Annotated in this window: 47 protein-coding genes and 7 pseudogenes (1 of these 54 only partly in view); 35 read left to right on the top strand and 19 right to left on the bottom strand. The window is 68.8% G+C overall.

Features of this window, described 5'->3' with window-relative positions; all coding sequences use genetic code 11:
• Positions 1-759: 759 nt before the first annotated feature.
• The 3 genes and pseudogenes from OG975_RS47235 to OG975_RS47245 all read left to right on the top strand — a co-directional run.
• Positions 760-981 (top strand): annotated as a pseudogene (locus tag OG975_RS47235) (hypothetical protein); the annotation flags it as partial.
• Positions 978-1,613, top strand: coding sequence for a nucleotidyl transferase AbiEii/AbiGii toxin family protein (locus OG975_RS47240; RefSeq protein WP_406335982.1), 636 nt, complete (start codon positions 978-980; stop codon positions 1,611-1,613). The pseudogene OG975_RS47235 and the gene OG975_RS47240, both read left to right, overlap by 4 nt.
• Positions 1,614-1,752: 139 nt before the next feature.
• A complete protein-coding gene (locus OG975_RS47245) occupies positions 1,753-5,334 on the top strand; it encodes a SpoIIE family protein phosphatase (protein ID WP_406335983.1) in 3,582 nt (1,193 codons plus the stop codon).
• A gap of 305 nt (positions 5,335-5,639) precedes the next feature.
• Here OG975_RS47245 and OG975_RS47250 read toward each other — a convergent pair whose 3' ends face one another.
• The 5 genes and pseudogenes from OG975_RS47250 to OG975_RS47270 form a co-directional block, all read right to left on the bottom strand.
• Positions 5,640-7,220: a histone-like nucleoid-structuring protein Lsr2 gene (locus OG975_RS47250; RefSeq protein ID WP_406336764.1), complete on the bottom strand. Its 1,581-nt coding sequence runs from the start codon at positions 7,218-7,220 to the stop codon at positions 5,640-5,642.
• A gap of 138 nt (positions 7,221-7,358) precedes the next feature.
• A pseudogene (locus OG975_RS47255) lies at positions 7,359-7,526 on the bottom strand (TOTE conflict system archaeo-eukaryotic primase domain-containing protein); the annotation flags it as partial.
• Between the two features lie 270 nt (positions 7,527-7,796).
• Complete coding sequence (locus tag OG975_RS47260; protein WP_406335984.1) at positions 7,797-8,276, bottom strand: MarR family winged helix-turn-helix transcriptional regulator; 480 nt, start codon at positions 8,274-8,276, stop codon at positions 7,797-7,799.
• A gap of 11 nt (positions 8,277-8,287) precedes the next feature.
• Positions 8,288-9,349 (bottom strand): alkene reductase, encoded by a 1,062-nt coding sequence (locus OG975_RS47265; RefSeq protein WP_406335986.1) that lies wholly within the window; start codon positions 9,347-9,349, stop codon positions 8,288-8,290.
• Positions 9,350-9,431: 82 nt separating this feature from the next.
• A complete protein-coding gene (locus OG975_RS47270) occupies positions 9,432-10,337 on the bottom strand; it encodes an NADP-dependent oxidoreductase (RefSeq protein WP_406335987.1) in 906 nt (301 codons plus the stop codon).
• Between the two features lie 586 nt (positions 10,338-10,923).
• Between OG975_RS47270 and OG975_RS47275 the strand changes: the two genes are divergently transcribed.
• Entirely contained in the window at positions 10,924-11,139 is a 216-nt protein-coding gene (locus OG975_RS47275) for a type II toxin-antitoxin system RelE/ParE family toxin (RefSeq protein ID WP_406335988.1), read from the top strand.
• Positions 11,136-11,474 (top strand): helix-turn-helix domain-containing protein, encoded by a 339-nt coding sequence (locus OG975_RS47280; RefSeq protein WP_406335990.1) that lies wholly within the window; start codon positions 11,136-11,138, stop codon positions 11,472-11,474. Before OG975_RS47275 ends, OG975_RS47280 begins: the two co-directional genes overlap by 4 nt.
• A gap of 886 nt (positions 11,475-12,360) precedes the next feature.
• Here the strand turns inward: OG975_RS47280 and OG975_RS47285 are convergent.
• Both OG975_RS47285 and OG975_RS47290 read right to left on the bottom strand, forming a co-directional pair.
• Positions 12,361-12,669: a hypothetical protein gene (locus tag OG975_RS47285; RefSeq protein ID WP_406335991.1), complete on the bottom strand. Its 309-nt coding sequence runs from the start codon at positions 12,667-12,669 to the stop codon at positions 12,361-12,363.
• Positions 12,670-12,794: 125 nt separating this feature from the next.
• Positions 12,795-15,002 carry an MMPL family transporter gene (locus OG975_RS47290; RefSeq protein ID WP_406335992.1) on the bottom strand — a complete coding sequence of 736 codons (2,208 nt, stop codon included), beginning with the start codon at positions 15,000-15,002 and terminating at the stop codon, positions 12,795-12,797.
• A 336-nt stretch (positions 15,003-15,338) separates the two neighbouring features.
• Here OG975_RS47290 and OG975_RS47295 point away from each other — a divergent pair, with 336 nt between their 5' ends.
• On the top strand, positions 15,339-15,602 hold the full coding sequence (locus OG975_RS47295; protein WP_406335993.1) for a hypothetical protein: 264 nt from the start codon (positions 15,339-15,341) through the stop codon (positions 15,600-15,602).
• Positions 15,603-15,836: 234 nt separating this feature from the next.
• On the opposite strand, the gene OG975_RS47300 is transcribed toward OG975_RS47295, so the two are convergent.
• Positions 15,837-16,460: a TetR/AcrR family transcriptional regulator gene (locus tag OG975_RS47300; RefSeq protein WP_406335995.1), complete on the bottom strand. Its 624-nt coding sequence runs from the start codon at positions 16,458-16,460 to the stop codon at positions 15,837-15,839.
• A gap of 188 nt (positions 16,461-16,648) precedes the next feature.
• On the opposite strand from OG975_RS47300, the gene OG975_RS47305 reads away from it, so the two are divergent.
• Genes OG975_RS47305 through OG975_RS47315 form a run of 3 tightly spaced genes read left to right on the top strand, consistent with a single transcriptional unit; the run spans position 16,649 to position 20,285 of the window.
• Positions 16,649-18,001 carry a flavin-containing monooxygenase gene (locus OG975_RS47305; protein ID WP_406335996.1) on the top strand — a complete coding sequence of 451 codons (1,353 nt, stop codon included), beginning with the start codon at positions 16,649-16,651 and terminating at the stop codon, positions 17,999-18,001.
• Positions 17,998-18,876: an SDR family NAD(P)-dependent oxidoreductase gene (locus tag OG975_RS47310; RefSeq protein ID WP_406335998.1), complete on the top strand. Its 879-nt coding sequence runs from the start codon at positions 17,998-18,000 to the stop codon at positions 18,874-18,876. The genes OG975_RS47305 and OG975_RS47310 overlap by 4 nt, the downstream gene beginning before the upstream one ends.
• On the top strand, positions 18,873-20,285 hold the full coding sequence (locus OG975_RS47315) for an aldehyde dehydrogenase family protein (RefSeq protein ID WP_406335999.1): 1,413 nt from the start codon (positions 18,873-18,875) through the stop codon (positions 20,283-20,285). The genes OG975_RS47310 and OG975_RS47315 overlap by 4 nt, the downstream gene beginning before the upstream one ends.
• Before the next feature lie 28 nt (positions 20,286-20,313).
• Here OG975_RS47315 and OG975_RS47320 read toward each other — a convergent pair whose 3' ends face one another.
• Entirely contained in the window at positions 20,314-21,396 is a 1,083-nt protein-coding gene (locus tag OG975_RS47320) for an AraC family transcriptional regulator (protein ID WP_406336000.1), read from the bottom strand.
• Positions 21,397-21,591: 195 nt separating this feature from the next.
• Between OG975_RS47320 and OG975_RS47325 the strand changes: the two genes are divergently transcribed.
• The 3 genes from OG975_RS47325 to OG975_RS47335 all read left to right on the top strand — a co-directional run bounded on the left by OG975_RS47325 (position 21,592) and on the right by OG975_RS47335 (position 24,679).
• Positions 21,592-22,806, top strand: a complete 1,215-nt coding sequence (locus tag OG975_RS47325; RefSeq protein WP_406336001.1) for an MFS transporter — start codon at positions 21,592-21,594, stop codon at positions 22,804-22,806.
• A 219-nt stretch (positions 22,807-23,025) separates the two neighbouring features.
• Positions 23,026-23,988 carry a DMT family transporter gene (locus OG975_RS47330; protein ID WP_406336003.1) on the top strand — a complete coding sequence of 321 codons (963 nt, stop codon included), beginning with the start codon at positions 23,026-23,028 and terminating at the stop codon, positions 23,986-23,988.
• 361 nt (positions 23,989-24,349) lie between these two features.
• On the top strand, positions 24,350-24,679 hold the full coding sequence (locus OG975_RS47335) for a hypothetical protein (RefSeq protein ID WP_406336004.1): 330 nt from the start codon (positions 24,350-24,352) through the stop codon (positions 24,677-24,679).
• 558 nt (positions 24,680-25,237) lie between these two features.
• Here the strand turns inward: OG975_RS47335 and OG975_RS47340 are convergent.
• A complete protein-coding gene (locus tag OG975_RS47340; RefSeq protein ID WP_406326765.1) occupies positions 25,238-26,527 on the bottom strand; it encodes an RNA-guided endonuclease InsQ/TnpB family protein in 1,290 nt (429 codons plus the stop codon).
• 28 nt (positions 26,528-26,555) lie between these two features.
• Between OG975_RS47340 and OG975_RS47345 the strand changes: the two genes are divergently transcribed.
• A complete protein-coding gene (locus OG975_RS47345; RefSeq protein ID WP_406326764.1) occupies positions 26,556-26,765 on the top strand; it encodes an Arc family DNA-binding protein in 210 nt (69 codons plus the stop codon).
• A 433-nt stretch (positions 26,766-27,198) separates the two neighbouring features.
• Here OG975_RS47345 and OG975_RS47350 read toward each other — a convergent pair whose 3' ends face one another.
• The 3 genes from OG975_RS47350 to OG975_RS47360 form a co-directional block, all read right to left on the bottom strand.
• Entirely contained in the window at positions 27,199-28,101 is a 903-nt protein-coding gene (locus tag OG975_RS47350) for a hypothetical protein (RefSeq protein ID WP_406336006.1), read from the bottom strand.
• A gap of 151 nt (positions 28,102-28,252) precedes the next feature.
• A complete protein-coding gene (locus OG975_RS47355) occupies positions 28,253-29,353 on the bottom strand; it encodes a WD40 repeat domain-containing protein (protein ID WP_406336007.1) in 1,101 nt (366 codons plus the stop codon).
• 99 nt (positions 29,354-29,452) lie between these two features.
• A complete protein-coding gene (locus OG975_RS47360) occupies positions 29,453-30,433 on the bottom strand; it encodes an FAD-dependent oxidoreductase (protein ID WP_406336008.1) in 981 nt (326 codons plus the stop codon).
• Between the two features lie 108 nt (positions 30,434-30,541).
• On the opposite strand from OG975_RS47360, the gene OG975_RS47365 reads away from it, so the two are divergent.
• From OG975_RS47365 to OG975_RS47385, 5 genes and pseudogenes are all read left to right on the top strand, one after another.
• The gene (locus tag OG975_RS47365; protein WP_406336766.1) at positions 30,542-31,477 is read left to right on the top strand and encodes a LysR family transcriptional regulator; all 936 of its coding nucleotides are present in this window, start codon (positions 30,542-30,544) and stop codon (positions 31,475-31,477) included.
• Between the two features lie 460 nt (positions 31,478-31,937).
• Positions 31,938-32,737, top strand: a protein-coding gene (locus OG975_RS47370) for an IS5 family transposase (protein WP_406336767.1) whose coding sequence is annotated in 2 segments (ribosomal slippage) — positions 31,938-32,277 and positions 32,277-32,737 — 801 coding nt in all. Because the reading frame shifts where the segments join, the coding sequence is not laid out codon by codon here.
• A gap of 140 nt (positions 32,738-32,877) precedes the next feature.
• Positions 32,878-36,528, top strand: coding sequence for an NB-ARC domain-containing protein (locus tag OG975_RS47375; protein ID WP_406336010.1), 3,651 nt, complete (start codon positions 32,878-32,880; stop codon positions 36,526-36,528).
• A 239-nt stretch (positions 36,529-36,767) separates the two neighbouring features.
• Positions 36,768-37,160: pseudogene (locus tag OG975_RS47380) on the top strand (IS5 family transposase); the annotation flags it as partial.
• 75 nt (positions 37,161-37,235) lie between these two features.
• Complete coding sequence (locus OG975_RS47385; RefSeq protein WP_406335860.1) at positions 37,236-37,796, top strand: winged helix-turn-helix domain-containing protein; 561 nt, start codon at positions 37,236-37,238, stop codon at positions 37,794-37,796.
• Between the two features lie 24 nt (positions 37,797-37,820).
• Here the strand turns inward: OG975_RS47385 and OG975_RS47390 are convergent, their stop codons facing one another.
• Entirely contained in the window at positions 37,821-39,428 is a 1,608-nt protein-coding gene (locus OG975_RS47390) for an ISL3 family transposase (protein ID WP_406335858.1), read from the bottom strand.
• A gap of 50 nt (positions 39,429-39,478) precedes the next feature.
• Between OG975_RS47390 and OG975_RS47395 the strand changes: the two genes are divergently transcribed.
• From OG975_RS47395 to OG975_RS47440, 10 genes and pseudogenes are all read left to right on the top strand, one after another.
• Positions 39,479-40,027 (top strand): transposase, encoded by a 549-nt coding sequence (locus OG975_RS47395; protein WP_406335856.1) that lies wholly within the window; start codon positions 39,479-39,481, stop codon positions 40,025-40,027.
• A gap of 115 nt (positions 40,028-40,142) precedes the next feature.
• Complete coding sequence (locus OG975_RS47400; protein ID WP_406336011.1) at positions 40,143-40,502, top strand: hypothetical protein; 360 nt, start codon at positions 40,143-40,145, stop codon at positions 40,500-40,502.
• A 215-nt stretch (positions 40,503-40,717) separates the two neighbouring features.
• Positions 40,718-40,837, top strand: a pseudogene (locus tag OG975_RS47405) (site-specific integrase); the annotation flags it as partial.
• 239 nt (positions 40,838-41,076) lie between these two features.
• Positions 41,077-41,280 (top strand): hypothetical protein, encoded by a 204-nt coding sequence (locus OG975_RS47410; RefSeq protein ID WP_406336769.1) that lies wholly within the window; start codon positions 41,077-41,079, stop codon positions 41,278-41,280.
• The gene (locus OG975_RS47415; RefSeq protein WP_406336810.1) at positions 41,273-42,973 is read left to right on the top strand and encodes a hypothetical protein; all 1,701 of its coding nucleotides are present in this window, start codon (positions 41,273-41,275) and stop codon (positions 42,971-42,973) included. Before OG975_RS47410 ends, OG975_RS47415 begins: the two co-directional genes overlap by 8 nt.
• A gap of 55 nt (positions 42,974-43,028) precedes the next feature.
• Positions 43,029-43,712, top strand: a complete 684-nt coding sequence (locus tag OG975_RS47420) for a tyrosine-type recombinase/integrase (protein WP_406336012.1) — start codon at positions 43,029-43,031, stop codon at positions 43,710-43,712.
• A 733-nt stretch (positions 43,713-44,445) separates the two neighbouring features.
• On the top strand, positions 44,446-45,087 hold the full coding sequence (locus tag OG975_RS47425) for a TMEM175 family protein (RefSeq protein WP_406336013.1): 642 nt from the start codon (positions 44,446-44,448) through the stop codon (positions 45,085-45,087).
• A 129-nt stretch (positions 45,088-45,216) separates the two neighbouring features.
• Positions 45,217-45,711, top strand: a complete 495-nt coding sequence (locus OG975_RS47430) for an O-methyltransferase (RefSeq protein ID WP_406336014.1) — start codon at positions 45,217-45,219, stop codon at positions 45,709-45,711.
• A gap of 18 nt (positions 45,712-45,729) precedes the next feature.
• On the top strand, positions 45,730-46,665 hold the full coding sequence (gene hemC, locus OG975_RS47435) for a hydroxymethylbilane synthase (protein ID WP_327434599.1): 936 nt from the start codon (positions 45,730-45,732) through the stop codon (positions 46,663-46,665).
• A gap of 30 nt (positions 46,666-46,695) precedes the next feature.
• Positions 46,696-47,336, top strand: a pseudogene (locus OG975_RS47440) (IS256 family transposase); the annotation flags it as partial.
• A 65-nt stretch (positions 47,337-47,401) separates the two neighbouring features.
• On the opposite strand, the gene OG975_RS47445 reads toward OG975_RS47440, so the two are convergent.
• Positions 47,402-47,719, bottom strand: a complete 318-nt coding sequence (locus OG975_RS47445) for a hypothetical protein (protein ID WP_406336015.1) — start codon at positions 47,717-47,719, stop codon at positions 47,402-47,404.
• 129 nt (positions 47,720-47,848) lie between these two features.
• Between OG975_RS47445 and OG975_RS47450 the strand changes: the two genes are divergently transcribed.
• From OG975_RS47450 to OG975_RS47460, 3 genes are all read left to right on the top strand, one after another.
• Positions 47,849-48,199 carry a hypothetical protein gene (locus OG975_RS47450; protein WP_406336016.1) on the top strand — a complete coding sequence of 117 codons (351 nt, stop codon included), beginning with the start codon at positions 47,849-47,851 and terminating at the stop codon, positions 48,197-48,199.
• 144 nt (positions 48,200-48,343) lie between these two features.
• On the top strand, positions 48,344-48,598 hold the full coding sequence (locus OG975_RS47455; RefSeq protein WP_406336017.1) for a GNAT family N-acetyltransferase: 255 nt from the start codon (positions 48,344-48,346) through the stop codon (positions 48,596-48,598).
• 292 nt (positions 48,599-48,890) lie between these two features.
• Positions 48,891-49,628 carry a VOC family protein gene (locus tag OG975_RS47460; protein WP_406336018.1) on the top strand — a complete coding sequence of 246 codons (738 nt, stop codon included), beginning with the start codon at positions 48,891-48,893 and terminating at the stop codon, positions 49,626-49,628.
• 298 nt (positions 49,629-49,926) lie between these two features.
• On the opposite strand, the pseudogene OG975_RS47465 reads toward OG975_RS47460, so the two are convergent.
• From OG975_RS47465 to OG975_RS47475, 3 genes and pseudogenes are all read right to left on the bottom strand, one after another.
• Positions 49,927-50,304, bottom strand: a pseudogene (locus tag OG975_RS47465) (ATP-binding protein); the annotation flags it as partial.
• Positions 50,305-50,491: 187 nt separating this feature from the next.
• Positions 50,492-51,139, bottom strand: a pseudogene (locus tag OG975_RS47470) (NADPH-dependent F420 reductase); the annotation flags it as partial.
• A 45-nt stretch (positions 51,140-51,184) separates the two neighbouring features.
• On the bottom strand, positions 51,185-51,997 hold the full coding sequence (locus tag OG975_RS47475; protein ID WP_406336019.1) for an inositol monophosphatase family protein: 813 nt from the start codon (positions 51,995-51,997) through the stop codon (positions 51,185-51,187).
• Between the two features lie 116 nt (positions 51,998-52,113).
• Here OG975_RS47475 and OG975_RS47480 point away from each other — a divergent pair, with 116 nt between their 5' ends.
• The 4 genes from OG975_RS47480 to OG975_RS47495 all read left to right on the top strand — a co-directional run bounded on the left by OG975_RS47480 (position 52,114) and on the right by OG975_RS47495 (position 56,870).
• The gene (locus OG975_RS47480) at positions 52,114-53,058 is read left to right on the top strand and encodes a LysR substrate-binding domain-containing protein (protein ID WP_406336020.1); all 945 of its coding nucleotides are present in this window, start codon (positions 52,114-52,116) and stop codon (positions 53,056-53,058) included.
• Between the two features lie 451 nt (positions 53,059-53,509).
• A complete protein-coding gene (gene istA, locus OG975_RS47485; RefSeq protein ID WP_406326589.1) occupies positions 53,510-55,105 on the top strand; it encodes an IS21 family transposase in 1,596 nt (531 codons plus the stop codon).
• Positions 55,105-55,878: an IS21-like element helper ATPase IstB gene (gene istB, locus OG975_RS47490; protein ID WP_406326590.1), complete on the top strand. Its 774-nt coding sequence runs from the start codon at positions 55,105-55,107 to the stop codon at positions 55,876-55,878. Before istA ends, istB begins: the two co-directional genes overlap by 1 nt.
• Positions 55,875-56,870: an ISL3 family transposase gene (locus OG975_RS47495; RefSeq protein ID WP_406336021.1), complete on the top strand. Its 996-nt coding sequence runs from the start codon at positions 55,875-55,877 to the stop codon at positions 56,868-56,870. The genes istB and OG975_RS47495 overlap by 4 nt, the downstream gene beginning before the upstream one ends.
• A 28-nt stretch (positions 56,871-56,898) precedes the next feature.
• Here OG975_RS47495 and OG975_RS47500 read toward each other — a convergent pair whose 3' ends face one another.
• A protein-coding gene (locus OG975_RS47500; protein ID WP_406336023.1) for a GNAT family N-acetyltransferase crosses the window boundary here: on the bottom strand, positions 56,899-57,294 show its end. It continues 483 nt past the right edge of the window; only the last 396 of its 879 coding nucleotides appear in the window; its start codon lies off the right edge, out of view — the gene reads right to left on this strand; its stop codon occupies positions 56,899-56,901.

The following is a 57,294-nucleotide window of genomic DNA, read 5'->3' on the forward strand; positions in this document are numbered from 1 at the left end:
CCAGTTCCTCCCGCGCGATCACCCGCCGGTCCAGTTCGATCTCCGCGGCCTCCAGCACCTCGGCCAGCCGCGCGACCTCCTCCCGCAGACCCTCCACCCGCACCCGGCAGCCGCCTCCCGCTCCTCCAGCATTCCCAGCACCGACGCCACCGCGCACCCCCCGGTCACGAAGCGGACACAAGACGCCGGATGCCTCCCTCACCCCGAGCGAAACCATGCCTGACCAGCACGAATCAAACGATCACGTTCGGTTGAGATACGGCTTCTTATGGCAGACCATGACCGGGCTGGATCAGCGCCGGGAACGCGCCCGCAGGAAGGAACGCGTCCGACGGCGGGCCATGATGGCTCTGATCGCAGCTGGAGCGTTCGTGCTGTTCGTGGGGCTGCCCTGGCTGATCTGGCTCGGCCCCTACGTCATCGACGCCAAGTACATCGACCGGGGCGAGCTGGCCAAGGGGTCAGCGGCTCTCGTGACCGGCCTGCGTACCGCCGTCGTCGCGTTCACCGCTGCGCTCGGCGCCGGGATCGCTCTGCTGTACACCGCCCGCACCTACCGGCTCACCCGGCGCGGACAGATCACCGACCGTTTCACCAAAGCCCTCGAACGACTCGGCTCACCCGAAATCTACGTACGCATCGGCGGCATCCTCGCCCTCGAACAGATCGTGCAGGACGCCCCCGAACAAGCCGCCACCGACGCCGCCCGCGTCCTGGGCCACTTCATCCGCCACCGCGCCCCCAAGACCGAGACGGTTGGGACGTCGCTCCTACGGCGTAGAGCAGCCGCGCTCGCGGATGGGCCTCTACCGCACCGTCCTGGCCGAGGGGCAGCGCCAGGACCTGGTCGCCTTCCTGAACCGGGATCTGCTGCTCGGGCAGTGGCCGGTGCTGCGCACTCTGATCAGCCGGCCGCTGCGGGAGGCCTGGGTAGCCGCCTTCCCCGAGCTGGCCGCTGTCCGGAGTGTGCCGGCCGCGTGAACCTGACCAACCTGCACCGCCGGCTCCTTGCCGATGTCCTCGCGATCGGCACCAGGTACCCCTTGGTGATCACAGGCGGTTATGCCGTCCGGGCCCACGGCCTGGCAGACCGCCTCAGCCAGGACCTCGACGTAGCCACCGAGAATCCCGCCTCGATCGCCGAGATCGTCGCCGTGGTCAGCGACGGCCTCGCCACCCGTGGCTGGAGCGTCCGCCAGATCGAGACGGGCGCCCTCTCCGGTCGTCTCATCGCAACCGACCCGCAATCCGGGGAGGAATGCGAGGTGGACGTCCTCAAAGAGGCATTCTGGGGTCCGCCCGCCGAGACCGAGTACGGACCGGTGCTGGCCCTCGACGACGTGATCGGCACCAAGGTCCGCGCGCTCGCGGACCGCGGCGCGGTCCGTGACCTCATCGACGTCCACGCCGCCTCCCAGCACCGCACCACCGCCGACCTCGAAACGCTCGGGCGCCGCCACGCACGCTTCGAGTTCAGCCTCCAGGACCTGCGCGACCGTCTCAACGGTGCCGAAGTGTCGGCCGCCCGCAGGGACTGCGAGTCGACGATCACCGCCGTCGGCGTGCGGCTGCAGGCGTACACTACTGGGCAAATGGCCTCTTATTTGTTTTAATCTTACAATTCGGGCAGGAGTGCAGCCGGGACCGTCGGATCCGGCGTCCGATCTGCCTGGGAGGTCCGCAGCGCGTGGCCGTCGGCAGACTTGGGAGGGTGCGGGCGGATCGCATAGGCGCCAGGAGGAAGATTTCCCGATGACCCGGCCCGATGACCCGCGCACCGCGGCGGCCCGGGTGTTCGCCGAGGGCGGCGCGTTCGGCGAGCTTCTGGCCGGGATCGACTGGGCGGCGACGCCGCTCGGGCCCACCGTCTCCTGGCCGGGGCCCCTGGTGGACTCCCTGCGCCTCATGCTCACCTCTGAGCATGGGATGGCTCTGTACTGGGGCGCTGAATTCGCCACGCTGTACAACCTGGCCTCCACACCCATTGTCGGCGCCAAACACCCCTGGGCGCTCGGCAGGCCCTATAAGGAAGTGTTCCCTGAGGTCTGGGCCCACCCCGTGAGCTCCCACTTCCACTATGTGACCGACACCCGCAAGACCCTGCTGATCCCGGATGAGCCGCTCATCATGGAGCGCCACGGCTTTTTGGAGCAGTGCTACTTCGACTCCGCCTTCCAGCCCGTGCTGCTGGACGACGGCACCGCCGGCGGCGTGCTGCAGATCATCACCGAGACCACCGGCCGGGTACTGGGCGAGCGCCGGCTGCGCCTGCTGAGCGAGACCGGCGCGCGCACCGCCGGGCTGCCCACCCCGGGCGAGGTCGCCCGTGTGGTCGCCGAGGTGGCGGGCTCCTACCCCGAGGAGATCCCGTTCCTGGGCCTGTACCTGGCCTCCGAGCCGGGGATGCAGCGGCCGGCGGCCTCCGCCGGGCTCCCGTCGGCGCCCGAGACCGTCGCGCTGAGTGCAACCGACGGGTCGGGGGTGGCGGCCCGGCTGGCGCAGGTGGTCGCCGACGGTACCCCGGCCACACTGCTGGCCGCCGCGTTCACCGGCGGCAGCACGGCCGGGCAGCACGCCGCGGCCCCCCGGCTCCCGGTCGAGCAGGCGCTGGCCCTGCCACTGCACTGCGCGGGCCAGGTGGAGGGCGTCCTAGTGGTGGGCGTCAACCCCTGCTTCCCCCCGGCCGGGGCCTACCACGACTTCCTGGAGGTGTTCGCCTCAGGCGTGGCCGGGGCGCTGTCGGCCGCGCTCGCACACGAGTCGGCCGCGCTCGCGCACGAAGAGCAGCGCCGGCGGGCGGAGGCGCTGGCCGAGCTGGACCGGGCCAAGACCACCTTCTTCGCCAACGTCAGCCACGAGTTCCGCACCCCGCTCACGCTGCTCCTGGGCCCGCTCCAGCAGGCCCTGGCCGACGAGGACCGGCCCGAGCGGCGCGAGCAGCTGGAGCTGGCCGAGCGCGGCGCCCTGCGCCTGCTGAAGCAGGTCAACACCCTCCTGGACGTCGCCAGGGCCGAGGCCGGGCAGATGCGCCCGGTCCGCGAGCCGGTCGACCTCGCCCGTGTCACGGCCGAGCTGGCCGGGGTGTTCCGCTCCGCCTTCGAGGCGGCCGGGCTGACGCTGGAGGTGGACTGCCCGCCGCTGCCCAAGCCGGTGTCCCTGGACCGGGAGATGTGGGAGAAGATCATCCTCAACCTGCTCAGCAACGCCCTGAAGTTCACCTTCACCGGCGGCGCCCGGGTGCAGGTGGCCGCGGCCGGCGACCGGGTCAGGCTGACCGTGACCGACACCGGCACCGGCATCCCCGCTAACGAGCTGCCGCGCCTGTTCGAGCGCTTCCACCGGGTCCGCGGCGCCCGCTCCCGCTCCCACGAGGGCAGCGGCCTCGGCCTGGTGCTGGTGAAGGACCTGGTGGAAGCGCACGGCGGCACGGTCGGCGTGGACAGCCGGCTCGGTCAGGGCACCACCGTCACCGTGGACCTCCCCTTCGCCGCCGCCCACCGGCCCCGCCCGGCCCCGCCTGCGGCCGACGCCGGATCCCCCGGGGAGATCCCCAGGGAAGGCGGAGGCGGCCGGCCCGGCCGCGCCGCGGCCTATGTGGACGAGGCGCTGGGCTGGCTGGCGGCCGACCCCGTCCCCGCCGCGGCCACCTCCGCGGCACGCACCCCGTACGCCCCCGCGACCCACGCCCCCGGCCCCCACGAAACCGACCGCCCCCACCGGGCCCGCCTGCTGGTCGTCGACGACAACGCCGACATGCGCGCCTACCTCACCCAGCTCCTGCAGCCCGACTACGACGTGCTGCTCGCCGCCGACGGCCGGGCCGCCCTGGAGACGGCCCTGGCCCAGCCGGTGGAGCTGGTGCTCAGCGACGTGATGATGCCCCGCATGGACGGCTTCGAGCTGGTCCGGGCGCTGCGCGCCGACCCGCGCACTGCCCGCCTGCCCATCGTCTTGCTCACCGCCCGCGCCGGCGAGGAGGAATCCGTGCAGGGCCGGGACGCCGGCGCTGACGACTACCTGGCCAAACCCTTCTCCGCGCGCCAGCTGCTGGCGCGCGTCCGCACCGGGTTGGAACTGTCCCGGCTGCGCGAACAGGTCCTGACCGAGACCCGCAACCAGCTGGCCGTGCTGGCCTCCCTGGCCGACGCGGGCCTGCGGCTGTCCGCCACCCTCGACCCGGACCAGATACTGCAGACTGCCGGCCAGATCCTGCTGCTCGACTTCGCTGACCAGATCAGCATCCACCTCACCGCCGCGGCACCCGCCCCGGCGCAGTCGCACCCGGCATACATCGCCGGCACCCCCCTTCTTGCCCGCGAGGCCCTGGCCACCGCCGCCACCCACGCGATCAACGGCACCGCCCCAGCCCCAGCCAGCCCGTACCCGGCGCCCGCCGCCGTGCTGGCCTTGCCTCTGCACGCCCACGACCAGACACTGGGGGCCCTGGTACTGGTCCGGCACACCGACTACTCCGCGGTCGAACACAAGTATCTGGAGAACCTCGCCCACCGCCTGGCCCTGGCCTACGACAACGCCACCCGCTACCACAACGAGCGCTGCCTCGCCCTGACCCTGCAGCGTGCCCTGCTGCCCCACCGCCTGCCGCAGGTGCCCGGCGTGCGCCTGGCCACCCACTACCGGGCCAGCAACCGCGGCGCCGAGGTCGGCGGCGACTGGTACGACGTGTTCGAACTGCCCGACGGCGCCGTGGGACTGGCCATCGGCGACGTCATGGGCCACGACGTGGAGGCCGCCACCGTGATGGGCCAACTCCGCTCCGCCCTGCACAGCCTCGCGATGGAGGGCGCCGGCCCGGCCCAGGTGCTGACCAGGCTGGACGCCTACCTGCAGTCGCTCGCCACCGAACGCTTCGCCACCTGCCTCTACGCGGTCTACAACCCACACCGCCACCGCCTGCGCTACGCCGCCAGCGGGCACCTACCGCCCCTGCTGGTAGCCGCCGACACCGCCTATCTGGAGCTGCCCCCGGCGCTGCCGCTGGGACTGGGCAGCACCCCAATCGGCCGCGAGGTGGCGTTCCCGCCTGGCACCAGCCTGCTGCTATACACCGACGGCCTGGTGGAAAACCGGGCGCTGTCCCTGGACGACGGCCTGGCGGCTCTGCGCCAGACCTGCGGCGCGCTGTCCGCCGCCGCCCGCACCGACCCCCAGCAGATCACCGAACGGGCCCTGGAACTACTGAACACCCCCGACCGGGTCGACGACGACACCGCCCTGCTCGCCGCCACCGCCGAACCATCGTGTCGAACCGGCGACCCGCAGACTGACGGAAGTGCCATACAACCGACCGCTACTGCTCGTAGTCATTGCTAAGGAAGCAGCGGATTTGCTAATTCACTGCTGACGAACTGTCTTCAGTGTTGCTGATGATTCGCCGTGGGGGCTTGCGGTGTCGTGGTGCGTCAATGGTCGCGGGTTCCCGGGTTTCGGAAATCGTGGATTCGCAGCTGCAGATAGCAGATGCGTCAGGGGTGGCGGGGGTGTCCATGGACTCGTGCTGCGCTGCACTGTGCGGAAACCAGAGGCCGAGCACGAGGAGGCACGCTGAGGCTGTCGGCGTGCGGTAGGGGAGTGGGTGAACCGGCCATGGCAGCCTGGACTGGACACCGGCGTGTTACCTACTGTGCGCGGTGTCCTTGTTCGTTCGTGGCGGGGTGGGCGGTGCGCCAGGCTTCCCGGATGTGTGCGGGGAGTCTGCCGCGTGGTGGTACGTCCATGCCCTGTTCGCGGGCCCAGGCCCGTACTTCCGCCGCGCTCGGTGCCACGGCCGAAGGGTGTGGCTGACGGGCGGCGGGGACAGGAGCGCGGAGTGGTGCGGGCGGGAGATTCTCGGGGGCGGTTGTTGTGAATCCGCGACGTTCGAGGATGCGGCGGCGTTTGTGGTGCATGCGCTCCAGCAGGGGGACGTCGGCGTCGAGGTAGTCGTGGGCTTCGACGTGGGATTTGCGTTCTTCGGTGGTGCGCATGATCCGGCCGACTTGCTGGATCACCCGTCCCTTGAACGAGATGGGGCTGGTGAGGAAGAGGGTGTCGAGGCGTGGTGCGTCGAAGCCTTCGCCGGCGTGTTTGTCGATCGCCAGCAGCGCCGGAGGCTCTTGGTGTTCCTCGGCCAGGGCGGCACGTACTCGGGCGCGTTCGGCCGGCGGCATGCCGCCATGCAGGACGAGCGGGGTGATCCCATGTGGCCGGAGGGCTTCGGTGAGCTGCTGGAGGTGTTCGACGCGGTTGGTCAGCGCCAGGCTGCACCGTCCGCGCCGGGTGGCGTTGGCGATGTCCGCTGCGATCAGCTGGTTGCGGGCGTTGTGGTGGGCGAGTTCGTTGTAGATGGCCTGGATGGAGGCGCCGTCGGTGCCCGGTTCGTGGCTGGTGAAGGTGGTGGGGTGCACGATGAGGTGCTTGTCGAAGGTGCTGGCGTCGTCGATCTCGTGGCGGATTGGGCCGCACTGCATCGTGATCACCGGGTCCATCTGGTCCGCCCGGTACAGGGTCGCCGACAGGCCGACCCATCGCGGCGCCTTCGCTCGGCGGATCGCGGCTTCGGCGCCGGGCGCCCCCACGGCGTGACACTCGTCCACGATGACCAGTCCGTAGCCGTCGAGCAGGTCGTCGGGGGCGTCGCGGTGGGACAGCGTCTGCAGCATGATCAGGTCGACGATGTGGCTGCGGCGGTCCTTGCCCCCGCCGAGCGAGCCGACCTGCCCGTCACCCAAGTCCAGGAAGCCGGCCAGCCGCTCCTGCCACTGGGTCAGCAGCTCGGCCCGGTTCACGATCACTGCGGTCGGAGTGCGGTGGTGGGCGATCAGGGCGCAGGCCATGATGGTCTTGCCTGAGCCGGGCGGCGCGACCAGGGTGCCCGCCGGGTGTTTGGTCATCGCCTCCACGGCGGCCTGCTGGGTGGCTGTCAGCTCTCCGGTGAAGTGGGCGGCGATCGGCGGGGGTTCGGGCAGGCCGCTGGTGATGGTGATGGTGAGGGTGCCGCCGGCGGTGGCAATGAGCTGGGCGGCCTCGTCCGCCAGGCCGCGGGGCAGCTTGAGCCAGTCCGCGTCGGAGGCGTCGAAACAGCAGACGAGGCGCGGGGTGTTGAAGGTGGAGAAGCGCTGGTTCTGCTTGCGATAGAACTCCGGGTTGTGGAACGACGCGGCGTGCTTGAGCGCGGCCAGCAGCTGCGGCGGCAGCCCGGCCGTGGAGATCGCCAGCATCGCCGAGACCCGGGCCTCAACGCGCGCGGGCGCCTTGCCGACGGCTTTGCGGCGAGGCCGGGCCCCCAGCTGAGGGGTGGTCGGGGACGGACCGGCCTTGACCGGGCCGAGCTTGTCAACGAGCGCCTCAACATAGGCCGGAGCCAGCCGCTCGGTCCGCGACAGGTGGGCGAACTGGTCTGGATACGGCTCCCAGGTGTCGGGGTCCACGAAGACGGTGGTGCCCTTGGCGCGGGAGACACCGTGCAGCGGTAGCGCGATCAGGTTGCCGAACCGGAAGCTGCTCTTGGCCTGGGTCGGCAGGAAGTCCTGGGCGGGAACCGGGACAGCTCGCGCTTGCGCCTCACACTGAGACCCCGTTCACCCCGGTTCTCCCCGACGTACGGGGGGTGAGCGGGCGGGTTCCGCCGCATCCGCAGGCTCGGCTCGCCGGGGCTTCTTCCGACAGTCGGGGAGCCTGTCTCCGTTCAGCACGGGCCTTCGTGCAGCTGAGTGCGCTGCGGCACTGTCCACTTCGCGGGAACGCCGGAAACGATTCGCACTCCAGGCCGGAACCGTGGTGCAGGCCGAGGGGAGTTACTCGGACTCCTCCGCCGCAACGGCACGGCTGTTGATCGCGTCGGTGATGGCGTAGGCGATACGGACGAAGGACTCTGCCTGCTGCGCCGACAGGTTCAGCGCGGAGGTCTCCTCCAGGGCCCGCCACATGGCTGCCAGAGGCTCGCGCATGGCACGGCCCTTGTCGGTGAGGTGGACGACCATGACGCGTCGGTCGTGTTCGGCCGGCTCGCGGTTGAGCAGGCCGGCGTCCTGCATGCGGCGTAGTGATTTGGAGATGGTGGAGTGGTCCACGTCGACGCTTTCGAGCAGCTCGGACTGGGTCTGGCCGTCCCGGTCGAGGAGTTGCATTAGCAGCAGTTCCTGTCCGGGATGCAGGTCCATCTCGCGGAGCATGGCGGCGGCGCGGGCGCGGTGAGCGCGGGCGAGCTGGAAGATCGCGTAGCTCATCGGCCCCTCGCTGGCCGTCGTGGGGATGCGGGGTGTGGGGGCGGCCATGGTTCGGTTCCTCAGACGGTGTGGGTGGGGTAGTCGGTGTAGCCGGCCACTCCGCCGCCGTAAAAGGTCGCCGCGTCGGGGGTGTTCAGCGGCGCGTCAGAGCGTAGCCGCTCGACCAGGTCCGGGTTGGCGAGCGCGAGGGCCCCGACGGAGACAAGGTCGGCCGTGCCGTGGTCGACGTCCTTGGCGCGGGTGGGCAGGTCGGTACCGGCCCGGTTGAGGATCAGCGTGGTCGGCCACAGCGAGCGCAGGGTGCCCAGCAGCTCCTCGTCGCCCGCGTGCATCACGTGGAGGTAGGCGAGGCCGAGCGGGCTGAGGGCACGCAGGAGCGCCGGATACAGCTCGGCGGTGTCGGACTCGGCGATGTCGTTGTAGGGGTTGCCGGGGGAGATGCGCAGGCCGATGCGGTCGGCGCCGATCTCGTCGGCCACGGCAGCGGCCACCTCGACGGCGAAGCGGATGCGGTTGTCGAGGGAACCGCCGTAGCGGTCGGTGCGCTGGTTGGTGTTGTCGGACAGGAACTGGTGCACCAGGTAGCCGTTGGCGCCGTGGATCTCCACGCCGTCGGCGCCTGCCGCGACGGCAGCCGCTGCGGCGCGGCGGAAGTCGTCGACGGTCGCCGCGACCTCCTGCGTCGCCAGAGCGCGAGGGGTCGGCATCTCCTGGGGCCCGGACGCGGTGAACATCATGCCCTGCGGCCGGATCGCCGAAGGGGCGACCGGCTGGCGTCCGTGGGGGGTGTTGTCGGGGTGGGCGATGCGTCCGGTGTGCATCAGCTGGATGACGATCCGACCGTCGGCCGCGTGCACGGCGTCGGTGACCTTGCGCCACCCGGCGATCTGCTCGTCATTGTGGATGCCGGGGGTGAGGAGATAGCCCTGGCCGTCGGTGGAGGGCTGGGTTCCCTCGGTGATGATGAGCGCGTGCGAGGCCCTCTGGGCGTAGTACTCGGCGTTCAGCTCGGTCGGTACGCCTTCAGGTGTGGAGCGGTCACGGGTCATGGGGGCCATGACCAGGCGGTGCGGCAGAGATATGCCGCCAAGAGTGGTCGGCGTCCACAGGGAATCCAGCATGAGGGGGTCCTTCGATATGGCCGTGACCGGCCGGTCACCGTAAATGCAGCGAGTGGTCGTGGGAGGCGGTGGGCGGACGTGCTCAGTCGACGGTCAGGACGAGCTTGCCCCGCACGTGCCCGGCGTCGCTGACCTGCTGGGCCGTGGCCGCCTGGTCGAGCGGGTAGGCGGTGACAGTGGTGACGAGCTTGCCGGCCGCGGCGTCCTGGGCCAGGGCGGCCAAGCGGGCGGTCGAGCGTTCCTGGGACCCCTGGGAGAAGGTGATGCCCAGCTGCCGTGCACCGAAGTCGGCGATGGTGACGATGCGCTCGGTGCCGCCCCGCAGGGTGATGGAGTCCTCCAGGGCGCCCTTCCCGGCCAGATCGAACACCGCGTCCACGCCGTTGGGGGCCAGCGCCTGCACCCGCTCGACCAGGCCCTCGCCGTACACGGTCGCGGTGGCGCCGAGCGAGGTGAGGTAGTCCTGGTTTGAGGGGCCTGCGGTGGCAATCACGCGTGCTCCACGGGCCGTGGCGAGCTGGACCGCCAGGGTGCCGACCGCTCCGGACGCGCCGTGCATCAGCACGGTCTCCCCGGCGGCGACCCCCAGCAGGTTCAGGACCCGCTCGGCCGTCTCACTGGCCACCGGCAGCGCGACCGCGTGCTGCCAGTCGAGGCCGGCGGGCTTGGGGGCCACGGCGGTGGCCAGCGCGTACTGGGCGTACGAGCCGGTGTCCGACCAGCCCAGCACCTCATCGCCCACCTGCACGTCGCTCACGCCCTCACCCAGGGCATCCACCACGCCGGCCAGCTCGCCACCGGGGACGGCGGGGAAGGTCGTCGGGCGGACGGCCTCCAGCGCCCCGGAGCGGATCTTGCCGTCCAGCGCGTTCAGCCCGGCCGCCTTGACGCGGACGCGGATCTGCCCGGGGCCGGGCTGCGGGACCTCGATGTCCGCCTCGTGCAGCACTTCCGTGCCTCCGAAACGGTCGAACAGGATGGCTTTCATGACGGCTCCTCTCGTGTCACCACCCATTTAGGTGGCTGGACACATAATCAACGTAACAGCAAACATGTGGCTAGCCAAGTATTTGCTGTGGCTCTGGCTGCGCGAGATCGGTCGCGGTCGCGTCGGTCTCCTCGGGGTGGCGGTCGAAGCGGGAGGCGCCCCGCAGGAGCGCGCCTTCCGTGGTCAAGGGCTACCTCGACTGGAAGCTGGACGACCGGGCCGGCCGGACCCTAGCGGTGCGCGGCTTCCTTCTGGTTCGGGCCCGGGTTGACTCGCGGTTGGCCGCCCGGGCAACCTCCAGCACCGCGTCCCTCTCTCCAGCCGCGCCAACAGCTCGGTGTTCGCCTGTTCCAGGCGGGAGACCTGGCGCCCCGTACGGCCCGACCTGGTTGCGGAGTTCCCTGGGGCCAGTACCGTCACCCCGTCCGCTTCCTGTGCTTGCGCGACGACCTCACAGTCCAGCTGGCTTCGCCCTTCGGCAGCTGACGGAATCCAGGCCGCCCTTCTCGCAGAGCGTGTGGCCGAGCGCGCCTGAACGGCTCCTCGGTCAGGAGGGGCAGCGGCGCGTCGTTGGTTCGGCAGCTCGGTGCTGTCGAACCTCAAGGAGCTCCGCCCCGGCTCGGCAGGGCCGACTGAAGTGCGGTTGCTGTTCGTGTTCGACCCGGACCGCCAGGCCGTGATCCTGGTCGGCGGTGACAAGGCGGGCAACTGGTCCGGCTGGTACCGCGTCGTGGTACCTCAGGCGGAGCAGGCATACGCCGACCATCTGAAGCGAATCGATGGAGAGGACGGGGCACGATGACTGATCACCTCAAGGACCCGCAGGCCGTCTCCTGGGGAGACCTGGCCGAGGATTTCGCCTTCACCGATGCCGAAAAGGACCAGATCCAGAAGGGGGCGCAGGCGATGGTCCTGGCCTCCCGGGTGCACCGCCTCGCCGAGTTGCGGAAGCGGCAGCACACCACACAGGTCCAGGTCGCCGAAGCCATGGGCGTCACCCAGGCCCGCGTCTCACGCATCGAGAAGGGCCAACTGGAGCGCAGTGAGGTCGACACCCTCGCTGCCTACGTCAAGGCGCTCGGCGGCAAGCTGAAGATCGTCGCTGACTTCGGTGATGAGACCTACATCCTCGGCTGACCCGATCGGCAAGCTGTGACCCAGGTTCATGCGCAGTCCCGTGGGCAAGTTCGCCTCTTGACGTCAGGGACGAGGCTCCGCCCCGGGACCAGGAGTGGAGCATCGTCGCGTCGGTAAGAGAATCCGCTGTGCGAAGGTTCCGTTCCCTCAGCGGAACTGGGCGCGGACGCGCCTGCTGCTGTGGTAGGCGCCTGACTCAAAGACCCTCAGGGGCCATTGAGGGGCCACAAGGACAGGAAGGGATCGACAAGGACCGCCAAGATCCCCAAGGGACTCATCATCCGTCGGCCGTGGGTTCGAGTCCCTCCCGCCCCACCTCAGTAGGGACCGGACCTGCGGAAACGTTTCTCGCGAGGTGTCGGAGCGTCAACTTTCGCTCAACGGACTGAATCCGCTGCTCACGACTTTGGAGTCTGGCGGCGCTCGGGGGAGCTCCAGCCCATCTGACCTGCGGCGCAGTAGGTGATCAAGGGTGTTGTCGGTCTCCGGGATGGCTGCCCTGAGGCTCGATACCAAGATCCAGGGGCCGGACAGGGGCCGGGACGGCGCAGGCGTGTCCAGGCCGACGGTGTCTCCGGGCCGGTTCGTTGTCCCATTTGCTTGTTGTGTGGGCACGGGGCTGCGATCCGCAGCGGGGCCAGTCGAGTGCCGGGGAGGCAGTGGAGGCGGCGCAGATGCCGGTACGTCCGGTGCGCAGGCACGGGTCTTCGTGGTGGCGGTTACTGCCGTTCGAGCACTCGATGGGTACCGATGCCCGGGCGGCCAGAGAGGGCCGTCGGCGCCCGGCCGACACGATCGGTCGTTCACGTGCGCTGAGTTGGCCTTGCCTGTCGCTGTCCTGCGGGGAGGTGGCCGGGGGCCGGGCACGCGTTGCGGACGCTGTTGGTCAATCCGGTCCCTGCGTGACGTCGGATGGGAGCGAGCCGCCTTTCTCGGCGGGCGGGTCGCCGATGACGACAAGTGCGGTGTGATCGGCGGCGCGGCGCAGAGACGGCAGCGTCGTGGCCGGTGGTGAGGGGGCCAGGGCCAGGTCGTCGATGAGGAGCACGTCGGGCTTCAGGTACGGCAATTGGGCCAGAGCATCAGGGAGGGCGGGAATCTGTGCCTGGACGGTGAGGAGGGCGGCGTCCTGGATGACGCGTGCGCGGGCTTCGCGCACAAGAGCGGGGCCGCCCATCAGGAGTGCCCGGTGCATCCTTCGTCCTTTGGTCGCCTTGGGGAAGGGGCAGAGGGTCGGGCCGGTTGAGGTGCATCGGCTGGGGTGGGCTCACGGTGCCGGCCGCATCGCGAGCCCACCGGATGGCGTGCGGGCAGGGGCTCTCAGGAGACGGCCTGGGGTTCCTTGAGGTTCGTCGCCGACGCCTTCTGGAGGCTGGTTCCTTCGACGTCGAGGTCGGGCAGGCTCCTGTCCAGCCAGGCCGGCAGCCACCAGGCCCCCCGGCCGGCGAGTGCGAGTACTGCCGGTACGAACGTCATGCGGACGGCGAAGGCGTCGATGGCCACGCCCACGGCCAGAGCGAACGCGATGGGTTTGATCAGGGAGTCGTCCAGGGGGAAGAACCCGGCGAAGACGGTGAACATGATCAGGGCGGCCGCGGTGACGACTCGTACGCTGTGGCGTGCGCCGTCGATGACCGACTGGCGGGCTCGGCCGGTGTGGGCCCATTCCTCGCGCATGCCGGAGACGAGGAACACCTCGTAGTCCATGGCCAGTCCGAACAGCACGCCGATCAGGATGATCGGCAGGAAGCTGACGACGGGACCGCTGTGGGGCACACCGAGGGCGTCGGCCAGCCAGCCCCACTGGAACACGGCGACGACCAGACCGAGCGAGGCGCCCACCGAGAGCAGGAAGCCGACGGCGGCCTTGACGGGGATGACCAGTGACCGGAAGACGATCATCAGCAGGAGCAGGCTGAGGCCGACGACGATGCCGACGAAGGGCAGCAGGGAGTCGCTGAGCCGGTTGGAGACGTCGATGTTGACGGCGGTGGTGCCGGTGACCGCGACGGAGGCGCCGGTCGTCTCACGAATGCCGGGCGCGGCCTTGCGGATGTCGCGGACGAGTTGGTCGGTGCGGACGCTGTCCGGGCCGGAGTCGGGGAGGACGGTGATGACGCTCTGTGCCGGGTCGCTGGTGGACTCGGGCGGCAGGACGGCCTTGACGTTCTTGAGGGTCCCCAGCTTCTGGGCCACCTGGGCGCCGGCCTGTGCACTCGTGGTCGCCGTGCCGTTCTTGGTCTCGGCCAGGACGAGGAGCGGGCCGTTGAAGCCGGAACCGAACTTGTCGCTGATCGTGTCGTACGCCTTGCGCTCGCTGGAGGCGTGCGGGGCGGAGCCGTTGTCGGGAAGGCCCATGCGGAGGTCCAGGGCGGGCAGGGCGAGGGTCACCAGGATGCCCGCGACGGCGAGCACCGACAGCAGCGGCTTGGCGATGACCCGCTTGGTCCAGCGCGTGCCCAGGGTGGTGTGGCCGGTGGACCCTTCGGTGTCCGCGGCCCGCCGGGCGGCGCGGCTGCCGGGCTTGGGAGTGAGCCGAGGGCCGGCGAATCCCGCGACGGCGGGGACGAGGGTGATCGCGGCCAGCACGGCGATGAGTACGGCTCCGGCAGCCCCAAGACCCATCGTGGTCAGGAACGGGATGCCGATGACGCTCAGCGCGGCGAGCGCGATGATCACGGTGGTGCCGGCGAAGACCACCGCGCTTCCGGCCGTGCCGGTGGCCAGCGCGATGGATTCCTTCGGGCCGGCTCCGCGGGCCAGTTGCTGGCGGTGACGCGAGAGGATGAACAAGACGTAGTCGATGCCCACGGCCAGGCCCAGCATGAGGGCGAGTGTGACGGCCGTGGAGGAGATGCTGACCGCGGGCGCGAGAGCGAGCAGCCCGGCCAGACCGACCGCCACACCGATCAGCGCGGGCAGCAGCGCCATGCCGGCGGCCAGCAACGAACCGAACGTGACGACGAGGACCAGCAGAGCCACGGCCACGCCGATGATCTCCGACGGGCCGACGTGGACGCCCTTGCTGCTGTAGACGGAACCGCCCACCGAGGTCTTCAACCCGTCCTTCTCCGCCGTTCGGGCCGTGTCCTCGATCGCGTCCACGGATGAGGTGCGCACCTGCGCGTTCTGCACGGGGTACTGGACCTGGATGATCGCCGTGGTCCGATCGGCCGAGACGGCGCCGGCGGCGCGGGGATCGACAACCTCGCTGACCTGGGGAGCCTTCTTGGCCTCGGCCACGGTCCGGGCGATGGTCGCGGAGTAGGGGGCTTCGGTGACCTGATGCCCCTTGGGGGCGGTGAAGACGATCTGGGCGCCCGCACCGGAGGCTTCCGGAAGGGTCTTGCTCAGGCTGTCCAGAGCACGCTGCGACTCGGTGCCGGGTACCGAGAAGCGGTCGTCGAGCTTGCCGCTGAAGATGCTGACGCAGGTGATGAGCGCGGCCAGGACGAAGAGCCATATGCCCAGGACGAGCTTTCGGTGCCGGTAGGCGCTGTGGCCCAGCCGGTGGAGCAGGACGGCCATGACGAACTCCCTTGGACGGTGGGGAATCCCGCACACCCGAGCGCGGACATGGGCGGGGAAGTGGAAGGGGCATGTGCCGGACTGCAGCCACGTGACGGGCCGATGCCGACGAGGGCCTCGATAGGGCGACTTTATCACTTGCTCAAGTCGGTCGATCGAGTCGTTCGACTGTGGCGTATGCCGCGATTGGTGTGAGCCAAGGAGCCGTCAGGGCGGGCCGCGCGGCACTCGAGTCCGTGGCCGTCTTTGGAAGTCCGCGACCGGTCGGCGAGCGGCTGCCTCAACTCTGTTGCCGGCGACGGCCGGGAAGTCGGCAGGTCATGTACCAGGCCGCCCGTGAGCGGCGAGCGGGTCTACGTGCGCGACGGCATCGCCGAACGGTCGTCCGGGCTCGCGCTCCGGCAGGCGGAGGTCCTGTCCGGCATGCGTCAGGTGCGGGGTGGTTCGCTCGGGCGCGAGATGTTCGACGGCACCCCGGCCGACGGTGTGCTCACGGGATTCGTCGGCGGCGAGAACGGGGCAAGTGGTTGCACCGCCAGACGGGCCGGCGTGGCGGCGCGGTGCGGTGCTGCGAGCACGCCGTCCACCGCGCCCCTCTGAGCCGGAGCTGGGTGAAGAGGGGGGGAGGGAAACCATCCAGGCCAGGTTCGACGTAAGCGAACGCGCCGTCATTGACGCTCGGGTCGAGCGGGTCTGGGAGGGCGTCTCCCGCACCGACCGAATGCCCGCCGGAATGTCGACCTGAAGATCTTGACGCGTCCCGAGACCCTCAATGTGCGCGATCAGGAGCCGAATGCAGCGCGTTCATAGCCGTACGACCGCATCTGACCGCTGTCAGCTCGCAGGTACGGATACCAGGTCCAGTCGACCGCCGGCCATGGCCACCACGGCGGAGACGAAAGCCTGGAGGCACGTGTGCTCGGCCTCCTCGTCGGGGTGTGAGAGGTGTTGCATCGTGAGCCCGTCGAAGCCGGCGAGGAAGAACCGCGCGATTGTTTCCGCAGGCTGGGCGAGAGGCCGGCCGGTGCGTTCGGCCGCCTCGGTCACCAGTCTCGCCGTCACCTCGGTCACGCCGCGGTAGTGGCTCTCCAGGGCCTCGCTCAGGGCGGGGGAGCGGAGTGCGAACATGGTCAGTTCCGTGAGGAGCTGATGGCTGGCGGGCTGCTCCCGCACCGTCCGCCACAGAGCGGCGGCCAGCGTGCTGACCGTCTCCTCGAATCCGGCGTCGGCCGGTGCGGCCTGCTCGACCTGAGCGATCAGATCCTGCGTGAGCTGCTCCATGACGGCGCGGTACAACCCTTCTTTCGTACCGAAGGTGTAGTGCACCGTGGCCTGAGCCACTCCCAGCTCAGCGGCGATGGCACGGGTGCTTCCGGCCGCGACTCCTTCCCTCGTCATGAAGTCGATGGCAGCTTTGATCAGCTGAGGGCGGCGCTCGGCCGCGGGAACGTGAGCCACGACCGCATCATATCGACTGAGTCGCATGAACATGTCGTCCGGGCAAGTCACCCTTCGTGACGACAGGCGTCCTGGTGACATGGCCGCTGAGGTCCGGTCTGTGGCCGCGCAGGTCAGTTCCCGCTGAACGGTGGATGAATACGTTTCCTCCAACGCCCGTGAAACGGGAGAAACGAGGAGGCAGGCCCGTGAAAGAAAGCCAGTTTGATACGTGCGTGATCGGGGCGGGACCTGCCGGGCTGGCAGTAGCCAGGGCACTGGCGGAGCGGAATCTGCCGTACACGCATCTGGAGCGGCACACCGGGTCCGGCGGCATCTGGGACATCGACAATCCCGGCAGTCCGATGTACGAGTCCGCCCATTTCATCTCCAGCAAGACCCTGTCGGGTTTCGGCGGCTTCCCGATGCCCGACCACTTCGCGGACTACCCGCCGCACCGGCAGATCCTGTCGTACCTGCGGTCCTTCGCCGATGCCTATGGGCTGACGGACCGGATCGAGTTCGGTGTCGAGGTCGAGGGCGTCGAGAAGAACGCGGACGGCACCTGGACGGTCACCCGGGCCGACGGCCGGGAGAGCGTGCACGGACAGGTCGTCGTGTGTACGGGCTCGCAGTGGCACCCCAACATCCCCGAATTTCCGGGGGAGTTCAGCGGGGAGGTCCGGCACACCGTCGGCTACCGCAGCGCGCAGGAGCTGCGCGGCAAGCGGGTCCTGGTCGTGGGCGCGGGGAACTCCGGCTGCGACATAGCGTGCGACGCGGCGCGGACCGCGGACCACGCGGTGATCAGCATGCGGCGCGGGTACTGGTTCATCCCCAAGCACCTGTTCGGTCGGCCGGTGGACACCATCGCCGACAGCGGGCCGCACTTGCCGATGTGGCTGGCGCAGCGCGTCTTCGGTGGCCTGCTGCGGATCATCAACGGCGATCCGACGCGGCTGGGGCTGCCGAAGCCGGACCACAAGCTGTTCGAGACCCACCCGGCCATCAACTCGATGCTGATCCACCACCTCCAGCACGGCGACATCACCGCCAAGCCAGGGATCGCCCGCACCGAGGGCCGGACCGTGCACTTCACCGACGGCACGAGCGACGACTTCGATCTCGTCCTGCTGGCCACCGGCTACGTTCACAAAGTGCCGGTCGCGCAGGAGTACTTCGGCGACGAGCAGCACCCCGACCTGTACCTGTCGTCGTTCTCACGCGAGCACCAGGGCCTGTTCGGCATCGGCTTCGTGGAGACCAACTCCGGTGCGTACCGGCTCTTCGACACCCAGGCGCAGCTGATCGCCGGGTACGTCCACGACGCGCGGCACGGACTGCCGAACGCGGAACGGTTCACCCAAAGGATCCGTGCCGACCGCCCGGATCTGTCCGGCGGGCTGAAGTTCGTCGACTCGCCCCGCCACACCGGCTACGTCGACAGCGGGGCCTTCGTGAAGTACCTGGGCAAGGTCGCGGGCGAGATGGGCTGGCGTACCGAGGGCCAGCCTCCGCCGGTGCGGTCCCTGCGACGCGTGAAGGAAGGCAGGGCGGCATGAGCAGGTTCGACTATGCCGACAAGGTCATGCTGGTGACCGGCGGCGCTGGTGGCATCGGCAGTGCGCTGTGCCGCCGCTTCGCCTCCGGCGGCGCCCGCTGCGTCGTCGTCGACATCGACGAGACCCGCGCCAAGACCGTCGCCGCGGAGCTTCCCGGCGCCGGGCACACGGGCATCGGCTGCGACCTGCTGGACTGCGCCCAGGTGGAGCGGCTGTTCGAGCGGGTCGCCCAGGCCTACGGCCGCCTCGATGTGCTCGTCAACAACGTGGGCATGACCAGCGCGGAACGCTTCGACATCCGTAGCGTCGAGAGCATCGAGCGGGAGATCGGCCTCAACCTGACCTCCCCGCTGGTCGCCACCCGGATCGCGATCCCCCTGTTGCGGGCGTCCCGGGACGCCCGGGTGGTCACTACCGTCTCCCTCGGCGGGATCTTCCCGCTGGGCGAGACTCCGATCTACACGGCTTCCAAGTTCGGGCTGCGGGGCGCGATGCTCGCCATCGGGCTCGACCTCAGGAGCAAGGGCATCCTGGCCGGCTCGGTCCTGCCGTCGGCGACCGACACCCGGATGCTGCGTCAGGAGGCCGTGGACGGCGGGAACTCCATGCAGTTCCAGGACCGGCCGCAGCAGCCCGCCGACGTCGTCGCGGCTGTGGTGAGCCTGTTGGACAAGCCCCGCCTGGAGGCCTACCCCCGGCCCGGTGAGTCCCGCCTGGTGCGCTTCGCGATGCTCGCACCGAACCTGCTGCCCCGGATCTTCCCGCTGTTCCGCAAGCGCGGTGACCGCGGCATGGCCCGCTACCTGGAGGACCTCCGCCGACGCGGACTGGCCCGCCGGACCGACGGGCGCTGGGAACTGGTGGAGGAAGCATGACCACGAACGAGATGCTGCACGTCGTCAACCCCGCCACAGGGAAGCCGATCACCAGCCTGCCCGCCGCAAGCGCCGACGATGTTGCCAAGGCCACCGAACGGGCCCGGCAGGTCCACGAAGCCGGGGTGTGGTCGCGGCTGCCGGTCCGCGAGCGCGGTGCGGTGCTGCTGCGGCTGGCCGACCTCATGGAACGCGACGCCGAGATGCTCGCCCGGCTGGACAGCGAGGACGCGGGAAAGCCGATCACGGAGTGCCGTACGGGCGACGTACCGGGCGCGATCGAGTCGATCCGCTGGTTCGCCGAGGCGGCCGACAAGATCTTTGGCCGCCTCGCGCCGAGCGGGCGCGACGCTCTCGGTCTCATGAGCCGTGAGCCGGTGGGGGTCGTCGCGGCGATCCTGCCATGGAACTACCCGCTCGCCATGACCGCCTGGAAGGTCGGACCCGCCCTGGCGGCGGGCAACTGTCTGCTGGTCAAGCCCGCCGAGGTGACCCCGCGTTCGGCCCTGCACCTGGTCGAACTCGCCACCGAGGCAGGCCTGCCCGACGGGGTGCTCACGGTGCTGCCCGGGTACGGCCGGGAAGCTGGGGAGGCCCTCGCCCGCGACCCCCTCGTGGGTGCGCTCTCCTTCACCGGGTCCACGGCGACCGGCCGCCGCATCCTCAAGGCCGCCGCCGACAGCAACTTCAAGCGGGTATCGCTGGAGATGGGCGGCAAGAGTCCTCAAGTCCTGATGGCCGACGCGCTCTCCTACGGCGACGAGCTCATCGACAACATGATCGAGGCTGCGTTCTTGACCATGGGGCAGAACTGCACGGCCGGCTCCCGTGTCCTGGTGCACCGCAGTATCGCCGAGGAGGTCGTGGAGCGGTTCACGGCCGCGGCGAGAGAACTCGTCATCGGTGACCCGGCCGACCCGCACACGCAGATGGGGCCGCTCATCAACCACACCGCCTTCAACCGGGTCGCGGGAGCCGTAGAGGCAGCCCGGGCCGGCGGAGCCCAGATCCACACCGGGGGACTGCCCCACGGGCTGCCTCCGCGCGGCGCCTACTACCCGCCTACCGTCATTAACCGCGCTCCCGACGGCAGCGACGTCCTCACCCGAGAACTGTTCGGCCCCGTGGTCACCGTCCAGACCTTCACCTCGGAGGACGAGGCGATACGCAGGGCGAACGCCACCGAGTACGGGCTAGCCGCCTCGGTGTGGACCCGCGACCTCGACACCGCGCTGCGACTGGCACGCGGCATCGAGGCCGGAGTGGTCTCCGTCAACGCCTACAGCGAGGGCGACATCACCACTCCCTTCGGCGGCTGGAAGCAGTCGGGATTCGGTGGCGTGGAGAAGTCCACCAACGCCTTCGACCAGTGGACCCGCGAGAAGACGGTCTGGATCCGCACTCGCTGACCCGAGCCGACAGCCGAGTGCCGACCGGTCATCCCATGTGCCGCGCCCCCCGGAGCATCCGCTCCCGCAGGTGGACCGGGGAGGTGCCGTGCCAGCGGCGCACCGCGCGGCGCAGCGCCCGTTCGTCGGAGAATCCCGACCGGCGGGCGATGTCGCGGAGCGTCAGTTCCGGCCGGAGCAGCAGCTGTTCGACGCGTTCCCGCCGCACTCCCTCGACGAGTGCCTCGTACGTCGTGCCGCAGTCGGCCAGTCGCCGGCGGAGCGTCCGCTCACTCGTCGCATGCCGCCGTGCCTGCTCGCCGAAGGAAGGGACCACTGGGAGGCTCTGCGCGACGGAGATCTCGAGAACCTCCAGCAGATCCTGCTGGTCGCGGCGGGAAGCCATCTGCGCATCCAGCATCTCCAGCGTCGACGCGTAGGCCACGGGATCCCTGCCCGGCATTCGAGCACGGGCCCACGCAGGGGCGATGACCAGACGGTTGGCGAGGGCGCCGAAGCGGACCGGACAGCCGAACAGGGCGCCGTACAGATCGCTCTGGCGGGGCGGCGGAAAGGAGAACTCCACCACCCTCGGCGCGAAGGCCGGGCCCACGGCCAGCCGGGACAGGGTGACCACGGAGGCGAACGCCTCCTCGCTCAGGAAGGAAGCCACGGCCGGGTCCATGGCGGGATCGGGAAGATCGGCGCGCAGCACGAAGGCGCCGTCCTCCTCTCCCATGCCGGCCGACCACACCACCATCGCCCCCGAGAGGTTCTGGTACTTCACCCCGGTCTCGATGGCGTGGTGGAGCGTGTCGTCGGCCAACAGGGCGAAGCCGAGCAGGCCCCACGCGGTCAGGTGCTGCGCCGCACCGACCTTCAGCCCCAGGCGCTCGTCCCCAGTGAGGTCCAGCGCACGGCGGATCAGCGCACTGCCCTGCCGGTACGACACCCTCAGCTCAGCCGAACGCATGACCGTCTCGTCCAGCCCGACCTGCTTCAGCAGGGGCCGCAGATCGATGCCGCGCTCGTCGGCGACCACGACGAGATAGCGCAGGATGTTCGGCTGAATCGTCGCCGACGTGCTGCGGCTCGTCCCGGGAGGGTCCGCCGGGCCGGGGGTAAGGGACATCGCACTCACCTTCTCTGGGTGACCACCGTAGGCAGCCCGTCATCACCGGTCGCAAGCAATGGCCCCCGAAGTCCCCTGTACGGCCTCTGGCGTCCTGCGCTCGCCCATTGCGCCCTGGCTACGGTTTCCAGAACCCGCACCGCATCCGACCCGCCGGCCCTGCCGGCGCACACAGGAAATGAAGGCGCGACAGCCATGTCCATCAATACTCCAGTCCGGGCGAGGGCCGCGCGCCCGGACTCCAGGACCGGCGCCCGAAGGGTCACCACCCTCGCGTTCGCCGCACAAGGCGTGTCCGTCGCCGCCGTGTACACGACCGTCCCCGCTGTCACCGAGCACCTGAAACTGGCTCCCCTCCTGACGACCGTCACGATGGTCACGGTGGCCCTGATGGCAGGCGTCGGCAGCTTCCTCGGGCTGGCCGCGATCCGCCGCGCCGGTCCCGTCGCCACCATGCGCGCGGCCGTGCTGACGGCAGTCGTCGCACTGGTGCTGATCGGGTGGGCCCCTGACGAGGCGACGGTCATCGGCGCGTACATCCTCTTCGGGCTCGCTGTCGGTGCCCTCGACGTCGGGGTCAACACCCGGGCCGCGGCGATCGAACGCGCCTACGGGCGCAGCATCTTCGGTTCCTTCTACACGGCATGGAGCGTGGGCGGTGTCGTCTCGGCTCTGCTCACTGCTGGGGCGGCACGGCTGGAATGGCCCGTGGCCGCAGGCCTGAGCATGCAGGCAGGCATCGTCCTGCTCCTCGCCCTCTGCATGCGCACGCACGCCCTCCCCTGCACCGATGCACCGCCGGACACCCTCGCGCAGCCGCCGCTGGGGCGCCGGGTCTGGATCCGGCTGCTCCCGTTCGGCCTGGTCCTCCTCGTTGTCTACGTCGTCGAATCCACCGTCTCGGCATGGTCGGCGGTCTACCTGCGTCAGACCCTCGACGCCACCCTCACGGTGGCGCCGCTGGCGTACGCGGCCTACCAGGCCGGCACAGTCGTGGGCCGCGCCACCACCGACCGACTCGTGCAACGGTTCGGAGTGGTCGCCATCGTCCGCGCCGCGGCCCTGTTGGTTGCGGGCGCCCTGGCAGCCATGGCCGCCGCGCCGGGCTGGCCGTTCGCCGTGCTCGCGGCCGGGGTGGTGGGACTGGGGGCGTCCGTCCTGGCTCCGCTGTGTCTCGCCTCCGCCGCGCGACTGCGTCCCGCCGCCTCGGAGGTGGTCCTGGCGCGCCTGAATCTCTTCAACTACGTCGGCGTGGTTACCGGTGGCGCCGTGGGCGGGCTCCTCGGCTCCACCGGCCAGTTCCGACTCGCCTACGCGGCACCGGCCGCCCTGGCGCTTCTTCTCCTGGCCGCCGCCCGCCACTTCACCCGGCCGGTGTCACCCACCTTGGCGAGGCCGGCGCGGGCCTGACGACGCGGCCACGACCGGAGGGCCGGAAGACGGCGGGTACCATCGCCGGGTGAACACCTACTGGCACGTCGTTCTGCCGCCTCTCGGCGCCTGACCGGGCGCAGACACTGACGGTTTGACCCCCGGCCCCCACCGACCTTCAGATCGGTCCCGGGCTGTTGTCGTGCGCCCGTTTCGAATCCAGTCCCTTGACGCATTCGACGACGGAAGAACACGACTGTGCCGAACCGCACCTCCCCCCTGACTCCCGCGCGCCCGGCCGCCGCCGACAAGCGCCCTTCCCGCACCGGCCTTCTCAGCGGCCCCGCGCCCATCCTCACCTCGGCCGTGTTGTGGGGTACGACCGGAACTGCCAGTTCCCTGGCCCCGGCCGACGCACCGGCGGCGGCCATCGGCTGCGCCGGGCTCACCCTCGGCGGCATCCTGATGTTCCTCACCTCCCGCGGCGCCCGCTCGCTGCCCGCGGCCTGCACGCGCCCCGAGCGGTGGCTGCTCGTCCTGGGCGCGCTGGCGGTGGCCGGGTATCCGATCACCTTCTACCCGGCAGTGGCCAGGACCGGCGTGGCCGTGGCCACCGTGGTCGCCTTGGGCAGCGCGCCGGTCTTCGCCGGACTGCTGTCCTGGATCAGCGGACAGGCCCGGCCGACCGCACGCTGGACCGCCGCCACCGCGGCCGCCGTCCTGGGCTGCACCCTTCTGGTGCTGGGCCCCGAACTCACCGGGCGCGCCACGCCCATGGACCTGACCGGCGTCGTGTTGGCCGCCTGCGCCGGACTGTCGTACGCCGCCTACTCGCTGATCGCCGCCAGGCTCATCACGCACGGACACCCTTCCGACGCGGTCATGGGCATGCTTTTCGGAGCGGCCGGGCTGCTCGTCCTGCCGCTCCCGCTGCTCGTCGACACGCACTGGCTCGCCACCCCGCGCGGCGCGGCGGTGGCCGTGTACCTCGCCCTGTTCACCGTCTACCTGGCCTACCGGCTCTTCGGGCACGGACTACGCCACACCTCCGCCCCGGTGGCCACCTCGCTGACCCTCGCCGAGCCCGCCGTCGCCGCAGTCCTGGGCGTCACCGTCCTCGGTGAACGCCTGCCCGTCGCCTCCTGCTGCGGACTGGCCATTCTCGGACTGGGCCTGGTCCTTCTGACCGCCCCTGCCGGAGCTGGCAACCGGAGCCGATAGCCCCGCGGCACTCCTGCGTCCGATCCCAGGGATCACTTGGGGTCGGGCGCGGGCTCCGCCAGTGCAGCGGGCGCCCGTCGGCTCCGGTCGATCCGGCCCCGCCTCGCGCACCCCAGAAGGCCTATCTGTAAGTGCCGTCGAAGAACGCGCCCAAGACGTCAACCGCCTTGCCGTAGGCCAGTTGGTGCCCGCGTCATCAGACCTCCTGGAGCCCTTCGCGGTGAGCTTCTTCTGGACCACACGGGAGCGGCGATAGATGCCGTTCGGCATGGGGCACCACACGTAGTGGGCGTCGAGTGCAGCCTTCAGCCGTGCTCGGTCCTCGGCCGAGCGGGCGGAGGAGCTGATCGACTTCGGCGGTGTGCAGATCGTCGAGTGCGAGTCGCGCCCGAAGGGCTTCTACGGGCACGCGGTCGGCGACACCCGGCAGGGCGGCCCGGTCGGGGTGACCGTGCCCAAGGACACCACCGGGCCGCGGCTTGAGGAGCGGGTCACCGCTCTGCTTGCTGAGCTCCATGAGAGCCGGCGGGGGCTGATCGCGCAGGACGGAACCGAGGTTCACCAGGCCGGACGGGCACCCGGTGTGCCGTCCTGGCGACGATCGGGGCTGCGGCGTAAGGCTGGAGTGCGCCGGGTGCGGGCCGCTCATCGAGCCACCCGCACCGGCGCAATCGCAGACATTCATCGGTAAGGCAATCCGCTGGGCGTGGGTTCCGGCACTTTCGCCGAGCTGGACGGACGCCGGCTGCCGCGGGCTCTGAGCAGCCCTCAAGGATGCTCAGGGGCCACAAGGACAGGAACGGATCTACAAGGACCGTACAGGGCTGACATCGATCAACCCAGTTGACCTGCGAAAACATCACAGATCAGCGTTGATCGGCAAGGACCGCCAAGATCCCCAAGGGACTCATCATCCGTCGGCCGTGGGTTCGAGTCCCACCCGCCCCACCGTAAACGTGCTCTGACCTGCGGAAACGTTCTTCTCGAGGTGCTGGAGTGTCAACTCCCGCTCAACGGACCGAATCCGCTGCTCGCGAGTTCGGTTCCGGAGTGGTCGGTGGCGGTTGGCGCTGCGGTGACCTGTGTGAATGCGTGGACCCGCTGCTGGCGCGAGCCGCCGCAGGCGGCTGGCCTGACGGTCAGGACCGTGAATTCGGGACGTTGGCAGGACGCAGGTACGCGGAAGGGACTGTGAGAGGGCCGATCACGCCCTGCTCCTGCGGGACCACTTCTTGACATCCTCCCCCTCTTAAAAGAGGGGGATTCCAACCCAGGTGGGTTGAGGTTCACGGACGCTCGAACGGCTGGTGGCCGTTGTCGTCCCTCCGGCACCGGCTGAGCGCCGGGGGCGGGGAATCCCGCCCTGTCCTGCCGCGACGTTGACTGCTGCATTGGTGTCCGCGTTGCAGGTGAACCCGCAGGACACGCAGAAGAACTCGGCTTGGCTCTTGCGCGAGTTCTTCTCGATCCATCCGCAGGCGCTGCACCGCAGACTCGTATAGGGGGCGGGTACGTCCTCGACCCGGCCAGGGGCTTTGTGCTCCGTGCGTTGCCGGAGCAGGCCCCAGCCCTGGGCGAGGATCGCCCGGTTCAGCCCGGCCTTCTGCCTGACGTTCTTGCCGGGCTTCTCGACCGTCCCCTTCGCGGAGGCGGTCATGTTCTTGATGTTCAGCTTCTCGAAGCGCACCAGGTCATAGGTGCGGGCGAGCATGGTGCTGGTCTTCTCGCACCAGTCCTTGCGCCGGTCAGCTTCGCGTGCCTTGAGCTTGGCAACCTTGACGTACTCGGCCGTTTTCCGCTCGCTGCCCTTCGGCGCGCGAACTGCCCGCCGCTCGTGCTTGCGGATCCGGGCCCGCTCCTTGACCGTGAGCTGCGGGCAGTTCAGCCTCCGCCCGTCCGACAGAGCGGCAGTGATCTTCACGCCCCGGTCGATACCGATGATCTCGCCTGCGCCCGGGGCATCGATCGGCTCGGGGATGACGGCGAACGCAATGTGCCACTGACCGCCTCGGAAGGTGACGCGGAACGTCTTCGCCTTCGGCAGCCCGGCGCGGGTGAGCCTGAAGCGCACCCACCCACAGCCGGGCACCCTGACCTGAGCCCACCGCCGGTTCAGCTTCTGCACGACTACCGAGCGGCCCATGACCTGCTTGCCCGTCTTCGGGTTCAGCTTCGGCGACCCGTCCGCCTCGAACTCCCCAACCCGGTCGGTGCCGATGACCCGGAATCCCTCGTGCACGTACTTCCTGCGCCACGTCGGCTCACCGAAGCCGGAGGTGAAGCGGGCGTTCTTGGCCTGGGCGAAGTCCTTCAGGGCCTGCTGCTGCACATCAGCATTACCCGCACGCAGCCATTCGTTGTCACGCCGGGCCTCGGTGAGCTGGCGGCACTGCTCGGCGAAGCCGGGCGCAGCCTTGCGGCCCCGGTACCAGTGCGAATGCTGCTCCACGGCGAGGTTCCACACGTACCGGGCGTGCGCGCAGTGATCGAGCATGATGCCCGCCTGCCCGCCCGTCGGGTACATCCGGAAACGTGACATGCCGTCATAATGGCGGCAGAATGACGGCATGGTCAAGTTCACGCTCCGTCTCCCCGAAGACCTGCACCAACGGCTGACCGACCAGGCAGCCACCGACCGGCGGTCCCTCAACTCCGAGATGCTGCACCTGCTTGAGGTCGGCCTCAGCGTCATCTCTCCCGAAACGCCGGATCGCCCCGGCGGCGATCCGGCTTCCCCTGCCCCGCGACGCGGGAGCGGGCACTCACCCCGACCCTGAAGGACCGGGCACCCTGCCCGAAAGCAAGATGGGTGCGGGGTGGCGGACGCTCGGCAGTGTCATGGTCACGGATCGCTGGGTTGTCCCGGCGGCGGTTGGAAGCGCGCAGAAAGCGGCCCGAAGCGCGCCGGGCTTGCCTGGAGATCTTCGGGGGTGATGCCGGTCGGGGCAGGCGCTGTGAACCGGCTCTCTGGCGTCGTGGGTGGCTCGGGACACGGATGGGTGGTGACCAGCCGTCGTGAGGCTCGCCGACAACTGACCCCGTTGCCGCGCCCTCACCAGTTCCGATGGAAACAATCGGGTGATACCACGCTCGCCGCTTGCCCCGAACCGGCCGCGGCTTCGCCGGCAGCGGGAGTCCGGCCCGGTTGTCGGCCGCCAATTCCACGGGCCGATCGTTCGGCGGTCGGTGGCGGAGGGGCTTGTGCCTGTTCTACAGGTGCATGGCGGTGGCGAAGTACCACAGCAGGTAGGCCGCCATGACGAGCGTGACCGGCACGCCGACGAGGAGGCGGATCAGCAGGATCAGGGTCCTGACCCACGGTTGTCTCGGCCCCACCGCGAAGTCGGGTCTGGCGGGGTCGTACGAGACCCCTATCTCGTCGGGCCCTCCCCGCGAGCCGGTGCGGCAGATGTCGTGAGTGGTGCCGGCGGTGGCGGTGAACGAGTACACCAGGACCCCGGGGGAGTTGTCGTCCTCCCCGGGCCAGTAGCCCACGCGGGTGGCGACGGTGGTCACGCCGTAACGGTGCAGCAGCCACCAGGTCACCGTGGCGCGCCACGTGCCGCGGGCGACGGCGCAGCCGAACACAAGCCCCGCGAAGGTGCCGGCCCACAGCTTGGCGAGGGACGCGCCGTTGGCGAGGGACCCGTCGCCCGCCAGCGCGGGGAGCATCAGGCCGACGGCGAACAGGCAGGTGAGCGCGCCACAGGCCCACCACTCGTCCGTGGACAGGAACGGTCTGCACGGTGTCCTGGGCATGAAGGGGCGCTCCACCGCCTTCACCAGGGCCGCGCCGTCGATGCGTCTTTCGGCCTCGTCCCGTTGCGGCACGGCCGCGTTGACGGCGTGTGCGAAGGCCTCCACCGCCTCGGTGCTGCGGGAGCCGATCGCGCAGACCGTTGTCGCGTCGGCTCCGGTGGCCGCCGAGTTCAGCCGGATTTCAGCAGTCGGGCGCTTGCTCCTGGCGACATGCACGGTCTCGATCGCGTCGAGGGGAATGAGCAGCCGGATCCCTGCCCGGTCCAGCACAACGGCCTCGCTCAGCAGGTGCGCGCTTCCGCCTCTGCCACGCAACACGGTTCCGGGCGCGGGTTTCGCATCTCTCACAGCCATGACTGGGTCCACCAATGGTCAACTTAGTTCGTTTCAGAGGGAGTTGAAGTCAAACTTCTGAGCAGCGCGGCGTCAGGCCGCGAGCGATCGCAGAGTCTGCCCGACGGCACCCGCGCCGCGCTGAACCGGCTGTGCGTGACCGAAGTCGGGGTCATCGGTTCTGCCACAGCCGCACCGTGCCGTCGAGGCTGCCTGAGGCCAGGGTCTTGCTGTCCGGGCTGAAGGCCACCGTTGTCACGTTGTCGGTGTGGCCGGTGAGGGTGTCGATGGGGACGAGGTCGAGTGTGCTCGAGTCCCACAGCCGCACGGTCCTGTCCTCGCTGCCGGTGGCCAGGGTGTCTCCGTCCGGGCTGAACGCCACCGTCGTCACCGTGCCGGTGTGGCCGGTGAGCGCGGCGGTGACGGTGCCTGTCACGTAGTCCCACACCCGCACGATGTTGTCGGCGCTGCCCGTGGCCATGATGTAGCCGACCCGCCCGAACGCGACCGATGTGAAGCCGTGCCTGCGCGGGGCTTCGAGGGTGGCGTCGACGGTCCGAGTGAGCAAGTCCCACAGCCGCACCGGGCTTTCGGTGAGGTCCGCGCTGCCGGTGACCAGGGTCAGGCCGTCCGGGCTGAACGCCACCGCGTTGACAGCGGCCGTGCCCGGGGCCGTCAGAGCATTGGTGAGGGCGCGGGTGGGCAGGTCCCACAGCCGGGCCACGCCGTCGCGGCCGCCGGTGGCCAGGGTCCTGCCGTCCGGGGCGAACGCCAGGTCCAGGGTGGGCTGGGGATGGGGGAGGGCGATGCTGGTGCGATCCGCCATGTTCCACAGGTACACGGCGAGGGCGCCGGTCATGGCCAGCGTCTTGCCGTCCGGGCTGAAGGCCACCTTTGTCAGGTCTTCGACGTGGTCGGCCCAGGGGGTGGTGGCGGTGCCCTCGGCCACGTCCCACAACCGCAGCGTGCTGCCGGTGCCCCGGGCCCCGGACAGCCCTGCGGCCAGCGTCTTGCCGTCCGGACTGAACGCCACGCTGTCGGCGTGGCCGTCGGGGACGGTGAGCGTGGCCTTGCGGGGGTTGGCGGCGTCGTCAGCTCTGGACTCGATCACTGCGAGCGGGACGGCTACGGCGGTCGCTCCGAGGGCGGCGAGCAGCAGCGTGCGGCGCCGCACCTTGGCGGGGGGCTTCACCGGCGGCCGGCCGGGTTGCGGTTGCGTCTCACCAGCCGCCGTGGTGGAAGTGTTGATCTCCGCGGGTTCGACGGAATCCATCAGCGCACACCCAATCCTCGAGAACGGGAGCAGTACGAACGGGAGCGGTACAGGGGTACGTGTGGGGCCGCACGAAGGGGAGTTGCGAGCGGCAGGGGCTCATCCCGGCCGAACGGCCCCGCAGACAAGGGCGGTTGCGTCGTCCGCGCAGCCCCAGGCGAGGGTGACTCCGGCGCCTCCGTGGCCGTAGTTGTGCACCAGCCGCTGCACCCGGTCGTGAGGGCGCGGGTCGGCCTCCAGGCGGACGCCGCCGTCTCGATAGGGCCGCAGGCCGACCCGGTGGCCGAGGACCGGGGTGCCGGCCAGTTCCGGCAGCAGTTCGGTGCAGCGGCGCAGGATCGCGGCGGCGGTGGCCGGGGACGGCGTGGTGTCCCACTCGCCGATCTCGAAGGTGCCGCCGAGGACGATGTCCGTGCTGCGGGGGTGGACGTAGGTGTAGCCGTCGGCGTTGTCCGCGTCGCGCACGGACGTGTGCAGCCCAGGGTTGGCGACGAGGACCAACTGTCCCCGCACCGGCTGCACTTTGGTGTCGCCGCACAGGGAGCGGGCGCCCAGGCCGGAGGCGTTCACCACCGCGGGAGCCCATACGCCCGCCTGTTCCAGGGCGTCGATACGGCGACGGATCAGCGTGCCGCCTGCCGCGGACAAGCTCTGCTGGAGCCAAGGCAGGTAGCGGGACATCTCCACGGACGGAACGGTGAACTCCCAGCCCGCGGTGAAGGGGGCCCGTACTTCGTCCCTTCGCAGGGTGCGAAGGTCGGGGAGGGCCGCGGCCCACCAGGGGGCGTCGTGGGCATCGCCGCGCAGCAGCATCCGGGTGGGGCGCATGACCACGCCGGGTACCCCGTTCGCCGCCTGGCGGGCGAACTCGTCGTAGGTGTGGGTGGCCCAGTTCAGTACGCGCGCCTCGAACCGTGTGCGGGTCGGGTACCAGACGGCCGCCGCGATGGAGGACGTCGTCTCGGCCGAGGGCTCGGCCGTGACCACAGCGACGCGGGCACCGGCCTGCTGCAGGCGCAGTGCGGTGGTCAGCCCGATGACCCCGGCGCCGACGACGACCGCGTCGAACCTGTCGCCCATGCTTCCCCCTTGATCGCCGAACCGTGTGCTTCCCACTGTCGGCGGGGAGTTGACGACCTGTCCAAGACCAGCCATGTTCAATGCCATAAGAAGTGCTTATAGTTGAGGATGGACTTGCGGCGGCTGCGGTATTTCCTCGTGCTGGCCGAGGAGTTGAACTTCACGCGGGCCGCGCACCGGTTGCACATCGCCCAGCCCGCCCTGAGCCAGCAGATCAGGGCGCTGGAACGGGACATCGGCACTACGCTGCTCGAACGCAACAGCCGGGGCTGCCGGTTGACCGCCGTCGGCGAGGTCGTCGCCCGCGAAGCCGGCGAACTGCTGGCCCGCGCGGACGCGGCGCGGGAACGGATCCGCGCGGCCGTCGGCGGACGGCAGGGGCAACTGCGCCTGGCCCTCACCCGCTCCGCCCGCGGCGGCCCCGTCGACGCCCTCCTCACCGCGTTCCGTACCCTCCATCCAGACGTGGATCTCGTCGTACGGACGGGATGGACGGCGCACAACATCACCGAGCTGCTGGCCGGGAGGCTGGATGCCGCCTTCGTACGGCCCCCGCTGGACGACGTGGGCCTGGAGTGCCGGCACATCGCCCGCGAGGAACTCCTCGTGGCCGTCCCCGCGGATCATCCTCTCGCCCGCGAACGCAGGGTCACCCGCGGGCGCATCGCCGCCGAACCCGTGATTCTCTGGCCGCGCGAGAACGCCCCCGGAATGCACGACCTGATCTCCCGGCAGCTGTGGCCCGACGGCGGGCCACGCATCGTGCGGGAAGAACCCGACGACGAGCAACTCCTCCTCAGCGTCGCCGCGGGCGCCGGCATCGCCCCGGTGCCCGAGGGGCGTGCTCGTGCGCTGCGTATACCAGGGGTGCGGCTCAAACGCGTGACCGCACCCATGCCCACCGTGGCCCTCGCCCTGGCCCACCAGGCGGCAAGCGCCACGCCAGCACTGCGAGGGCTCCTCAGCCTCGTCGACGCCCTGGCCGGGCCGTCGGCCGACGGACGTCGGCGACCGCCCGATCAGCACGTTCATGACCCAGCGTAGACAATTCGACGCCGTGGCCTCCTGCCCCCCTTACCCCCAACAGCCATAGATGCTTTTGCCCGGCGAAGTGGGGCGGAGCCTCCGTGCGTTGGAAACGGAATCCGCTGCGCACGGGTTCGATGCCCGGCTCCGAGCAGGTGCGACCGGCTCGGTAACCTGTGCCGTTTTTTCATCTGCGACGGATTCGGGACGCGTTCGGGACGCAAGGATCGGAACGGACTGACAAAGACGAAGGGATGCTGACACTCCGCACTGCTTCTGACCAGTAGAAACGCCAAAGATCGACGTTGATCGGCAAGGGCCGCCAAGATCCCGAATGGACTCATCATCCGTCGGCCGTGGGTTCGAGTAACGCAATCCTCGCCGCCGCCGAAGCAACGGGCTTCGCCATGTCGTGCGAGGAACGCTCTGTTAAGAAGTCATCTCATTTGGAGGGTTCGGTAGGCTTCCGGAGGTGGGGATCGTTGAGCGGCTGGTGCCGGATGAGTTGTGGGAGTTGTTTCAGCGTGTGGTGCCGGAAGCGCCGACCCGTCCTCAGGGCGGCGGTCGGCGTCGGCACGGTGACCGGGAGGTGCTGGCCGCGATCGTGTTCGTGGCCACGTCGGGCTGCACGTGGCAGCAACTTCCGTCCGCTTCGTTCGGACCGTCGGGACTCACAGCTCACCGGCGTTTCACCGAGTGGTCGAAGGCCAGGGTATGGGCGAAACTCCATCGCCTGGCCCTGGATGAACTCGGCTCCCGCGGGGAACTGGACTGGTCCCGCTGCGCGATCGACTCGGTGAACATGCGGGCCCTGAAAAGGGGGATCTGACAGGTCCGAATCCGGTAGATCGCGGCAAGTACGGGTCGAAGATCCAGTTGATCACCGAGCGGACCGGTCTGCCACTGTCGGTGGGCATCTCGGGGGCGAACATGCACGACAGTCAGGGCCTGGAGCCGCTCGTGCGGGGTATCCCGCCGATCCGCTCGCGTCGCGGTCCGCGCCGCCGCAAACCCGGCAAACTGCACGGCGACAAGGGCTACGACTACCGCCACCTGCGGCAATGGCTTCGAAGTCGGGGCATCACCCACCGCCTGGCCCGGCGAGGCATCGAGTCCTCCAACCGCCTGGGGCGCCACCGCTGGGTCGTTGAGCGGTCCGTGGCCTGGCTCGCCGGCTGCCGCAGGCTCCACCGCCGCTACGAGCGTAAAGCCGAACACTTCCTCGCTTTCGCCGCCATTGCCTGCACCCTCATCTGCTACCGCCGACTCGCCAAATGATGACTTCTAAAAGCGATGTTGCCCGGAACGGGCAGAGTTGCGCGGAATGGGTATGGCACGGTACAGCAGGGATACGGTGGGAAGCCTGATGGGGGCCGGAAATGGGGCCAGTTACTCGCCCCTGACCGAACGGGGGTTCTATGTCGGAGGAAGAGTCTGATCGGAAAGAGTCCAGCACTGGCGGAGATCATGTCGATTTTCGCGAAAGCACCATCTATGGCGATGCCGTCGGAGTTCAGAACATCTACTACCCTGCGCCCGGCCTATCGGCCAGCGAGCTGCTGCTGGCGGCATCACCACGACCACCGGTGACCGGCCGCGAGGTGGCTCGCCCCGAACTATATGAGCCCCTGGTCCGCCGAGTTACGGCGCGGGGCGCAAGCCGCTCCCCTGTCTCCGCGCGACTGGTCGGTGCGGGTGGCTTCGGGAAGAGCACACTGGCGTCTATGGTCTTCGAATCCCCCGAGGTGCGGAAGCGGTTCGGGAAACGGGTGTACTGGGTGTCGCTCGGCGAGCAGGGCGCCGAAGTCGAGGTCCTTACGAAGGTCAACGCCTTGACCGTGGAACTGCTCAGGCCGTCGTCCGCCGACAGCGTTGCGGACCATCGACCCTCGCTGGACATGCAGCAGGCCGGCGAGCGGCTACGGGACCTGCTCGGCGCGAAGCCCACGCTGCTGGTGGTCGACGACGTGTGGAACGAGCAGCAGCTTGCCCCCTTCATCGGAGGACGGGGCGACTGCGTCGTGCTGATCACATCGCGCTCTCGGGACATCCGACCAGAAACACCCTCTATCGAGGTGGACGAGATGACAGAGGGTCAGGCGATACAGCTTCTCACCTCTGAGCTGGCTGGGACAGAAGGCATCGATTGGCGCGATGTACTGGAGGGCATTGGCCGTTGCCCGCTGGTGCTCGAATTGGCCCACGGCGAGCTGCGTGAACGGACCGAGTTCGGTGAGCCCTTGGCGCGGGCGGTCCGCCGTATACAGGACGACTTCGCCAGCCGCGGGCCCACAGCCTGGGACGACCAGCACCCGACCTGGCGTGGCCTGGCCTTCGCAGCCGAAAGGAGCCTGAGCTACCTGGACGCATTGATCCCACAGGGCCGCGAACGCTTCGTCGAACTCGCCGTCTTCCCCAAGGGCGGCGCAGTCCCTCTGCGCACTCTCGCCACCCACTGGCGGGAGTTCATGACCCCGGACGAACTCGAGGTGCTGTGCCGTCGGCTCGCCCGGCTCTCCCTGGTCCAACAGCTCCAACTGGGCGCCCATGGCTCGCTCCGGCTGCATGACGTGATCCGTGATCATCTAGTTCACGAGACCGGCACCCGACTGCCCGCACTGCACCGGCGACTGCTGGAGGGACACGCTCAGGAGCATTGGTGGCAACTGCCTGACGAAGAGCCATACATGTGGGAGTGGGTCGCCTACCACCTCGGCCAAGCCCGGGTGGGCGGTGCCGATGACTTGCTCTGCGAGCTGCGATGGCTCGAGGCTCGGATGGACCGGGCCGGACCTCCGGGACTGGAACGAGACTTCGCGCACGCCACCAGGCAGGCGACGAGTCGGCTCCACGAAGTGCTGGTTCGCACCTACCACCTGCTGTCCCCTCGCGAGTCCGATTCGCACATCGCCGCCACGCTGATCACCCGGTTACACGGTGTCGAAGGGATGGAGGAGATCGTCGCCGGGTTTGAGCGGGCTGTCACGGGAACTGCCTGGCTGGCTCCCATGGGGCCGCCGGCCGACCTGCCGCACCCTGCCTTCCGAGGCACGCTGGCACAGGTCGGCGCCCGGCATTTCGCCCTCTCGCGTGACGGTACGTGGTTGGTGGCGGGTCGCTGGGACGGGACGGTGAGCATCTGGGACACAGCCGATGGCAACTGCATGGCTCAGGAACGATTGCATCGCAGGCCCGTCATGAGCGTGGGGATCCTGGGCAACGACACCCACGTGGTCAGTTGTCCCCTGGGCGGCCCCGCCCAGTTGTGGAACTGGCAGCAGACAACAATTGAAAACGACTGGTCATGGCCTGGCAGTGTTGCAGGATCTCGCCCGTTCGGGTCGGAGAGTCGGTGGGCTGTCACGGCCGATCCGGCGCTGCCACGCGTGGTGGAGCTCGGTGGCGACCTCCCGCTGCGGTTCTTCGACGCGTCGGGTGACGTACGGCCCACTCCACAGGCTCTCACCCATCGGGTGCTCCACAGTCCATGGGCCCCATTCCCCCTTTTACTGATCCCCTTACTGGCGGCCGGCCAACACTCCCGCACCCAAACCGTTCTGCTGTCGACCATCGAACTTGCTCTGATGTTGGTCTTCGTATTGGGTGTCATGCCCTTTCTCGATCGTCGTGGCCGCCATCTGATGGACCATCACGAGCTCATCCATGCGGCAGCATTCTCCTCCGATGGCGCACGGTTGGCGACTGCCGCCCGCGACGGAGTCACGCTATGGAAAACTTCGAACGGGCGCCGCCTGCAATTCTTCGCACAGGACCAAGACGTCTTGCAAAGCAGTGTTGCACTCGACTCGACAGGCTCGAGACTTGCTCAAGCAGACGCATACGCGCACACATTCCGACTCTGGGATACGCATTCGGGTCGGCTCCTTGCCGAGGAGACGATCCCCACGACCCCTGCCATCTGGCCCTCGGTGGCCTTCTCCCAGAATGGAGACTGGGTCGCCTGCGGTAGTGCCGAGACCGTTCGTGTGTGGAGCCTGCGCGACGGCGCAGCTCGCGCGGTCCTCACCGGGTTCACCTCGCCGGTGTCCGACATCGGCTTCACCCGCGACAGTCGCATTCTCCTCACCGCCCAGGTCAGCGCACCCATTCGAAAGTGGGAGCTCTCGCAACTGCTGGACGCCCCCCTCACCGCGACAGCTCAACGCGAGGTGTACCAGGTGGCCTTCTTTCCCGGAGACAGCCGTTTCGTCACCGCGGGCCCCGGCCACGACGTAACTCTCTACCCTAGCGATGGTTCAGCTGACCCGAGCGTGCTACGAGGGCATACCGCGCACGTACTCGCCGTTGCCGTCGAGCCGGGAGGTCAGTGGCTGGCCAGCGGGGACGTGGAGGGAAACGTGCACATATGGACCGGCACGGGAGAGTTTCTCCGAAGCTTCCGGGCACACAAGGGGGCCGTCACCGCCCTCCTTGCCGGACCGGCGGGTGCTTGGCTGGCCACCGGGTCAATCGACAACACCTTGACCATATGGAACCGGGAGGGCGCAAAACTGCGGACCATGCACGATGTCGACGGAGGCAAGAACCGGGTCCTGAGGGCTGTCAGCGGGCTGGCCCTGCTCGACTCCGGTGCCACTCTGGCCGCATCGGGTTCGGACGGATTGATCCGGTTCTGGAATACGACTCGCTGGACTTCCCAGCCGACGGTGAACTTGAGGAACGACAAGCGGTACGGGGAAGAGGATGAGCGCTCGGCCGGCATAGATGTTGTCGCGGCCTCCGCTGATGGCTGGTTGATGGCAGGGGCCAGTCCTTCGCGACGTATCCAGGTACTCGCCAGGGATGGGTTCCAAGGCGTCAGATATCTGAATTACGGCGGCAGCGGGACTGTCACCGGACTGGCATTCTCTCCTTATGAGACCCACGTCGCCTGCACCGACATGGACGGCGTGCTGAGCATCTGGAGCTCTGAAGGCCAGTCCTGCGTGGCGTCTCTGGGCGTGGACGACATCCTGCATGACTGCGCCTGGTCCCCCAGCACTCCCCACATCGCTGCTGTCGGATCCTGCGGTACGTATCTGTTCACGCTCCGCGGCTTGGAATCCTGAAGGGCACGGAACGAGCTTGGCTAGTCCCGGCTTGGGCGGTCTGGGCCCAGGGCCTCCCTAACGGCCGCCAGGATGGCCTCGGTGTCGGCACCCAGCGCGCGGGCGGAGGAGGTGAAGTCACCTGCGAGGGTCGCGAGTTGGGAGGCGCAGGGGCGGACCGGGCCGGCCGGGAGTGCCGCGACCCGGGAGCCCGCCCCACGGCGGGTGCGGATCAGCTTGGCGGCCTCCAGTTGATCACCGAGCGGACCGGTCTGCCACTGTCGGTGGGCATCTCGGGGGCGAACATGCACGACAGTCAGGGCCTGGAGCCGCTCGTGCGGGGTATCCCGCCGATCCGCTCGCGTCGCGGTCCGCGCCGCCGCAAACCCGGCAAACTGCACGGCGACAAGGGCTACGACTACCGCCACCTGCGGCAATGGCTTCGAAGTCGGGGCATCACCCACCGCCTGGCCCGGCGAGGCATCGAGTCCTCCAACCGCCTGGGGCGCCACCGCTGGGTCGTTGAGCGGTCCGTGTCCTGGCTCGCCGGCTGCCGCAGGCTCCACCGCCGCTACGAGCGTAAAGCCGAACACTTCCTCCCTTTCGCCGCCATTGCCTGCACCCTCATCTGCTACCGCCGACTCGCCAAATGAGAGGACTTCTACTGACCTTGCTGGCGTGATGTCGTTGGGGTCGACAAGCTGTGGTTGTCGCAGTAGGCCGGTCATATGAGGTATCCGCAAGGGGGCGGGCTGACCGCGGAGCGACGGGTGTTTCGCGAGCACATCCGGTTGCAGGCGGGCGAGTTATTCGCCCTGGAACACGACAATGCCGCGGTCGCCAAGCAGTTACGTGTCAGCGTCCGGTCGGTGCAACGATGGCGCCAGGCATGGGAGCACGGCGGAACATCCGCCTTGGAGTCGCAAGGGCCGGCGTCCAGGCCCAAGCTGAGCGAGGCACTGTTCGAGGTGCTCGAGCAGGAGCTGGCCAAGGGGCCGGTAGCGCACGGCTGGCCGGACCAGACCTGGACGCTGGCGCGGATCAAGACGCTGATCGGGCGCCGGTTCCACAAGAGCATGACGCTGTCGGCCATCGCGCAGATGCTGCACCGGCACGGCTTCAGCCACCAGGTCCCCGCCCGCCGCGCGATCGAGCGCGACGAAGAAGCCGTGAGCGGCTGGGTGAAGGAGACCTGGCTCCAGGTGGAAACGCCGTGGCGGCGCTCGGGGCCTGGTTGTGCTTCGAAGACGAGGCCGGGTTCTCGATGGGCTCAGTCAAGATTTCCGTGAAGGGGTGACGGAGCGTGACTTGGGTCAGGCCAGGAGGACTCGTTTGCGGAGTAGTGCGAAACCGGCTCTCCCATACATCTGTCGCTTCAGCATCTTGATCCGGTTGACGTGGCCTTCGACAGGACCGGAACTCCAGGGCAGCGTAAGGCCCGCGGTGACAGCCTGGTGATCACGCCGGAGCCCGTCGGCGAAGGCGTGCAGGGCGGGCAGGTCGTCGGCGTGGACGGCGTCTGTCCATGCTGGCAGGCTGTTTCCGCCGAGATCGCAGACCATCCGCGCGAAGGCATGCACGTGGCTGCGGACGGCAGTCAACTCCGGGCACCGGCTGAGTACTTCGCCCAGATGGCGTTCTTCGTCGTCGCGCAGGTGTTGGGGGTTCCACATGATCCAGTTGGTGACCTGCTGCGGTTTGAGCACCGGGGCCGGCGACCGGATGGAGCCGAGGCCGGTGCGAAGCGGCCGGAGATAGCGGCGCACCGCTTGCGGGGTTCGTCCCGGGTAGCCCTGAGCCTGGATCTCCCGGAAGAGACGGGCGGCATCGGTGCATCCTTCGTTCCAGCGCCGGATCGGGTAAGGCTTGTAGTCGTCCAGGCGTGTGGTGCGAAGGGCGCCTTCGATGAGGCCGTCGAGGTTCTTGCAGTGGGCATAGCGTTCCGCGGTGTGCCGGGCAAGGCCCAGCTCCCGCGCGATGGCGCTGATCGTCCATCCGCGGGCCAGCAGTCGGTGAACTGCCTTGTGTCGCTCTCGCGTCCGGGTGACCAGCCACTTCTCCGCGCCGGTGTCCGGATTGAGCGTCGAGGGCGGAGCCGCGGCCATGCGCCGGGCCGAAGGGGTGCTCACCTCAGTTCCTTGCAGACAAGGACGGTGAGCGATCGCGGTGCGCTCGACAGCGGTGGCCAGGTTGTCCCATAAATGCCACCGGTCGGCCACCTGCAGCGCGTCCGGAGCGCCTGCGCGGGCCGCCTCGGCATAGGCGCCGGCCCGGTCCCGGCAGATCACCTCGACCCCCGGGTGTCCGGCCAGCCAGACAGCCAAGGGTTCCTTCTCCCGGCCGGGCAGCAAATCGAGGACGGCACGGGACTCGACGTCGACCAGCACCGTCCCATATCTGCGCCCACGTCGGGTGGCGAAGTCATCCACCCCGAGCACCCGCGGTGAGGGAGGGCAGGGGTCGGGCAGCGCCATCAGCACGTTCAACAACGTCACTCTGCTGACGGCGATGTGGAGTACGGCGGCAAGCCGGGCGCCTGCCCGGCCCGCAAGTGCCAGGGCAATCGCCTGTACCAGGACCACCAGCACCACAGTGCGACGTCCATAGCGGATGGTCAGGCCCTCGACCTGTTCGGCAAAGGTACGACGCGCACAATCAGCGACATCGCAGAACAGCCGCCGCACTGACAAGTCGACGACCACCGGACACCCGCCCAAGGCGGCGTCCGCCAGGTGTCTCCGATACCGACTGTGGACCCGGTACGAGCAAACACCGCACGACGGACATGGAAACGCACGGTCCAGGGTGCGGGCCTTGACCCGCACCACGCCGTCCTCCACCCACACGTGTTCCACCCGCACCTTCTCCAGGTGCGGGAACACGATGCCCAGCAAGTCATCACACACGGCAGACCATGCCACCGGAATGACGCTCCGTCACCCCGTCACGGAAATCTTGACTGAGCCTCTCGATGACGCCGCCCACCGTCCGCACCTGGGCCAGGCGCGGGCACACACCCGTCATCCGGGTCCGGGGACGCTCCCAGCGGCGCATCTCCATTGCCGCTCTGGCCTGCTACAAGCAGGGCGAACGCTCACACCTGATCTACCGGCCCAAGCGGCACGTCGATCACAAGCGGGGCGGCAGACGCAGTTTCGCCTGGACCGACTACCGCGATCTGCTCATCGCCGCCCACCAGCAACTCGGCGCGCCGATCGTGTTGGTGTGGGACAACCTGAACGTGCACAAAGACCGCCGACTGCGGGAGTTCGTCAACACCCACGACTGGATCACCTGCTACTTCCTGCCGGCCTATGCACCCGACCTCAACCCCGTCGAAGGCGTCTGGTCACTGCTGCGACGCAGCAGCCAGGCCAACACCGCATTCACCGACCCTGACCACCTCATGAGCGAGCTTCGGCACGGTCTCCGCCAGATCCAGTACCGCAGCAACCTCATCGACGGATGTCTCGCCGAAACCGGCCTCACCTTGACGACATCACGGCAACAACGTCAGTAACTGCACCATCCTCGCCTCGTTGGTCACGGCGTAACAGGCCGCGATCAAGGAGCAAGTGACGGGTGTTCGCGATGAGTTGATGGAGGGCCGAGGGGCCATCCCTCGCCTTGGACGAGTGGTGGAGGTGAACCGGGCACATCCGCCGTACGCGATGCTCGATGCGACGGGGGCCGAGGTCGAACCGGTCACCGCGTTTCTGCGGGACCTGGCGCTTGGGGATTCCAGCCCGCTGACCTGCCGCAGCTACGGCTACGGGATGCTGCGGTGGTTCCGCCTGCTGTGGTTGCTGGGCACCGGGTGGGAGCGGGCGACGGAGTCGGAGGTCGTGGTGCTGACGGGTTGGCTGCGCTCGGCCGCCAACCCGCAGCGTCAGCGGCACCGGGCCGATGCTCCGTGGCCGGGACGGTCAATCTCCGCACGGGCAAGGCATCCCTGGGCGCCGGGTACGCGCCGCGCACCATCAATCACGCTCTGACGGTGATCAGCGGGTTCTACGAGTTCCACGCCCATCACGGCCGCGGCCCGGTCGTCAACCCGGTGCCGCACTCGGCTCAGCGGCGCCGCGCGCTGGGGCACCGCAGTCCGCTGGAACCTACGCCGGTGGTGGGCCGGGCCCGGCTGCGCCAGCGAGTGTCCGACCGGTCGCCGCGGTCGATTCCCGACCGGCTGTGGGACGAACTGTTCACCGCGATGAACTGCGACCGGGACCGGGCACTGCTGGAGATCTTCGTCTCCAGCGGCGCACGCGCCAAGGAACTCCTCGGCATCACCGTCGGCGACATCGACTGGTCCGGCCAGCGGATCTATGTGATCACCAAGGGCACCCGGGCCAGGGAAGCGGTCCCGGTCTCCCCGCAGGGCCTATTCCGCCTGGCCCTCTACCTCGACGCGGCCGGCGCACCCGCCGATGGCGGACCCCTCTGGAGGGCCCGCCGAGGCCCCGACCGTCCGCTGACCTACTGGGCCATGCGCCGTGTCATGCAGCGGGCGAACACCCTGCTGGGAACGACTGGTCCCTGCACGATCTACGGCACACCGCCGCCTACCGCATGGCCAACGGCGGGAAACTCACGCTCCCCGAGGTCCAGACGATCATGCGGCACGCCGACATCCAGACCACCAACCGCTATCTGGCCGTCCACATCGAGGAACTCTTCGACAAACTCACCGAGCACTACGCCGCGCCCCGACTGGCCCGGCACTACCCCGCGGGCTACGCCGCCGCGGACATCGAGGCGGTGTTCGGTGGCTGACCTCGCCCGTCCTACCACCGGCGTCAGCCGCCGCCACACCCACACCGGCGACGAGCCGGCCTTCGCCAGCCGCTTCACCGCCAGCCAGATCGAGGCCCGGCCGGCCTTGGCGACCACCGTGCCGCGCCCCTTCGGGGATCTGTCCGCCGCCACGCCGCTGCTCATCGGTCAGCTCGCGCACGACGCCTCGCCGGCAGCCTCCGCGCGGACCGCCGCTCAGCACCGGGCCTCCACCCGGCGTGTCCTGGCCTACTTGGGCGGGTTCGAGGGCAGCACCTGGCAACAGCGCTGGGATGCCAGCCCCCTGGGCCGCGGCGAGATCACCGCCGCTGACCTGGGCACCAACCGGACCGGGCAGAAGTACAGCGTCGGTGTCAGGGCGCTGTTCTGCCTCCGCGTCGTCCAGCCGACGCTGTTGGTGATGAAGAAGCACAACTTCGACGGATTCGCCGACCAGTTCATCGCTGCCCAGAACGATCCCCTGCTGGAGAAGTACGCCGCGCAGGTCGCTCACCATGACTTCTCCTGGCCCCACAAACGTGAAGCGCTCTTCGACGTGTGCTGCCTGCTGGCGGTCCAGGGCATCGGCTTCGCCGACCTCAGCCCGGCGGCCCTGCTCCACCACGCCCACGCCTCACGCACGGCGAAGGCTGTTCTGCGGCCCGGCAAGAAGGACGCCAACGTGTTCGCCGGGCATGCTGCCTGGAATGTCCTGCACGCGATGGGCCACTTCCCAGCCAGCACACCCGCCACCCTGCGTCAGGCCCTGCACCGCGGCCAGCTCACCCTTGAGGAACTCGTCGACCGCCACACCATCCGCAACCAGAGCGTCCGCCGGCTCCTGCTCGACTACTTCCACCGCCGCAAGTCCGATACCGACTACGCCTCCCTGGTCCACCTCGTCCGCCACGTCGCCCACCATTTCTGGGCCCGCATCGAGGAGATCAACCCCGGGCAATCCGATCTGAACATTCCGGCCGGCCTCTACAGCGCCTGGCGCGAGCAGATCGGCGTCCGCCACGACGGCAGGCCCCGTATCGGTGTCGACACCATCGTCATTGCCGTCCGCAGCTTCTACTACGACCTGCACACCTGGGCCGCCGACGAACCCGAACGCTGGGCTTCCTGGGTCGCCTCATGCCCTGTCCCGCCCAGCGAACTACGCGGACTGGCCAAGCGCCGCCGCCGGATCAACGAGCGGTCCGCCGACCGAACCCGTCTGCGCCAACCGCTCCTGCCGCTGCTCGTCCGACACGTCGAGGAGCGCTACGACCGCACGCGCACCCTCCTGGAACACGCCTCAGCAGCCGCCACCGACACGACCTTCACCCACGCAGGCCGCACCTACCGCCGCGTCCTGACCGAGGAGGACCTCACACTCGCCCGCGGCGGCCACCGCACCCCCGTCCGGGTCCGGGACGACACCGGGCAGCTGGTCCAGATCGAAGCAGAGGAAGAGTCAGCGTTCTGGGACTGGGCCGCGGTCGAAACCCTGCGTCACTCAGGCGCCCGCATCGAGGAGATGTGCGAGGTCAGCCACCTCAGCATCCGCCACTACCAGCGCAACAACGGCGAGATGGTCGCCCTCCTGGTCATCAGCCCGTCGAAGACCGACCGCGAGCGCGTCATTCCGATGTCCGCCGAACTGTTCCGTCATCGCGTCTGTCATCCGTCGGCACACCCGCGACGGTAACTCCGTCCCGGTCCTGCGGCGCTTCGACCCGCACGACAAGGTCTGGAGCCCGCCGATGCCGTTCCTGTTCCAGCGCAAGATCGGCTCCACCCGCAGCGTGATCAGTCCCGTGACCGTCCTGAACATGCTCGCGCGACGCTGCGCGGACCTCGCTGAACACCATCCCGCGTTCCGCTCGGTCAAGTTCACCCCGCACGACTTCCGCCGCATCTTCACCACTGAGCTCGTCAACAGCGGACTGCCCATCCACATCGGCGCCATGCTGCTCGGCCACCTCAACATCCAGACCACCCGCGGCTATCTCGCCGTGTTCGACGAAGACGTCATCCGCCATTACCTCGCTCATCTCAACGAACGTCGCCAGCTCCGCCCCGACCACGAATACCGCGCCGTCACCAGCGACGAGTGGGACGAGTTCGAAGAGCACTTCGACAAGCGCAAGGTCGAACTCGGCGCATGCGGACGCCCCTACGGCACCCCCTGCCAACACGAACACGCCTGCATCCGGTGCCCCATGCTCCAGGTCAGCCCAAAGATGATCAGCCGACTTGACGATCTCGAAGCCGACCTCGTCACCCGCCGAGCCCGCGCCCAAGCCGAAGGCTGGGCCGGAGAGATCGAAGGGCTCGACCTCACCCTCCAGCTCCTGCGCGCCAAGCGTGACGACACCCAACGCCGAACCTCACGCCCCACCGTCGACCTCGGCATCCCCACCCCACGAACCGCAGGAGCCCCGTGACAGCACCGAACACGGGCCAGACGGCGGGAGGTCCATCCAGAGCTCCCGTTCGACCTGCACGTTCCAAGGTCGGCCGAGTAGGGCTTCTTGCTCCATTTGTGCGCTGAACGGCTGCTCCGGTTCGCCACGCGGCTTGCACCTCCTCAGCCCGTGAAAGAGTCAGCGCACCGAACGAGGACAAACCTGGCCAGCCTGGGAAAACCCGGCCTGCTGTAGGGATCAGCCGTAAGCGGGGCCAGTGGTCGCCGCCTGATAAGGCGAGCCGGGGCGGCCGCCGCGTCGACCTTCTCGGCCCAACTGGTTGCCCACCACATCGGCGGCGCGTCCAAGATCCTTTCGGTCACCTTCCTGGTCATCATCGCGACCGTCGCTCTCTACGGCCTGACCGGCGTCCCGGTGGCCCGCCGCCTCGGCGTCACCCGCCCCGCGCGGCCGACCGAGGGTGGAACCGGAACTTCCCAGTAAAAGACACAGTCGCTGCCCCAGCGCGGCCTTGGCCGAGGAAGCCTCCAGCCAGCGAGCCGCAGAACGTGCCGCCGCTGCACGAACGGATTCCAGCCAGACGGACACCGCGTCCCAGCACCCGGCACAACCACCGGCCTCCCCTACCTCGCAATGCCCATGAAGAGCAGAAAGAGGTCCGGACACAACCTCGAAGGTGTTTCGCAATGGGGTCGGGGCCCTCGCTGGATGCAGGATTCTGAATGCCGATCAGCGTGAAGGAGACAGTGCCGTGCAAGACGACGCAGAGACGCCACGCGGGCACCGATCCCTCGGTACCGACCGGCTGGCGGCCTTCAGCGACGGCGTGTTCTCGATCGCCGCCACGCTACTGGTACTTGACCTCGCAGTTCATCCACCGGGCACACCACTTGAACAGGTACTTCATGCATGGCCGGGCTACCTGGGCTACCTCGTCAGCTTCCTGACGATCGGCGGAGCCTGGCTTCTCCACGCCTCACTCACCGACCGGCTCACACGGTCAGATCCGAACTTCCTGCGACTCAACCTGCTCATCCTGCTCGTGGTGGCGTTCCTGCCGTTCCCAACCGGGCTCGTCACAGACGCCCTGCACACAGGCGAAGGCCAACGCGTGGCTGTCACGATCTACGGGCTGACACTCCTGGCCATCCACGTCCTGGGGTCCGCTCTGAATGAGTACGCACGACGCGAACACCTCTGCCCGCCGCGCGGGGACGGCCAGGACGAACAGGGGACACATCGAAGACTTCTGCCCATCGTGATCGGATACGTGATCGCGATCCTGACCGGACTTGTCGTCCCGGGAGCAGCGGTGGCGTTGTACTTCGGCATCGCGGTGTACCTGATCGTGCCTTTCCGGGAGGTCGTACGGCTGTTGTTCCGACGCTCATAGCCCCGCCAAACACGCCCCTCCAGATTCCAGCAGGCACAGCCGTCAGACGCTGCTGAGGGCGCCGAGGCCACCTTCTGCGACCGGATTACCCGGGCGCGCAGCCGTCGGCTCCCCCCCCATTCGGGTGAAGTGCAGATAAGCACCGGCTCCCTGCTCGCCACCCTGGCCGCCTCCAAACCCGGCGGGCACCTCGTGGAACTCGGCACAGGAGTCGGCGCAGGCGCGGCCTGGCTCCTGCACGGCATGCACCCGGACGCCCGCCTCCTCAGCATCGAGGCCGACGAAGCCGTCCAGGCCATCGCCACCAAACATCTCGCCGCCGACCCCCGCGTCACCTTCGAGACAACCGACGCAGACCAGTGGCTGGACACCTACGAAGGCCCACGCCTCGCGCTCGCCTACGTCGACTGCCGCCCGGGCAAGTTCCACCGCCTTCAAGACCTGATCGACCTACTGGAGCCCGGCGGCCTCTACATCGTCGACGACCTGCTCCCGCAGACCACCTGGCCCCCCAGCCACCAGCACCGCGTCGACACCCTCCTCGCACACCTGCCCGAAGTCCCCAACTTGCGAGCCACGCCCATGAGATGGACCTCCGGGCTGCTGCTCGGCGCCCGCACGTAAAGGTCTAAAGTGGGCGGCATGTCCACCCCTGAACTCATCCGCATCGTCTCCCGCGACTCGCCCATGGCGCTCGCCCAGGTGGAGCGCGTGCGCAGCGAACTCGCCGCGCTCCACCCGCACATCCGCACCGAAGTCGTGCCCGTGAAGACGACCGGCGACAAGTGGATGGGGGACCTCGCCCAGGTCGAGGGCAAGGGCGCGTTCACCAAGGAAGTCGACGCCGCCCTCCTCGCCGGCGATGCAGACCTTGCGGTGCACTGCGTCAAGGACGTGCCCGCCGACCGACCCCTGCCGGCCGGGACCATCTTCGCCGCGTTCCTCGAGCGCGACGACATCCGCGACGCCCTCGTCCATCCCGCAGGACTCACCCTCGACGACCTGCCCCAGGGCACACGGATCGGCACCTCCTCCGTACGCCGCATCGCCCAACTCGCCGCCTCACACCCGCACCTGGACTGCGTCCCCATCCGCGGCAACGCCAACCGCCGTCTGGACAAGCTCGCCGCGGGCGACGCCGATGCCCTGCTCCTGGCCGTCTCCGGCCTGCAACGCATCAACCGCCCGGACGTGATCACGGAGATCCTGCCGGCAGAGGTGATGATGCCGCCCATCGGCGCCGGCATCCTCGCCCTGCAGTGCCGCGAGAACGACACCGACCTGATCGACACCGTCAGCGGACTCGGCCACCCCGACACCTACCGCGAAGCCACCGCCGAACGCATGTTCCTCCATGTCCTCCAAGGCCACTGCAACTCACCCATCGCCGGATACGCCAAGGCCGAACGCAACGGCGAACTGTCCCTGCGCGCCTGCGTGTTCACCCCCGACGGCAAGACCGTCCTCAACGCCCACGAATGGGCGGGCCCCCTCGACCCCCCAACCCTGGGCACCTCCGTCGCCGTCGCCCTCCTCCGTCAGGGCGCCCGCACACTGATCGACTCCATCGCCCACTAGGACCCGACGTCGGTCAGCACCGTCTTGGCCCGCCCCCCCCTCGGCATCTGGGCCAGCGATGGCGGCGAGGGTGCCAAGTACTGGCTGCATGTGTTCACCGAGTTGAAGAACCGCGGCCTGGACGATGTGCTCATGCTGGTCTGCGACGGGCTCAAGGGACTACCTGAGGCCGTGGAGGCCGTCTGGCCTCGCGCGATTGTCCAGACGTGTGTGGTTCACCTGCTGCGGAACTCGTTCCGTTACGCCGCCCGTCAGGACTGGGACAAGGTTGCAAAGGCCCTCAAGCCCGTCTACACCGCGCCCAGCGAGGACGCGGCGACGGAACGGTTCCTGGAGTTCCAGGAGGCGTGGGGTCAGAAGTATCCGGCGATCGTGAAGCTGTGGTCGGACGCCTGGGCCGAGTTCGTGCCCTTCCTCTCCTTCGATGTCGAGATCCGCAAGGTCATCTGCAGCACGAACGCGATCGAGGCGTCAACGCCCGCATCCGCAAGGCCGTTCGCGCCCGCGGCCATTTCCCCAACGAAGCCGCCGCCCTCAAGTGCATCTACATGGCGCTGATGAGCCTGGACCCGACGGGGAAGGGCCGCAAGCGGTGGACCATGCGCTGGAAGGCACCCCTGAACGCGTTCCAGATCGCCTTCGAGGGCCGCCTGACCTCGAGCAACAACTGACCACTCAACAATCAAGATCAGCCGTTAGATTGACACACCCCGCTCACGACGTGGCTCCCTTGATCTCATTGGGCGTAGTGCAGCCAGCGCTGGAGGGTGTTGTTGACGTCTGCCGGCAGGGCGCTGAGCTGGTCGATGACGGCACGGTCTTCGGGCATCGGGGGGATGCCGGCGGCGGTGAGTGCCGCGTGCAGGGCGAGGCGTTGCTGGTCGTGTGGGGTGAGGGTGTAGCTGAGGCGGTGGGCAGGGTTGGGCGGCGGCAGGAAGTAGTCGACGTCATCGCGGGGCTGGGCGGGAGTCGGCCAGGCATTGTCACTGGGATGTGCGGCGTATGGGTCGACGCCTGCGCACGAACTGAGGCTCTCGTTGCTCCAGGGGGTCATCTCTGTCTCCTCACCGGCGAATTGCGGATCACAGGTCCAGAGCGCTGCACAGGCCGCTTCGGTTGCAGCCGCGACCGTACGTCACGCTGACGGCGCCATCGGCTGCTGATCACCTGGTGTGACCAATGGATGGCAGCCGACACCGCCCAGCCCGCATCGGTCGCCGGCCAGCCCGGCCGGGGCCTGCCCACCCACGTTGCAGCCCAGCCCCTCGACTACGGGCCCGAGTGGCTGCACCTGGTCGCCGCTGCCGACGAGCAACTGCCGCTCGACCAGGCACCCCACCTGACCCGGCCCGGCCGCCGACTGCAGGAGAGCACCGGCGAACTGGTCGGCGTCCTCGGCCCGGCTCTGCGCCGCGCGGCAGCCGACGCGGTCGGCACCACCGAACAGCTCACCTGGGAGGCCCTGGAACACCTGCTCACCAGCACCAAGAGACCACGACCCGGTGGCCGGGAGCCAGATCGGTCCCCCTGGTGACTGCATAACTTTCAACGAGTGTCGTTTGTCGATGAGTTCGGATGTCATCCGAGGGCCTGTTGGCTTCCGAATGTCGGTGAGTTTCGATGTCACTCGGGTGTGCGGGCAGGGCGTCGATAGAGTGCTGCCGCGCCGTATCCGCCGATGCCGCTCCAACTCGAAACCGCTCGACTGACGTTGCGGCCGTGGACCGAGTCCGACGTCGATGCCCATCGCGCGCTCGTCGCCGAACGAGGTGATGGCATGCCATCGATCGAGCACAACCGGCGAATGATCGAGGATCAGCGTGCCGCATCGGCACTGACGGGGATCGCTCTGCTGGCTGTCATCCGCCGCGGTATGGGCCACTTCATCGGGTATTGCGGGCTCACCGTCGGTCGGGTGGCTGCGTTCACGTGAAGTAGCCGCGATTGGTCAGCGGTTTGGGCAGCAGCTGGCGATCTTGAGTGCTGTGGATGTTCACCAGAAATGACGTCACCCGACGACCGAGATCGCCTCAATGGGACGGGATACTGGTTTTGAACCTCGGCCGATGATCCGGGCTGGTTCGCGAACCGTTGGCCGAGCTGTTCGAGGAACTCCTGCAGGCTGGCCGCGGCGACGCCGAAAGGGGCGACCATGGTCAGCACCGGGTCGAGCACATGTCTGATCACGGCGGTCCGGACCGGCGGCAGCTTCTACGATCTGCGACATGGCAACAAGACTCGTGCAGATTAATATGAAGGCCCGGGACGACTCCGTGCTCGGCCGGTTCTGGGCGGAGGCACTCGGTTGGGGTGTCGACAGCGAGGGACCCGGCGTGACCAACCTCGAACCCGTGGGCTTCGTCTACCCCGACCCCGTGGCCGTCTGCATCGACATCGTCGCCCGCCCGGAACCCAAAACGGTGAAGAACCGGGTGCACCTTGATCTGGCCACCACCTCGACCGCCCATCAGGCTGAGTTGGTCGCGCGCCTGAAGGATCTCGGCGCGACGCTCGCCGACGTGGGTCAAGGTGACGTCCCCTGGACGGTCATGGCCGACCCGGAGGGCAACGAGTTCTGCGTCCTGGAGCCCCGTCCGATCTACCGGGACACCGGGCCGATCGCTGCGGTGGTGGTCGACTGCACCGACCCACGAGGGATGGCCCGGTTCTGGGGCGAGACGATGGACTGGACGCTGCACGAGGTCGCCGACGACCGCGCGGCCATGCGTTCCGCCAAGGGCGTCGGCCCCTACCTGGAGTTCCTCCGCACCCCCGACACCAAGAGCGTGTGGAACCGCGTCCACCTCGACGTGTGTCCCTACCCCGGTGACGACCTGGGAGCAGAGGAAGCCCGACTGCGCGCTCTGGGCGCCACCGACCCTGGTATCGACCAGTCCGCAATCTCCTGGACGGTTCTGGCCGATCCGGAAGGCAACGAGTTCTGCCTCCTCACCCCTCGCTGACCTTGAGCAACGGCTCCGGCCGTTTTCGGGTCAGCGGCGAAGACCGCGTGGCGTCAGCGCATGCCGCCGGAGAGGGGGATGGTGTCCCCGGGTGATCCAGCGCGCGTCAGTGGACGCCAGGAAGGCCACGAGCGGGCCGTCGTAGGCCCCGGTGCCTACGACGGCCCCGGCGCCTACGACGGCGCTACGCGCTGGCTTTCGGCCACCCTGGACAGTTCTGCCCCGCCCCTGGAACTGGCTGTCCATCGGGCGGCCCGCCCTTGTGGCGCGGGGACCATCGAGCAGGAGCCCGCCATGGTCAGACGGCTTTCGCTGGCTCTTCGGCCCGCGCTCGGGTCGAGGCGAGCCGGTAGGAGTCGGTACCGGTTTCGATGATGGTGCCGTTGAAGGTGAGACGGTCGACGATGGCCGCGCAGAGACGAGGATCGGTGAACGTCTTCGTCCAGCCGCCGAACGACTCGTTCGAGGCGATCGCGACGCTATTCTTCTCCTCGCGTTCGGCGAGGACTTGGAAGAGGAGTTCGGCGCCGCGGCGGTCGAGTTCCATGTAGCCGAGTTCGTCGATGCAGCGCAGGTCGACGCGGCCGTAGCGGGCGATCGTCTTGGTCAGCTGCTTCTCGTCGGCGGCCTCGACGAGCTCGTTGACCAGCTTCGTCGCCAGCACGTACTTGACCCGTGGCTCTGTACACGGGAATGGGAGTCGTTTGTCGACGACTTCGGGAGTCGCCTCGCGTGTTGTAGGCATGATCAATGTCGATGAGTTCGGGCGTCACTTGCAGCCCAGCGGGTGTTGTCCGTGCCAGCACCCAGCCGCCTTGTACGCGCCCGCTACCTGGTTTTGGTCTGAACCCGGTCTTGGTGGGTCAGCGGGCGAGGGAGACGGCGAAGGGCTTGAAGCCGTGTCGGCGCAGGATGTGGGGCACGACCAGGATCATGGCCTCGGTGGCGCGGGCTGTGGTGATGTCGCCGAGGTCCTCGATCCGTTCGGGCTGCCAGCCCAGGTCACCGAGCAGGCCGGTGACGGCCCTCTTCGCGTGTTCGTCATCGCCCGAGAGATAGGCGGTCGGTGGGGTGGCCAGGGTTTCGGGAGCGGTCATGACCATGAAAAGCATGGTGTTGAGGGTCTTGACCACATGGGTGTCGGGGAGCGCGGCCTGGAGCTTCTCGGCGAGGCTGCTGCCGGGGTAGCACAGGTCGCCGGGCAGGCCGTCAGCGGTGTCGCGGATGGCGTTGGAGACGTCGATGAGGATCTTGCCGGCGAGTTCGGTGCGCAGGTCGGTGAGGCGGTCCAGGGTGCTGTCGCCGGGCGTCGCGTTGATCACGATGTCCGTGGTGCGGGCGGTGGTGCGCTGGTCGGCGAGGGCGACCGGCGGGGCGAGCCCGGGGGTGCGGGCGGCGGTGTCTTCGGGGCTCCGGCCACCGAGGGTGACATGGTGTCCGGCTGCGGCCAGCTTGCGGGCGAGGTTGGTTCCGACGCGGCCGGCGCCCAGGATGCCGATGTTGGTCATGCGGTGATGCTCCTTGCGGTATCGGGTGGGAAGAGCGGAGACGTCCGGTCAGGCGATGGGCGAGAGGACCTTGAGGGCGGTGGCGTGGATGCCGGGGGCGGCGGCCAGGAAGTCGCGGCTGCCGGTGTTCCAGGGTTCGCCCGTCAGGTCTGTGACGGTGCCTCCGGCCTCGGAGACCAGCAGGGCGCCGGCGACCAGGCCGGAGCGGACGTCGGAGAACTGCCAGAATGCGTCCATGCGTCCGGCGGCGACGTGGATGAGCTGCATCGTGGCGGGAACGGACACGCGCACGACCAGGCCGTTGATGAGCATGGCGGTGACGGAGTCACCGATCCGCCGGAAGGTGCGCTCGTCCTCGCCGGGCTTGGCCTGGCCGGTGCCGATGAGCGCGGCGCCCAGGTCGGTCTTGGCGGACGCCTTCAGGGGCCGGTCGTTGAGGCGGGCACCGCCGCCGGCGACAGCGGTGTAGGTGTCGCCGGTCAGCGGCAGGTGGACGACGGTGAGCACCGGCCGGTTGTCGCTGACCAGGGTGGCGGTGACGGCCCAGTCCTCCATGCCGTGGACGTGGTTGATGTTGCCCTCGGCGGGGTCGACGACCCACCACTCCCCGAGCGGGAGCGCGCCGCCGGCCAGCTCGTCCTCGGCCCACTGCGACCCCGGCCGGGCCCGCAACAGGGGCTCCCGCAGCACGTCCAGCACCGCGTCGTCGTTGGCGTGGATCTCGCCGACGACCTCGTCCAGACTCACGCCCCGGGCGTGCGAGGTGTAGCGGTCGCGCAGCGTGACGCCGGCGGTCTTCACCGCGGCGGTCACGTCGGACAGGAACGTCGCATCGGCGTCGAAAGGCATGGCTGTGCTCATGGTGGGCTCCCTGGGGATCGGTAGAAGCGGGGCGGTTGTCTCGCCCCCGCACTTCGAAGGTAGGTCCCCCGATTGTTAACAACAAGTGCATGCTTATCACTTGTAGAGTTACTGTCATGCAACTGGATCTGAACCTGCTCACGGCGCTGGACGCCCTGCTGGAAGAGGGCAGCGTCGCCGGCGCGGCCGCACGCCTCCACGTCACCTCACCGGCGATGAGCCGCTCCCTGGGCCGCATCCGCAAGACCACCGGTGACCAGATCCTGGTCAGCACCGGCCGCAGCATGGTCCCCACCACCCGGGCGCTGGCCATGCGCGCCGAGGTCCACACCCTCGTGCAGCAGGCCCACCAACTTCTGTCCGCTCAGCAGGAACTCGACCTGGCGGCTCTCGACCGGGTGTTCACCGTGCGCTGGCACGACGCCCTGACCGCAGCCTCCGGCACCGCCCTGATCACCGCCGTCCACCGCCAGGCCCCCGGTGTCCGGCTGCGCCTGCCCGCCGAATCCGGGACGGACGACGCCGAGCTGCGCCGGGGTGAGGTCGACCTCGAATCGAGCTCCAGCGCTCCGACACTCCCCGACATCCGCCACCGCCTCGTCGGCAGGGACCGGCTGGTCGTCGCCGTCCGACCGGGCCACCCGCTCACCGCAGGCCCGCTGAGCCTCGAGCGCTACGCAGCCGCCGAACACCTCACCGTTTCGCGGCGCGGAAGCCTGCGCGACCCGATCGACGACGCCCTGACCACACGCGGCCTCGAACGACAAGTCGTCTCCGCCGGGCCCACCGCCGCCTTCGCGCTGCAACTCGCCCTTGACACCGACCTGGTCGTCACCCTCCCCGACGCCGTCACCCGCACGGCCCGGGAACAACTCGGCCTGGTCACACTGCCGCCGCCACTCCCGCTGCCCGACGTCCCCCTGTACCTGCTGTGGCACCAGCGCTACGACAACGACCGCGCCCACACCTGGCTGCGAGACCTGGCCACCGAAACCGTCCAGGCGCTATTCACACCACCGGCCGCCTCTCAACAGCCCCTCTCCAACCGGACCGGGCAGTGACGGATAAGTCCGGGGAAAGGCCTGCGGCAGCTGACTTCCGTTCCCATGGACATCACCTATTCGTGCGACTGTGCGACTCTCAATCTCACGTCGAAACGACGTCGTAAGTCGGGCTCTGGTCCACTTCGTGTGGTCGCGTACGCAGCGTGACTGTCGATCTTCTCGTGATGGTGGCTGAGATAGCCCGAAAATCGCCCGGTCGGTGGTCGGTGTGACCCACAGTGCTGGGCCGTGAACGAAGTACAGCCGCAACTGTCGACGGTCGCGTAATTCCCCATGTCGGGTGGTTTGAGCACTTTGTTATTCCCCATACCGAATTCTCCTAATTGGCCATGGGTACCGCGGAGTTCGGGACTGAGGGACCGGGGCATCGCGGAGGTGTGCGGGACGGCTCTCGGCCTGAGGTTCGGAAGGCCGATGGGCAGCCCGGATGGCGAGGAGAACGTTCGTCGTGGTCGATGTCACCGAGATCTATGTCCACTGGTACGCGGGCCGTTCGAAGCGTGAACTGGCCGCGTCGCTGGGGGTGGACCGTAAGACCATCAGGAAGTATTTGGCACCGGCGGAGGCGGCCGGGATGACTCCGGGCGGACCTCCAATGGGCGAGTCGGACTGGGCCAAGCTGATCGGGACCTGGTTCCCCGAGCTTTCCAACTCACGTCTTCGGCAGGTTACTTGGCCGGAGATCGACCGGCACCGCGATTATATCGAGAGCCTGTTGGGGACGGTGACCGTCACCACGATCCATCAGCGGCTGCGGGACGAACACAAGCTGGAAGTGTCGATCTCCGCGTTCCGGCGCTGGGTGCACGCCACGCTGCCCGACAAACTGCGAAGTTCGCAGGTCACTGTCCTGCGTGACGACGTCGAGCCGGGCGAGGAGGCCCAGATCGACTACGGTTTCCTCGGGCAGTGGACCAATCCGCGCACCGGCAAGCGGCACCGAGTCTGGGCGTTCGTGATGGTGCTGCCGTGCTCGCGGCACATGTTCGTCCGCCCCGTCCTACATCTCCACCAGCATTCCTGGACCGAAGCGCACGTCGCGGCCTTCCGCTACTTCGGTGGCGTCCCGCGCCGGCTGGTGCCGGACAACCTCAAGACCGGGGTCGACAAGCCCGATCTCTACGACCCGAAAATCAACAAGGCGTATGCCGAACTCGCCACCCACTACGGGGCGTTGGTGGATCCAGCCCGTGCTCTGAAGCCGAAAGACAAGCCCAGGGTGGAGCGGCCCATGCCCTATATCCGCGACTCGTTCTGGTGCGGGCGGGAGTTCACCTCGATCGAGCACATGCAGGCCGAGGCCGTGACCTGGGCCCAGAACGTCGCAGGCCAGCGGCCGTGCCGGCCGCTTGGCGGGGCCGCCCCGATGGCGGTCTTCGGGGCCCTGGAGGCGGAGACGCTGCTGCCCCTGCCGCAGACCCCGTTCGTGCTGGCCCGCTGGTCGACCGCGACGGTCGGCCCGGACATCCACATCAAGGTCGGCCGCACCCTCTACTCGGTGCCCTGGAAACTGATCGGCCGTCGGGTCGATGTCCGCTCCACCGCCACGATGGTCCAGGTCTTCCTCGACGGTGAACTGGTCAAGACTCACGCGGCACTTGAGCAGGGCAAACGCACCGACAGGAGCGACTACCCGCCGGAGAAGATCGCCTTCCAGATGAAGACGCCGATCTGGTGCCGCACCCAGGCGTCCGAGATCGGCGACGCCTGCCGCGAGGTCGTCGACCAGCTGCTGGAGGTCAACGCGCTCTACCGGCTCCGCGCCGCCCAGGGAGTGCTCGGACTGCGGAAGAAGTACGGCGAGACGCGCCTGGAGGCCGCCTGCGCGAGGGCGATCGCGGTCGGAGACCCGTCCTACCGCACCATCAAGGGCATCCTCATCGCCGGCACCGAGACCGACCCCGAGCCCGAGACCAGCGGCGATGCGGGAGCCGCGGCCTTCCTCCACGGACCGAAGCGGCTGTTCGCCTCCGCGGCACCCCCCGACACGGCGGACGAGCTCCGCGACGACCAGGTCCACGGCGAAGCTGAGGGAAGCATCTGATGAGCGTGATGGACACCGCCCTGCGAGAGTCGCTGAAGGCACTGCGGCTCTCGGGAATGCTGGAAACCCTGGACGCCCGCCTGGCCCAGGCCCACGGCGGCGAGCTCGGCCACCTCGACTTCCTCCAGGTCCTCTGCCAGGACGAGATCACCCGCCGCGAGACCGTCGCCTTCCAACGGCGCCTGCACCGGGCGAAGTTCGAGCAGCAGGTCACCCTGGAGGAGTTCGACTTCACCGCCTCCTCGAAGCTCCCCGCCGCCCAGATCCGTGACCTCGGCGCCCTTCGCTGGCTGCATGCGGGCGAGTCGGTCATTCTGTTCGGTCCTGTCGGGGTCGGCAAGACGCATATCGCCCAGGCCCTCGGGCACCTCGCAGTCCGCCAGGGCGCCCACGTCCGCTTCGCCAAGACCAGCCGGATCCTCGCCGAACTGGCCGGTGGGCACGCAGACCGCACCTGGGACAAACGCCTGCGTGAGTTGGTACGTCCCGACGTACTCATCCTCGACGACTTCGCGATGCGCCAGCTCGGCGCGGCCCAAGCCGACGACCTCTACGAACTCGTCTCCGAGCGTCAGGGCCGGTCCCTGATCATCACCAGCAACCGGGCGCCCAGCGACTGGTATCCGCTCTTTCCCAACCCCGTCGTCGCCGAGTCACTCCTGGACCGGCTGATCAACACCAGCCACCAAGTCATCATGAACGGCCCCAGCTACCGCCCGAACAAGCGCCCCAAGAACCCCACCGACAAGCCCGGCAAGCCTTCCGTCAAATGACCTCGATCAGGCGAGAGGTGGGGGAATTACGCGAACTTCCAGCGGGGGAATATCGCAAGCGTCCACAGCAACTCGAAGAGTTGCTGTTCTCCTCGCTGGAGAACGTGTTCGTGGAGTCGGTCGAGGTGGCCGACATGGTCGTCCGGGTCGAGGCCCTGAGCACTGCTCGGCAGGCGGCCTGCCCGGGCTGTGGATGCCTGACTGGGCGAATACTCGGCTCCTGTCTGCGGTTTCCCCGTGATCTGCCAGCCGCAGGCAGGTTCGTCGTGATGGCGTTGCGGGTGCGCCGGTTTGTCTGCGCGGAGGACTCCTGTCCGCGCAAGACCTTCGTCGAGCAGGTGCCGGGGCTCACTCGCCGGTTCAGCCGGCGTACGGAGCGGCTCCGGTCGACGCTCGTCTCGGTTGGTCTCGCGCTTGCGGGACGGGCTGGGGCTCGTATGACGGATGTCTTCGGGGCGCCGGTCAGTCGGAACACGCTACTGAGGCTGATTGCCTCACTCCCGGACCCGCTCACCGCCGCGCCCCGCGTGGTGGGCGTGGACGAATACGCCCAGCGCAAAGGGCGGATCTACGGAACTTTGCTCGTCGACGTCGAAACACGCCGTCCGATCGACCTCCTGCCCAACCGGGAGGCGGACACGCTCGCGGCCTGGCTCGCTGAGCGACCCGGCATTGAGATCGTATGCCGTGACCGCGCCCCCTTCTTCGCTGACGGAGCTACCCGTGGCGCCCCGCAAGCCCTCCAAGTCGCGGACCGGTGGCATCTTTGGCACAACCTGGGCGAAGCCGCCGAGAAGTGCGTCTACCGGCACCGCGGCTGCCTGCGCCCTGCTCCGGCGCCTCCCGACGAATCGCCGGAGGAAGCGGAGTCGGCCGCGTCGTCGCCTTGGCCAACGGGCCACCGGTTCGCCGAACGCACCCGTGCCAAGCACGCCACCATCCATGCGCTCTTAGGGCGTGTTGTGAAAGTGCCGACGGGCCGGACCAGGTGATGCCCGGGTCCGGCCCGTCCGTTCGTCTCTACAGGTCGAGCTGGTACTGGAGTGTCGTGTGTGTGGGCAGGTAGCCGAGGCTGTCGCTGATGTGTCTCATGTGCGTGTTGCTGTCGGCGGTGTCGGTCAGGAGGCCGCCGAGGTCTGGATAGCGCCCGTGGGCTTGTCGGATCGACTCGGCCTTCATCCATCGGCCGAGGCCGTGTCCGCGGTGTTCGGGCAGCACGCCGGTGCCGTAGTGCTGGCCATCACCCGTGCCGTTGCCGGGGACGACGAGTTCTGTGAACCCGGCGATCGAGTCGTTGGAGGTGTCGATGGCGACGACCGTGTGCAGCTGGTCGCCGCGATCTTCAACGGCCTTCGCCGCGGCCCGGACCCGGTCCACGTCCCAGACCACAATGCCGTAGTCGGTGTCGTCCATGGG

This window comes from Streptomyces sp. NBC_00203 (assembly GCF_045206325.1).
Lineage (GTDB): Bacteria > Actinomycetota > Actinomycetes > Streptomycetales > Streptomycetaceae > Streptomyces > Streptomyces lutosisoli.

Bases quoted from the DNA above. Each gene is read 5' to 3' on its own strand.
- OG975_RS47245 (WP_406335983.1), top strand. From the start codon at position 1,753: ATGACCCGGCCCGATGACCCGCGCACCGCGGCGGCCCGGGTGTTCGCC.
- OG975_RS47250 (WP_406336764.1), bottom strand. From the start codon at position 7,220: ATGCTGGCGATCTCCACGGCCGGGCTGCCGCCGCAGCTGCTGGCCGCG.
- OG975_RS47260 (WP_406335984.1), bottom strand. From the start codon at position 8,276: ATGGCCGCCCCCACACCCCGCATCCCCACGACGGCCAGCGAGGGGCCG.
- OG975_RS47265 (WP_406335986.1), bottom strand. From the start codon at position 9,349: ATGCTGGATTCCCTGTGGACGCCGACCACTCTTGGCGGCATATCTCTG.
- OG975_RS47270 (WP_406335987.1), bottom strand. From the start codon at position 10,337: ATGAAAGCCATCCTGTTCGACCGTTTCGGAGGCACGGAAGTGCTGCAC.
- OG975_RS47280 (WP_406335990.1), top strand. From the start codon at position 11,136: ATGACTGATCACCTCAAGGACCCGCAGGCCGTCTCCTGGGGAGACCTG.
- OG975_RS47285 (WP_406335991.1), bottom strand. From the start codon at position 12,669: ATGCACCGGGCACTCCTGATGGGCGGCCCCGCTCTTGTGCGCGAAGCC.
- OG975_RS47290 (WP_406335992.1), bottom strand. From the start codon at position 15,002: ATGGCCGTCCTGCTCCACCGGCTGGGCCACAGCGCCTACCGGCACCGA.
- OG975_RS47310 (WP_406335998.1), top strand. From the start codon at position 17,998: ATGAGCAGGTTCGACTATGCCGACAAGGTCATGCTGGTGACCGGCGGC.
- OG975_RS47315 (WP_406335999.1), top strand. From the start codon at position 18,873: ATGACCACGAACGAGATGCTGCACGTCGTCAACCCCGCCACAGGGAAG.
- OG975_RS47320 (WP_406336000.1), bottom strand. From the start codon at position 21,396: ATGTCCCTTACCCCCGGCCCGGCGGACCCTCCCGGGACGAGCCGCAGC.
- OG975_RS47325 (WP_406336001.1), top strand. From the start codon at position 21,592: ATGTCCATCAATACTCCAGTCCGGGCGAGGGCCGCGCGCCCGGACTCC.
- OG975_RS47340 (WP_406326765.1), bottom strand. From the start codon at position 26,527: ATGTCACGTTTCCGGATGTACCCGACGGGCGGGCAGGCGGGCATCATG.
- OG975_RS47345 (WP_406326764.1), top strand. From the start codon at position 26,556: ATGGTCAAGTTCACGCTCCGTCTCCCCGAAGACCTGCACCAACGGCTG.
- OG975_RS47350 (WP_406336006.1), bottom strand. From the start codon at position 28,101: ATGGCTGTGAGAGATGCGAAACCCGCGCCCGGAACCGTGTTGCGTGGC.
- OG975_RS47355 (WP_406336007.1), bottom strand. From the start codon at position 29,353: ATGGATTCCGTCGAACCCGCGGAGATCAACACTTCCACCACGGCGGCT.
- OG975_RS47360 (WP_406336008.1), bottom strand. From the start codon at position 30,433: ATGGGCGACAGGTTCGACGCGGTCGTCGTCGGCGCCGGGGTCATCGGG.
- OG975_RS47365 (WP_406336766.1), top strand. From the start codon at position 30,542: ATGGACTTGCGGCGGCTGCGGTATTTCCTCGTGCTGGCCGAGGAGTTG.
- OG975_RS47375 (WP_406336010.1), top strand. From the start codon at position 32,878: ATGTCGGAGGAAGAGTCTGATCGGAAAGAGTCCAGCACTGGCGGAGAT.
- OG975_RS47385 (WP_406335860.1), top strand. From the start codon at position 37,236: ATGAGGTATCCGCAAGGGGGCGGGCTGACCGCGGAGCGACGGGTGTTT.
- OG975_RS47395 (WP_406335856.1), top strand. From the start codon at position 39,479: ATGACGCCGCCCACCGTCCGCACCTGGGCCAGGCGCGGGCACACACCC.
- OG975_RS47410 (WP_406336769.1), top strand. From the start codon at position 41,077: ATGGCCAACGGCGGGAAACTCACGCTCCCCGAGGTCCAGACGATCATG.
- OG975_RS47420 (WP_406336012.1), top strand. From the start codon at position 43,029: ATGCCGTTCCTGTTCCAGCGCAAGATCGGCTCCACCCGCAGCGTGATC.
- hemC (WP_327434599.1), top strand. From the start codon at position 45,730: ATGTCCACCCCTGAACTCATCCGCATCGTCTCCCGCGACTCGCCCATG.
- OG975_RS47445 (WP_406336015.1), bottom strand. From the start codon at position 47,719: ATGACCCCCTGGAGCAACGAGAGCCTCAGTTCGTGCGCAGGCGTCGAC.
- OG975_RS47450 (WP_406336016.1), top strand. From the start codon at position 47,849: ATGGCAGCCGACACCGCCCAGCCCGCATCGGTCGCCGGCCAGCCCGGC.
- OG975_RS47455 (WP_406336017.1), top strand. From the start codon at position 48,344: ATGCCGCTCCAACTCGAAACCGCTCGACTGACGTTGCGGCCGTGGACC.
- OG975_RS47460 (WP_406336018.1), top strand. From the start codon at position 48,891: ATGGCAACAAGACTCGTGCAGATTAATATGAAGGCCCGGGACGACTCC.
- OG975_RS47475 (WP_406336019.1), bottom strand. From the start codon at position 51,997: ATGAGCACAGCCATGCCTTTCGACGCCGATGCGACGTTCCTGTCCGAC.
- OG975_RS47480 (WP_406336020.1), top strand. From the start codon at position 52,114: ATGCAACTGGATCTGAACCTGCTCACGGCGCTGGACGCCCTGCTGGAA.
- istB (WP_406326590.1), top strand. From the start codon at position 55,105: ATGAGCGTGATGGACACCGCCCTGCGAGAGTCGCTGAAGGCACTGCGG.
- OG975_RS47495 (WP_406336021.1), top strand. From the start codon at position 55,875: ATGACCTCGATCAGGCGAGAGGTGGGGGAATTACGCGAACTTCCAGCG.